Annotated in this window: 48 protein-coding genes (2 of these 48 cut by a window edge); 36 read left to right on the top strand and 12 right to left on the bottom strand. The window is 41.8% G+C overall.

The window, feature by feature from the left end; all coding sequences use genetic code 11:
- The 10 genes from WJP93_RS04960 to WJP93_RS04915 form a co-directional block, all read left to right on the top strand.
- A protein-coding gene (locus WJP93_RS04960; RefSeq protein ID WP_337547185.1) for a hypothetical protein crosses the window boundary here: on the top strand, positions 1-155 show its end. It extends 1315 nt beyond the left edge of the window; 155 of the gene's 1470 nt are visible here — the last part of the coding sequence; its start codon lies beyond the left edge, outside the window; the stop codon is at positions 153-155.
- Positions 156-437: 282 nt separating this feature from the next.
- Positions 438-2432, top strand: coding sequence for an NlpC/P60 family protein (locus WJP93_RS04955; RefSeq protein ID WP_337547184.1), 1995 nt, complete (start codon positions 438-440; stop codon positions 2430-2432).
- A 119-nt stretch (positions 2433-2551) separates the two neighbouring features.
- Positions 2552-3037: a cytidine/deoxycytidylate deaminase family protein gene (locus WJP93_RS04950; protein WP_118612561.1), complete on the top strand. Its 486-nt coding sequence runs from the start codon at positions 2552-2554 to the stop codon at positions 3035-3037.
- A 213-nt stretch (positions 3038-3250) separates the two neighbouring features.
- Positions 3251-4687 carry an amidophosphoribosyltransferase gene (gene purF / locus WJP93_RS04945; RefSeq protein WP_227101742.1) on the top strand — a complete coding sequence of 479 codons (1437 nt, stop codon included), beginning with the start codon at positions 3251-3253 and terminating at the stop codon, positions 4685-4687.
- Between the two features lie 28 nt (positions 4688-4715).
- Complete coding sequence (gene purB / locus WJP93_RS04940) at positions 4716-6149, top strand: adenylosuccinate lyase (RefSeq protein ID WP_227101741.1); 1434 nt, start codon at positions 4716-4718, stop codon at positions 6147-6149.
- Between the two features lie 19 nt (positions 6150-6168).
- Positions 6169-7461, top strand: a complete 1293-nt coding sequence (locus tag WJP93_RS04935) for an adenylosuccinate synthase (protein WP_227101740.1) — start codon at positions 6169-6171, stop codon at positions 7459-7461.
- 225 nt (positions 7462-7686) lie between these two features.
- The gene (locus tag WJP93_RS04930) at positions 7687-8370 is read left to right on the top strand and encodes a PilZ domain-containing protein (RefSeq protein WP_337547183.1); all 684 of its coding nucleotides are present in this window, start codon (positions 7687-7689) and stop codon (positions 8368-8370) included.
- Positions 8371-8375: 5 nt separating this feature from the next.
- Complete coding sequence (locus WJP93_RS04925) at positions 8376-9329, top strand: hypothetical protein (RefSeq protein ID WP_337547182.1); 954 nt, start codon at positions 8376-8378, stop codon at positions 9327-9329.
- A gap of 245 nt (positions 9330-9574) precedes the next feature.
- Positions 9575-10471, top strand: coding sequence for a hypothetical protein (locus tag WJP93_RS04920; protein ID WP_337547181.1), 897 nt, complete (start codon positions 9575-9577; stop codon positions 10469-10471).
- A gap of 99 nt (positions 10472-10570) precedes the next feature.
- Positions 10571-11563, top strand: a complete 993-nt coding sequence (locus WJP93_RS04915; protein ID WP_337547180.1) for a hypothetical protein — start codon at positions 10571-10573, stop codon at positions 11561-11563.
- A 654-nt stretch (positions 11564-12217) separates the two neighbouring features.
- Here WJP93_RS04915 and WJP93_RS04910 read toward each other — a convergent pair.
- The 4 genes from WJP93_RS04910 to WJP93_RS04895 form a co-directional block, all read right to left on the bottom strand.
- Entirely contained in the window at positions 12218-12487 is a 270-nt protein-coding gene (locus WJP93_RS04910; RefSeq protein WP_337547179.1) for a Txe/YoeB family addiction module toxin, read from the bottom strand.
- The gene (locus WJP93_RS04905) at positions 12480-12749 is read right to left on the bottom strand and encodes a type II toxin-antitoxin system RelB/DinJ family antitoxin (protein WP_337547178.1); all 270 of its coding nucleotides are present in this window, start codon (positions 12747-12749) and stop codon (positions 12480-12482) included. The genes WJP93_RS04910 and WJP93_RS04905 overlap by 8 nt, the downstream gene beginning before the upstream one ends.
- Before the next feature lie 169 nt (positions 12750-12918).
- Entirely contained in the window at positions 12919-13944 is a 1026-nt protein-coding gene (locus WJP93_RS04900; protein WP_262536280.1) for an alpha-L-fucosidase, read from the bottom strand.
- Between the two features lie 48 nt (positions 13945-13992).
- Positions 13993-15171 carry an oligogalacturonate lyase family protein gene (locus tag WJP93_RS04895; RefSeq protein ID WP_262536282.1) on the bottom strand — a complete coding sequence of 393 codons (1179 nt, stop codon included), beginning with the start codon at positions 15169-15171 and terminating at the stop codon, positions 13993-13995.
- Positions 15172-15355: 184 nt separating this feature from the next.
- Here WJP93_RS04895 and WJP93_RS04890 point away from each other — a divergent pair, with 184 nt between their 5' ends.
- A complete protein-coding gene (locus WJP93_RS04890; protein WP_227101738.1) occupies positions 15356-15871 on the top strand; it encodes a shikimate kinase in 516 nt (171 codons plus the stop codon).
- On the opposite strand, the gene WJP93_RS04885 is transcribed toward WJP93_RS04890, so the two are convergent.
- The 4 genes from WJP93_RS04885 to WJP93_RS04870 all read right to left on the bottom strand — a co-directional run bounded on the left by WJP93_RS04885 (position 15872) and on the right by WJP93_RS04870 (position 18214).
- On the bottom strand, positions 15872-16702 hold the full coding sequence (locus WJP93_RS04885) for a DegV family protein (protein ID WP_337547177.1): 831 nt from the start codon (positions 16700-16702) through the stop codon (positions 15872-15874).
- A gap of 150 nt (positions 16703-16852) precedes the next feature.
- Complete coding sequence (locus WJP93_RS04880; RefSeq protein WP_066557662.1) at positions 16853-17047, bottom strand: (2Fe-2S)-binding protein; 195 nt, start codon at positions 17045-17047, stop codon at positions 16853-16855.
- Positions 17048-17082: 35 nt separating this feature from the next.
- Positions 17083-17628: an NADH peroxidase gene (locus tag WJP93_RS04875; RefSeq protein ID WP_066557660.1), complete on the bottom strand. Its 546-nt coding sequence runs from the start codon at positions 17626-17628 to the stop codon at positions 17083-17085.
- A gap of 199 nt (positions 17629-17827) precedes the next feature.
- Positions 17828-18214 (bottom strand): transcriptional repressor, encoded by a 387-nt coding sequence (locus WJP93_RS04870; RefSeq protein WP_066557656.1) that lies wholly within the window; start codon positions 18212-18214, stop codon positions 17828-17830.
- 284 nt (positions 18215-18498) lie between these two features.
- Here WJP93_RS04870 and WJP93_RS04865 point away from each other — a divergent pair, with 284 nt between their 5' ends.
- From WJP93_RS04865 to WJP93_RS04795, 15 genes are all read left to right on the top strand, one after another.
- A complete protein-coding gene (locus WJP93_RS04865) occupies positions 18499-20385 on the top strand; it encodes an ATP-binding protein (RefSeq protein ID WP_066557655.1) in 1887 nt (628 codons plus the stop codon).
- A gap of 142 nt (positions 20386-20527) precedes the next feature.
- On the top strand, positions 20528-21241 hold the full coding sequence (locus WJP93_RS04860) for a GTP pyrophosphokinase family protein (protein WP_337547176.1): 714 nt from the start codon (positions 20528-20530) through the stop codon (positions 21239-21241).
- 81 nt (positions 21242-21322) lie between these two features.
- Positions 21323-22309 (top strand): 2-hydroxyacid dehydrogenase, encoded by a 987-nt coding sequence (locus WJP93_RS04855; protein WP_227101735.1) that lies wholly within the window; start codon positions 21323-21325, stop codon positions 22307-22309.
- A gap of 113 nt (positions 22310-22422) precedes the next feature.
- On the top strand, positions 22423-23004 hold the full coding sequence (locus WJP93_RS04850; protein WP_227101734.1) for a xanthine phosphoribosyltransferase: 582 nt from the start codon (positions 22423-22425) through the stop codon (positions 23002-23004).
- 113 nt (positions 23005-23117) lie between these two features.
- Positions 23118-23564, top strand: a complete 447-nt coding sequence (gene dtd, locus WJP93_RS04845) for a D-aminoacyl-tRNA deacylase (protein ID WP_262536289.1) — start codon at positions 23118-23120, stop codon at positions 23562-23564.
- A gap of 123 nt (positions 23565-23687) precedes the next feature.
- Positions 23688-24947, top strand: coding sequence for an FKBP-type peptidyl-prolyl cis-trans isomerase (locus tag WJP93_RS04840; RefSeq protein ID WP_337547175.1), 1260 nt, complete (start codon positions 23688-23690; stop codon positions 24945-24947).
- Between the two features lie 305 nt (positions 24948-25252).
- Positions 25253-26647, top strand: coding sequence for an MATE family efflux transporter (locus WJP93_RS04835; RefSeq protein WP_262536291.1), 1395 nt, complete (start codon positions 25253-25255; stop codon positions 26645-26647).
- Between the two features lie 65 nt (positions 26648-26712).
- Complete coding sequence (locus WJP93_RS04830) at positions 26713-27774, top strand: LacI family DNA-binding transcriptional regulator (protein ID WP_337547174.1); 1062 nt, start codon at positions 26713-26715, stop codon at positions 27772-27774.
- Positions 27775-28087: 313 nt separating this feature from the next.
- Positions 28088-29011 (top strand): ABC transporter permease subunit, encoded by a 924-nt coding sequence (locus tag WJP93_RS04825; protein WP_337547173.1) that lies wholly within the window; start codon positions 28088-28090, stop codon positions 29009-29011.
- Positions 29012-29033: 22 nt separating this feature from the next.
- Positions 29034-29966, top strand: a complete 933-nt coding sequence (locus WJP93_RS04820; protein ID WP_066563798.1) for a carbohydrate ABC transporter permease — start codon at positions 29034-29036, stop codon at positions 29964-29966.
- Positions 29967-30045: 79 nt separating this feature from the next.
- On the top strand, positions 30046-31749 hold the full coding sequence (locus WJP93_RS04815; RefSeq protein WP_066563800.1) for an extracellular solute-binding protein: 1704 nt from the start codon (positions 30046-30048) through the stop codon (positions 31747-31749).
- A 157-nt stretch (positions 31750-31906) separates the two neighbouring features.
- A complete protein-coding gene (locus tag WJP93_RS04810) occupies positions 31907-33409 on the top strand; it encodes an alpha-L-arabinofuranosidase C-terminal domain-containing protein (RefSeq protein WP_337547172.1) in 1503 nt (500 codons plus the stop codon).
- 1 nt (position 33410) lies between these two features.
- The gene (locus WJP93_RS04805; RefSeq protein WP_337547171.1) at positions 33411-35792 is read left to right on the top strand and encodes a TIM-barrel domain-containing protein; all 2382 of its coding nucleotides are present in this window, start codon (positions 33411-33413) and stop codon (positions 35790-35792) included.
- Positions 35793-35864: 72 nt separating this feature from the next.
- On the top strand, positions 35865-37262 hold the full coding sequence (locus WJP93_RS04800; protein WP_337547170.1) for a family 43 glycosylhydrolase: 1398 nt from the start codon (positions 35865-35867) through the stop codon (positions 37260-37262).
- Between the two features lie 56 nt (positions 37263-37318).
- Positions 37319-38824, top strand: a complete 1506-nt coding sequence (locus tag WJP93_RS04795) for a carboxylesterase family protein (RefSeq protein ID WP_337547169.1) — start codon at positions 37319-37321, stop codon at positions 38822-38824.
- 59 nt (positions 38825-38883) lie between these two features.
- Here the strand turns inward: WJP93_RS04795 and WJP93_RS04790 are convergent, their stop codons facing one another.
- Positions 38884-42387 (bottom strand): glycoside hydrolase family 2 TIM barrel-domain containing protein, encoded by a 3504-nt coding sequence (locus WJP93_RS04790; RefSeq protein ID WP_337547168.1) that lies wholly within the window; start codon positions 42385-42387, stop codon positions 38884-38886.
- Positions 42388-42556: 169 nt separating this feature from the next.
- Here WJP93_RS04790 and WJP93_RS04785 point away from each other — a divergent pair, with 169 nt between their 5' ends.
- From WJP93_RS04785 to WJP93_RS04770, 4 genes are all read left to right on the top strand, one after another.
- Positions 42557-43510 carry a mechanosensitive ion channel family protein gene (locus WJP93_RS04785; protein WP_337547167.1) on the top strand — a complete coding sequence of 318 codons (954 nt, stop codon included), beginning with the start codon at positions 42557-42559 and terminating at the stop codon, positions 43508-43510.
- Between the two features lie 98 nt (positions 43511-43608).
- Positions 43609-43944 (top strand): PadR family transcriptional regulator, encoded by a 336-nt coding sequence (locus WJP93_RS04780; protein WP_337547166.1) that lies wholly within the window; start codon positions 43609-43611, stop codon positions 43942-43944.
- Between the two features lie 74 nt (positions 43945-44018).
- Entirely contained in the window at positions 44019-45116 is a 1098-nt protein-coding gene (locus tag WJP93_RS04775; RefSeq protein ID WP_337547165.1) for a permease prefix domain 1-containing protein, read from the top strand.
- A gap of 39 nt (positions 45117-45155) precedes the next feature.
- Positions 45156-45722, top strand: a complete 567-nt coding sequence (locus WJP93_RS04770; protein ID WP_337547164.1) for a hypothetical protein — start codon at positions 45156-45158, stop codon at positions 45720-45722.
- 9 nt (positions 45723-45731) lie between these two features.
- On the opposite strand, the gene pdxT is transcribed toward WJP93_RS04770, so the two are convergent.
- Together pdxT and pdxS are read right to left on the bottom strand one after the other, a co-directional pair.
- Entirely contained in the window at positions 45732-46343 is a 612-nt protein-coding gene (gene pdxT / locus WJP93_RS04765; RefSeq protein ID WP_337547163.1) for a pyridoxal 5'-phosphate synthase glutaminase subunit PdxT, read from the bottom strand.
- The gene (gene pdxS, locus WJP93_RS04760; RefSeq protein WP_337547162.1) at positions 46343-47242 is read right to left on the bottom strand and encodes a pyridoxal 5'-phosphate synthase lyase subunit PdxS; all 900 of its coding nucleotides are present in this window, start codon (positions 47240-47242) and stop codon (positions 46343-46345) included. The genes pdxT and pdxS overlap by 1 nt, the downstream gene beginning before the upstream one ends.
- Before the next feature lie 124 nt (positions 47243-47366).
- On the opposite strand from pdxS, the gene WJP93_RS04755 reads away from it, so the two are divergent.
- On the top strand, positions 47367-48806 hold the full coding sequence (locus tag WJP93_RS04755) for a PLP-dependent aminotransferase family protein (RefSeq protein WP_337547189.1): 1440 nt from the start codon (positions 47367-47369) through the stop codon (positions 48804-48806).
- 128 nt (positions 48807-48934) lie between these two features.
- Here WJP93_RS04755 and WJP93_RS04750 read toward each other — a convergent pair whose 3' ends face one another.
- Positions 48935-51382, bottom strand: a complete 2448-nt coding sequence (locus tag WJP93_RS04750; RefSeq protein ID WP_227101719.1) for an alpha-L-arabinofuranosidase C-terminal domain-containing protein — start codon at positions 51380-51382, stop codon at positions 48935-48937.
- 180 nt (positions 51383-51562) lie between these two features.
- Between WJP93_RS04750 and WJP93_RS04745 the strand changes: the two genes are divergently transcribed.
- From WJP93_RS04745 to WJP93_RS04725, 5 genes are all read left to right on the top strand, one after another.
- The gene (locus tag WJP93_RS04745; protein WP_308731823.1) at positions 51563-53521 is read left to right on the top strand and encodes a right-handed parallel beta-helix repeat-containing protein; all 1959 of its coding nucleotides are present in this window, start codon (positions 51563-51565) and stop codon (positions 53519-53521) included.
- A 112-nt stretch (positions 53522-53633) separates the two neighbouring features.
- Positions 53634-56006, top strand: a complete 2373-nt coding sequence (feoB, locus tag WJP93_RS04740; RefSeq protein ID WP_337547161.1) for a ferrous iron transport protein B — start codon at positions 53634-53636, stop codon at positions 56004-56006.
- A gap of 127 nt (positions 56007-56133) precedes the next feature.
- The gene (locus tag WJP93_RS04735) at positions 56134-56538 is read left to right on the top strand and encodes a hypothetical protein (RefSeq protein WP_066563832.1); all 405 of its coding nucleotides are present in this window, start codon (positions 56134-56136) and stop codon (positions 56536-56538) included.
- On the top strand, positions 56501-56674 hold the full coding sequence (locus WJP93_RS04730; protein WP_156501023.1) for a diguanylate cyclase: 174 nt from the start codon (positions 56501-56503) through the stop codon (positions 56672-56674). Before WJP93_RS04735 ends, WJP93_RS04730 begins: the two co-directional genes overlap by 38 nt.
- 156 nt (positions 56675-56830) lie before the next feature.
- Positions 56831-57671, top strand: the 5' portion of a protein-coding gene (locus tag WJP93_RS04725; protein ID WP_066563834.1) for a TIM-barrel domain-containing protein. Its footprint extends 1295 nt past the window's final position; 841 of the gene's 2136 nt are visible here — the first part of the coding sequence; its start codon is at positions 56831-56833; the stop codon falls past the right edge of the window.

Raw genomic sequence — 57671 nt, 5'->3', positions numbered from 1 at the left:
ACGGAGAAGAAACCTCAGAAAGTGAAACTAGTGGTGAGGAAACCTCAGAAAGTGAAACTGGCGAGGAAGAATCAACAAAAGAAGAAAAATCAAGTGAGTCTGATGAGTCAGAGGAAGCGGTAAGTGAAGCTTCTTCAGAGGAAGAGAGTAAATAATTAAGAGCCACCTAATATCGGGAAAGGCACAGTAAAGTGTCATTTTCCCGATTGCAAGTGGCTTTTTTGGCGAAAAACGCGCTCTCTTTCTTAATCGTTATCCCGATTTCACTTGACATCTCGTAATAATTTTGTTATAATGCCCCTCGAAGTGTAATAATTTTGTAATATTTAGTAATAGTTCACTCGTGAATTGTTACTGCGAAACTAGCGAGGGAGTGCAAGCTTACTCGCTCGCAGATAAGAATGTAAAGAGGTTTTATAAAGAAAGGCTTGGTATATATGAAGATCAAAGGAAACAGATTTGTTACGTCAATATTAGCAGCGTCTATGCTGTCTGGTACATTTTTTGTTCCGGCATCCGCAGGTGAGCTTGAGGGTGAGAGCGCAATCGCAGGCATGGCTGTTACATTGAATAACTACTACGCAGGAGAGGAAACTCCGGATGAGGCAATCTTAGATTATCTTGTTCCTAAGGCTCAGGCAACATCTGAGGCTGAGAGTGAGACAGAAACCGAAGAGCCAAAAACCGAAGAGCCAAAAACCGTTATGGCCGCTACTGTTGCTGTCACTTCAGATGCTTCTAATGTAGGACTGGTAAGCGCAGCAGGTTACTTAAACGTGCGTGAACAGCCATCCACAGGCAGTGTAACAGTCGGAAGACTTTTCAGTAACTGCCAGGTTAACATCAAAAGTTCCGTAAACAACAGCGAAGGCAGCTGGTATCGTATCACTTGCGGCGATGTAGAAGGTTATGTAAGCGCAGCCTACGTATTAGTTGGCACAGCAGCCAAGACTGCTGAGGACAATATCCAGAACCGCTATGCAGTTGTTACAGCAGATCAGTTAAATGTTCGCGACAGTGCATCTGACAGCGCAAATGTTGTTGGAACTGTATACAAGGATGAAGAGTACGCAATCATTGAGGATCAGGGTGATTTTGTAAAGATACATATTGCAAATGATGAGGTTGGATATGTTTCAAAGTCCGGCATCACCATTAAGACTCAGTTCGCTCAGGCTCAGAAGGTAGACAATGAATTTGTATCTCAGGAACTGGAGAACTTCATGATCGATATCAACTACTCCAGAAACGTATACGAGCAGGCAATGGCAGAGGGAACAGGCGAAGGCTACTATCGTGCATATGCAGCTATCGTTTATGCAGCAGAGCTTCTTGGTTACTACAGCGAATTTGCAGCAGATTCTGGATTAGAAGATCTGGCAGCAACCTCAAAGCAGGAGCAGGAAAGCGCACTTGCACTTGCAGATGCAGCATATAAGTTAGCATCAGATTCCGGCTACTTTACTCAGGTTGCAGAATCAGTAGCATCAAGCGAGGCAGCAGCAGAATCCTCCGCAGCAGCAGAGTCTGTACAGGAAACTCAGACACAGCCATCAACAGATGCATCTTCTGAGGGAAATACAACAAGTAATACAGCTGAGACAACAGCACCAAGCAGCTCAGCATCTGATGAAACCATAAGTGTAGAAGTTCCGACTGCAGCATCTGTAACAGGCATTGAGGCTTGCTATCAGGGCGGTACAAAGTATGTGGGTGATGTTGTCTACACCGCAGAATTGTTTGTAAGAGTAAGCTACAGCGATGGAACTGTAAAGGATATTTACGACGGATGGTATTCACCACAGGTAGGTATGACCTTAAAGCAGGAGGGCTACAATGTTGTAACCATGTATTATGGTGATTTTAGCTCCAACCTTGAAGTATATGCAAACCCGGCACCGACTCAGGCAACCCAGCCGGCAGCCCCAGAGACACAGCCAGCGGCCCCAGAGACTCAGCCGGCAGCTCCAGCGCCAGCACCAGAGACACAGCCAGCAGCTCCAGCACCAGCCCCGGAGACTCAGCCAGCGGCACCGGAGACTCAGCCGGCAGCACCGGCACCAGCACCAGCTCCAAGCGGTAATGGACAGTCTATCGTAGACTATGCAATGCAGTGGGTAGGACAGTGTAATTATGTATGGGGCGGTACAAACCTGACACCAGGAGGCGGTGTTGACTGTTCTGGATTTACCATGAACGTATACGCAGCATTCGGTATCAGCCTTCCGCACTACTCCGGCGAACAGATCAACTATGGACAGGCTGTATCATACGAGCAGCTGCAGCCAGGTGATCTTATCTGCTTCTCAGGCCATGTAGCAATCTATATCGGCGGCGGCATGATGGTTCATGCAGCAAGTGCAGAGAGAGGTATCGTAGTAGATAATGTATTCTATAACAAGCAGCCGATCGGATATCGTCGTCTTGTATAAATAGTTAAAATTCAAGGCCGTCTGTCAGAGTTGACAGGCGGTCTTATTTTCGTGTATTATAACCGTAAGAAACGAAGACATTAACAGTTAACGTTAACTGGGAAAGAAGGTAATATTGCATGAGACGTGATAAAGTCAATTACTATCTGGATCTGGCAGAGATCGTATCCCAACGAGGAACCTGCCTTAGACGCCGCTACGGTGCTGTTATCGTAAAAAATGATGAGGTGGTATCTACTGGCTATGTTGGTTCCCCGCGAGGACGCAAAAACTGTACTGATTTAGGTTTTTGTATCCGACAGAAACTTCAGATTCCAAGGGGTGAGCGCTATGAATTGTGCAGAAGCGTTCACGCTGAGGCAAATGCCATAATCAGTGCATCAAGAGATCAGATGATCGGAAGCTCTTTATATTTGACAGGAGTAGAAGCAGATACAGGTGAATATGTAAAAAATTCCAACAGCTGCTCCATGTGTAAGCGAATGATCATAAATGCAGGAATCGAGACTGTATATGTGCGTGATGATAAAGATAATTACCGAGTCGTAAAGGTAGCAGACTGGATTGAAAAGGATGAATCACTAGAGGGCACATTCGGGTACTAAGCAAAACATGAAATTTGGCTAATTTCATCTTGATTTTCGACAGGCGGTCATATATAATTAGGGGTGGTGTCCATGCGGCAGATTTGTTCGTGTGCGTTTGGCAGAAAAGAATGCAAGAAGCGTAAAGGCACCATGAAACCTAGGCTGGCGAAGCAAATGGTAAAAGGGCTTCGTCTGTGTGAGAATGTCACAACAACAGGAAGGAAAAGACAAATGATACATCAGCAATACGAAGTAGATGACCATCTTCATGAAGAATGCGGCGTGTTCGGCATTTACGACATGGATGGCAATGACGTAGCGTCGACTATTTATTATGGTCTTTTTGCTCTGCAGCACAGAGGTCAGGAGAGTTGCGGTATCGCGGTAAGCGACACTAGCGGTCCCAAAGGACTAGTACTGAGTCATAAAGGAATGGGTCTGTGCAACGAGGTGTTTACCCCGGAAGACTTAGAGTCAATGAAAGGAAACATCGGTGTAGGCCACACCAGATACTCGACGGCAGGTAGTTCTACGAGAGAGAATGCACAGCCGCTTGTATTAAACTACATCAAAGGAACACTAGGCCTGGCACATAATGGCAACCTGATCAATACGCCGCAGCTGCGCCAGGAGCTTGCAAGAACAGGTGCAATCTTTCAGACGACAATCGATTCTGAGATTATCGCGTACATGATTGCAAGAGCCAGAGTTGAACAGCCGACCGTACAGGCAGCTGTCGCAGAGGCGATGAAAAAAATCAAGGGAGCGTATTCACTTGTTGTCATGAGTCCGAGAAAGCTCATTGGAGCAAGAGATCCATATGGCTTTAGACCGCTGTGTATCGGAAAGCGTGGCAATGCCTATATACTGGCATCAGAAAGCTGTGCACTTGACACTATCGGTGCTGAATTTGTCCGTGACGTAGAGCCGGGCGAGATCGTCACCATCACACAAAAAGGAATTGAATCAAACCGAAGCATGTGTATCCCAAAGGAGCAGCATGCAAGATGTATTTTTGAATATATTTATTTTGCCAGACCAGATGCCTATATTGATGGCGTAAGTGTATATGAGAGCCGTCTGATTGCAGGACGTTCTCTTGCAAAGCATCACCCAGTTAATGCTGATCTTGTTGTCGGTGTTCCGGAGTCTGGTAATGTCGCAGCTATGGGTTATGCGATGGAGAGCGGCATTCCGTATGGCATGGCATTTGTAAAGAACAGCTATGTCGGCAGAACCTTTATCAAGCCAAAGCAAAGCAGCCGCGAGTCAAGTGTTCGCATTAAGCTGAACGTACTTACAGAGGCTGTAAAGGGAAAGCGTGTCATCATGATTGATGACTCAATCGTGCGTGGAACCACAAGTGACCGTATTGTAGGTATGCTTCGTGAGGCAGGTGCAAAGGAAGTTCATGTAAGAATCTCCTCACCGCCGTTCTTGCATCCGTGTTACTTTGGAACTGATATTCCATCTGAGGATCAGCTGATTGCACACAACAGAAGTGTAGATGAAATCTGTAAGATTATCGGAGCTGATTCCCTCGCATACTTAGACGAGGAATGTCTGTATGAAATGTCAAAGGGACTTGGCATTTGTACTGGATGCTTCAATGGCAAATATCCGCTGGATCCGCCGACAGAGGACATCCGCGGCGACTATCAAAAGTAAAAAGATATAGAAGAAAGGTTGGTTTACTATGGCAACAGATCGTTATACAAGCCCACTTTCCGAGCGCTATGCCAGCAAGGAAATGCAATATATTTTTTCACAGGATAAGAAGTTTACCACATGGAGAAAGCTGTGGATCGCACTTGCAGAGAGCGAGAAGGAGTTGGGATTAAATATTACAGACGAGCAGATCGCTGAGCTTAAAGAGCATCAGAATGATATCAATTATGATGTTGCAAAGGCGAGAGAGAAGGAAGTTCGTCACGATGTTATGTCTCACGTTTATGCATATGGTGTACAATGTCCAAAGGCAAAGGGTATCATCCATCTGGGTGCAACCAGTTGCTATGTAGGTGACAACACTGATATGATCATCATGCGTGAGGGACTGCAGCTTGTAAAGAAGAAGTTAGTCAATGTCATTGCTGAGCTGGCAAAGTTTGCAGACCGCTACAAGGCGCTGCCGACACTGGCATTTACTCATTTCCAGCCGGCACAGCCAACCACAGTCGGAAAGCGTGCAACGCTTTGGATGATGGAGCTTGTGCAGGATTATGAGGATATCTGCTATGTAATCGATTCCTTAAAGCTTCTTGGCTCTAAGGGAACAACAGGTACACAGGCATCCTTCATGGAGCTGTTTGACGGTGATCATGCAAAAATCAGAAAACTGGATCAGATGATCGCAGATAAGATGGGCTTTGCTGGTGTATATCCTGTTTCTGGACAGACCTACTCCCGTAAGGTAGACAGCCGTGTATTAAATGTACTGGCTGGTATTGCAATGAGTGCACATAAGTTTACAAACGATGTGCGTCTTCTGCAGCACTTAAAGGAGGTTGAGGAACCATTTGAGAAGCATCAGATCGGTTCTTCTGCAATGGCATATAAGAGAAATCCAATGAGAAGTGAGCGTATTGCTTCTTTGGCAGACTATGTGATCTCAGATGCTATGAATCCGATGCTTGTCGCTTCAACTCAGTGGTTTGAGCGTACACTTGACGATTCTGCAAACAAGAGAATCAGTATTCCAGAGGGCTTTTTGGCAGTTGACGGTATTCTTGATCTTTATCTGAATATCGTAGACGGAATGGTTGTTTATGAGAAGGTAATTCACAAGCATCTGATGGCAGAGCTTCCATTTATGGCAACAGAGAATATCATGATGGATGCAGTAAAGGAAGGTGGAGACCGTCAGGAGCTGCATGAGAAGATCCGCCAGCTGTCCATGGAGGCTGGACGTAATGTCAAGGTAAACGGTCTTGACAACAACCTGCTTGATTTGATTGCAGCAGATGATACATTCCACCTGACAAAAGAGCAGCTGCAGCAGTGCATGAATCCAGAGCGTTACACAGGACGTTCTAAGGAGCAGGTAGAGGATTTCCTCGCAGAAGTAATAAATCCAATCCTTGCTAAGAACAAGGAAGACCTTGGTATGACAGCAGAGATTAACGTATAAGAAAGGTAAGGTAACTGATATGGCAAGAGCAATTGTAGGCGCCAATTGGGGCGACGAGGGTAAAGGTAAAATTACGGATATGTTAGCACAGGAGTCTGACATTGTAATCCGTTTCCAGGGCGGAAGCAACGCTGGACATACAATTATCAACAATTATGGAAGATTTGCAATGCACCTTCTTCCATCCGGCGTGTTCTCACAGCACACTGTAAATATCATTGGAAATGGTGTTGCACTGAACATTCCGTATTTTATAAAGGAGTTAAACAGCTTAACTGAGCAGGGCGTTCCGAAGCCAAACATTATGGTTTCTGATCGTGCACAGATCCTGATGCCATATCATGTAGCACTGGATACCTACGAGGAAGAGCGTCTGGCAGGAAAATCCTTTGGTTCAACACGTTCCGGTATCGCTCCGTTCTACTCTGATAAGTATGCAAAGATTGGCTTCCAGGTAAGCGAGCTGTTCGGAGATATGGACGAGTTAAAGGAAAAGTGCGAGCGCATCTGCACCTTAAAGAATGTTATGCTTGTTCATCTGTACCACAAGGATCCATTAAATGCAGATGAGATTTTCAATACACTTATGGAATACAAGGAGATGATCGCTCCTTACGTAGCAGATACAGGACTTTACCTGCATCAGGCAATCAAGGAAGGAAAGAAGATTCTGTTAGAGGGACAGCTTGGTACCTTAAAGGATCCAGATCATGGTATCTACCCGATGGTAACTTCTTCCTCTCCATTAGCAGCATACGGTGCAATCGGCGCAGGTATCCCGCCATATGAGATCAATGAGATCACAACAGTTGCAAAGGCATATTCTAGTGCAGTAGGCGCAGGTGCATTTGTCAGCGAGATCTTCGGTGAGGAGGCTGATGAGCTTCGTAAGCGCGGTGGTGATAAGGGTGAGTTTGGTGCTACCACAGGCCGTCCGAGACGTGTGGGATGGTTTGATGCAGTTGCAACAAGATATGGCTGCCGTGTGCAGGGAGCAACAAGCGTTGCACTTACAGTACTTGACCCGTTAGGCTACTTAAAGGAGATTCCGATGTGCGTAGGCTATGAGATCGACGGCGTTGTAACAAAGGATTTCCCAACCACTCAGAAGCTTGAGAAGGCAAAGCCGGTATACAAGGTACTGCCAGGCTGGAACTGCGATATCCGCGGAATCCGCAATTACGAGGATCTGCCAGAGGCTTGCCGCAACTATATCGACACCATCGAGCAGGAGATTCAGGTTCCGATCACACTCGTATCAAACGGACCGGGAAGAGAAGAGATCATCCACAGAGAGTCAAAGTTAAAGTAATATTTACAAATAAAAAGAGCAGGCAGGGCATCCCCTGTCTGTTTTTTTGAAGCGAAAAATATAGTAGACTTTCTAATGTTTATGTGTTAAAATGAAGCCGTGAAAAGTGCCAAAAACCGCCTAAAATGGCGGAAAATGACACTTTTAGAAAATTAAGTTCTGGGTAAAACAGCTTTGGAAAGTCAGACAGGAAATTCTCAGATCAGACAAGGAGCTAAAGAATAAATGGCAGGAACATTACAAATCAAACACGGGGCAAAGATGCGTGTGGCATATGACGCACCAGTCGGTCAGGAACCAAAATTTAATATGGTATGCACATTTAATAAGGCGATTGACGAGTCAGCGTTTCTTGTATCAGTTCCAATGGTTGGAGGAAAGGCGCTGATTCCAGAAGATACTCAGAAGATGCTGTTCCAGTATGGAGAAGGCGATGATGCACAGATCATTGCAGGCTATGTAGATGATACGGTAAAAGAGGGTATACGCCGTTATTGGAAGGTTCGCCGTGTCACGGAGCAGCGACAGTTAATCAAACGTATTGATGTCCGTATGAAGATTGAACTTCCAGTTCAATTCATGCAGGATACATGGGCACTCAACTCAGATGGTGAAATAGATAAGGAACAGGGACAGACAATGGATATCTCCAACAATGGTCTTGCTGTTTACATGAACCATTGGTTTGATGTTGGAGAAAGCTGTATCTTCACGCTGCCCCGAATAGGAACAGTATCATCCGGACAGAAATCACATGATGTGGTAGGAGTTGTCTGCTGGATGCGTGAACTGCCAAAAGGCGGTGCTTTTCGTTTTGTAGCAGGTATTCAGCTGCGCTTTGCAGATCTTGAAGAGCGCAAACAGATGCAGGAATATGTGGCTTATGTAAAGAAAAGGTATAAGCTGTAAATGTCATGAAACTAGGAAAAAATAAAAAACAAAAGACGGATCAAATTATACGTATCGAAGAGCTTGAAGCTTTGATGCAAAAATATGGTGACGATTTAAAGCCAGAAGATATGGAAGATATCGTTAGCATGTATATGCCTCATAGAAAGCGCCGAAAACTTGGAGCTGCCCTGCTTCGTCTTGACAAGCTGCAGTTACTTCTATTAACGTTAATGCTAGTTGTCTGCATCCTCTTTATTACTGCATTCATGCAGGAGAAAATGGGCAACTTCACTATTAACCTGAACCGACTGGAGCTGTACAGAAAGGGTGTCAGTATAGCAGATACTGGAGACTTCAAGGGTGCGACAGCACGACTTACTGCAAGCACAGTAAAAGATGCGACAAACATCTCAATTGACGATATTCCTGAAGATGTGGATGACATAGAAGGCGGTCATAATGGAAAAAACTATATGGCGTACACCTATTATCTTAGAAATGCAGGAAAGGAAGATTTAGGCTATGTTGCATCCATTACACTTGACTCATGCTCAAAAGGTGCAGAAGAAGCAGTCAGAGTAGCAGTCTGGAGAAATGGAGAACGCACTGTTTATGCAGAACCGTCTGCAAATGGAGAGCCAGAAGAAGGATGCGTAAATTTTGAGTCCGACACGATTGTGTGCAGCTATGAAGAAACAAATTTCCTTGTCGGAAACGTAGATAAATACACAATTGTAATATGGATGGAAGGCGATGATCCAGAATGCGTAGACCGCATTATCGGAGGAAGCGTCGAGCTTAACATGAATATAGACTCAGACTACGACGATCAGTCAAGTCTGTTATGGAAATTTGTTACCGATATTAAAGATACACTGTTTGACGACAAGCCAATTGATGCCGCCGGAAACGAAGCACCAAACGACAGTTATTACAGTGACAGGGTAATCACCTGGGAAAATAGAAGAAATCAGTAAGATATAAGCGGTGCCACAACCACCGATTATATATAAGGGGGAGATTCCATAAGGGAATTTTCCAGCGGCTGAATAATAAAAAAGACCGAATAAAAGATAGATTTGTATTGAGATCATATCCTCACCGAAAACTGCAGAGGAGATAACTCAATTAACCGGGCCCGGTGAGAGCTTGATCTGAGTACAAAAGCCTTGTCCGATAAAAAAATATACATTTCAGCCGTAAAGGATTGGAGGAAATTATAATGAAGAAAGAAAATTTAGGAAGCGTAAAAGCTCTTAAAAAACAGCTTGGCGCAGCGGTTGCCATGGTATGCGTTGCCGCTGTAGCGCTCGGATCAAGTACATATGCGTGGTTTGTAAGTAATAATACGGTTGATGCAACTGTAAGCAGTATTTCTGCACAGTCAAATGCAGCGTATCTAACTATTGATAATGTTAACACGATGGCAAATGCAGGAACACAGACAGCTGTAACATTAACAGAGAATCCTACAAAACTGTATCCATCTCGTCCACATCAGGCAGAGGCAGGAACAAAGACTGACTGGGCGGCTGGTACTGCACCTTCAGCTTTAGCTTGGCAGACTGCTTATGCGGCAGATGCTGCTAAATCCGATGTTCAGACTGATACAGCAGGCAAAGGCATTTACTATGACCTTACCCATACCGATTCTTTGGTAACCGGTACAACTGGTTATGTAGTAACTTCTCAAGTATATGTATCTTCTAGCCAGGGTGCATTTAACAGTCTGAAAATTGATAGCATGAGCGTTACAGGTACTGCTACAGGTGAAAATGCAAAGAACGACATCGTAAATGCCGTTGGTGCATTGGTATCTTGCGGAAACGAGTGGGAGCTGTGGGAGTATGATGCAGCCTTAAATGAAAATGCAGTTGGTTGGAAACAGACAGCTAAGTCAACTAATTCTTTATCTGGTGCAACAGATACTACTTTTGGTGAAGCCATTACTGACAATAAAGTTCTGACAGTTAATATTTCCCTGTTCTATGATGGTGATTATGAAACAATTAAGACAGCAAATTTTGACAATCTTGGTCAGGCAAAGGTTGCTCTTGGTTTCTCTGCAACACCTGTACAGCAGGGTGTAAACGGAAATTATACTCAGGGAACTAAATAATAATATCGCTCTCCACGGTTGTGGCGTGGAGGGCATACTAAAAAGCAGAAGATGTTTCTTCTACTTTTTGGTATGTCAAAAGAAAAGGATATGATGGAGATGAAAACGAAAAGTCAAAAATTAAAAATACAGCTTATGGGAGCTATACTGAGTGCATTTGTCAGTGCATTCGCCTTAACATCTGCCACTTATGCCTGGTATGTGGCAAATAATAAGGTCACATCTGAAACGAGTTCCATTATGGCAGAAGCCAATGGATTTATGCTTCAGATTGTAAAATTAGGCGATACACTTGATCATGGAAGCGATACTGCACTTGTTTCGGCAGTAGAGGGTCATAAAATCAGCCCAGCTTCTACAGAAGATGCAAAATCATGGTGGGTTCCGGAAAACTGGAATGCCGATATGAATGTGGCAACTTACCTGCATCCTACATGGGATATTGATGAAAAAGGAAATACATTGTATGGTCAATATACTGTTAGTGATGAAACATACTATGCATATGCTGTTGGTGAATATACTCTATATACATTAACCAATACTGGAATCTGTGATGTATATCTGGATGGTTCGAATCCAGAAGGAGCTGTTCAGGTAACTATAAAAGATGCTGATGGGAAAGAAACAGCTGTGAATGATAAAGTAGCAGCTTCTCTTCGAGTCGGAATTACAATTGATGCTGGAAAAGGATCTGGCGAAGAATTGGTACTGGTTTATGCACCCAAAGCAGAAGATATCAATGCTCATGGGAATGATGTGAACTCAACTAACGGCTGGAGTGTGGTAAAAGATAGCAATTCAACAAAAAAGCCATCTTATCCATATGTGTATGAAAAAAACTATACATGGACGGATTCAGCAGATGGAAAAATGTACAATTATGCAGCCACAAAAGATGGATTCAGCTATATACTGCCTACCGGAAATGCACGGAAAATTGCATCTGGTGTAGATTATGATGGAAATACAACCATGCGAGTTTACATCTGGATGGAAGGAACTGATGCGGACTGCATTAGCCGTATTGTAGATGGCGATGAAAGACAATTTAATGTGACAGTACATTTGGCAGGTGTTTCTGCTGAATAAGGATGCAAATATGAATTGAAAGGTCATGGCACAAGCCGTGGCTTTTCTTTTGCTCCGATATCCCTATATTGTCTACTATCCCCAATCTCATCCACGTATTTTCAGCACATCTGATGAATTGCTATTTCCCCGACTTCTGGTATAGTCATGCAACTGAAAAGAGAACACTCAGAAGGGAGAAATGCAATATGCGAAAGAAGCAGGACATCATGTGGGAGCAAAGTACATTATGGGAATCGGTGGAGAAATGGGTGACTAAGTATTTGAAAAAGAATCACTCAGAACAACCACGGTGACAGGAACGGTGGCCATTAATTCATAATGCAGATTTGGAATTGAAACATCCGGATGTAGAAAAATGTAAGTATGAATTTAAAAAATTCGCAGATAAACATGATCAGTTAATTCTGAGTATGAAGAAAAACGGACTGTCCATGCGGAAGTGCTTTGGATTTTAAATTAAAAAAGTAAAAAAGGCTCCGACATAAGTCTTTTGCTGAGAAAGTAGTATATGTCGTATGAAATCCCATCAGCATAAATCCTAAACACAGTGGCTATAATTCAGTCTATAAGACTGAATGATGCTGCCGGAACTAGTTAAGGAATCCCACGGTTTTAACCGTGGGATTATGTCAAATGGATAACCACAATTTTTTATTTGTCGCCGTAATGTCCACGGCAAGTAGCAATATAAATTCGACCATTTTCAATGTGATATACAAGACGATTTTTTTCATCAATTCTACGACTGAACTCGCCTTGCAAATCTCCCTTTAATGCTTCAGGATTTCCGATCCCTTCTAATTCGCCATTTCGCTCAATATCCTTAATGAGCTGATTGATACGCTTCAGTGTTTTTTTATCTTGAAGCTGCCAGTAAAGATAATCTTCCCAGGCTTCATCCGACCAGATTTTTTCACTCATCTTCAACCTCAATCAGTTCATGTGCCGTACCTTTTCCTGTGCGAAGTTCCTGAACTGCTTTCCTAACATGAGTCATATTGATTTCAGAGTAGAAAGGATCGGGATTCTGTGCAATTTCAAACGGAATCCGATTTTCACGAATAACCGCTTTCACAAACATATTGATTGCAGTCGAAGCGTTAAGCCCGACATTAGAACAAAACGCATCAAATTCCATCTTATCTTTAGCATCTACTCGTGCGGTAAGAGTTGCCTGTGCCATAAAAACATCTCCCTTCTGTGTTCTAACTACTTATATTATATCTCTATTGTATGCAAATAGCAAGCTATCAGAATACATTTAACAAATATTTCATATTTCTAATGTTGCTACAAAATAAGAGCCTTGCCGAAGCAACAACCACGGTGACAGGAACGGTGGCTTTTCCTAATTATTTTTCATAAAGCTTTGCAGCTTCACGTAAAACCTTCTGGCTGGCAAGCGGGATGCGGCCGAGTCCGTCTGGTCCAACGTTAAGCAGATAGTTGATACCCATACCGTTTAATTTCTTGCGGTTTGCAGCAATGATTTCTGGGCTCTTCCAGTTCTGATCGTGAGCAGAGAAGCCCCATGTGCGGTTGATGGTAGCAGCAGTCTCATACAGTCCGTATGGAGATGGCTTGAAGCCGTCAATGCCGTTCATCAAAGCTGGGTCAAACTCAGTGTTTTCAGGCATAGAATCTGGAATCTCGTTGTCGCCAAGTGATACATAATCGTAAGCACCGTTTCCAAGACGGGAGTTGATCAGGCAGTCAGGCTGATACTTCTTGATAGCATCGAACAGTGCGCGGCTTTGATGTTCTTTTAAGGTCATTGGCATATCAAACCAGATCAGGCAAAGTTCACCGTAGTTACGAAGAATCTCTTCAACCTGCGGATAAATCTTTTCATTAAAGCAGCGGTCAAAGTTTTTGTTTGCAGCATCCGGGAAGTCCCAGCTATTGTCCCATGTAACACCCTGGCTTGGAATGTGGTTTGACAGATAGCCGCCGCCGTCCGGATGATGCCAGTCAAGATCCTGAGAATAGTAAAGACCCATCTTTAAGCCATGCTTGTAGCAAGCTTCTGCAATCTCGCCGATAACATCACGTCCAAATGGAGTTGCGTCAACAACATTGTATTTGTCAACCTTTGAGTGGAACATAGCAAAACCATCATGGTGCTTGCTGGTGACAACAAAATATTTCATGCCGCAGTCCTTTGCAAGCTTAACCCATTCCTCAGCATCGAAAAATACTGGATTAAATGCTTTTGCCAGTTTTCCATACTCTGCATTCGGGATTGCCAGATTTGCCTGAATCCATTCAGCGTAAACACCACTGTAGCGATCCTTATACTCGCCTGCAAGAAGTGAGTACAGACCCCAGTGAACCATCATTCCATACTGTGCTTCCTTGAACCATTTTCTCATGTCCATAATTATTCCCTCCAAAAAATAAAGTGTAAAAATAAATAAACGCCAGCACTAATTATTAAGCATTACCTGATAAATGCAGGGCAGTCCTTCACGGTCAGATACAAAAATAATACTCTTGTTGTCCTCAGAAAAGCACGGATGCGGATGTGAATCCTGCGGATTTCCATGCTTAGCCAGCCAAGATGTGCCATGATAACAAAGCTTCTTTTCTGTGCGTTTTTTGACATCAATCAGATAGATAAAATCATTGCTTATGGTATTGGCTTTTTCTTTCAGCATTTCCTCTGTCAAAAGGTGAATTGGAACATCGCTTCCTTGAGAGTCACCGACCATGTACTCATTTTTCTTATCACAGATAAAATGTGCAAACGGAGAACATGGCATTAGAATTTCTTCTTTTAATGTTTCAGGATCCATAAGGCGGATGTTTTCAATCTTGTCGCCAGTTGTTTCACGGTAAACGTAAGCAAATTTAGAACCATCAGGAAGCCAAAATTCATGTGTCAAAATCAGATCAGATGGTTGCTTGCGGCAGCAGCGATAACGGCTGCCATCGCTTTTAATCAGCCATAGTCTGGCGTCAATCAGATCATAAGGTCCTTCATGACAAAATAAAATCGTATCCGGATCATTTGGACGAATCTGTGTATGACCAAACCAACAATGATCTTCAAGTACTACGTGGCTCTTTCCTGTTTCTACATCAATGTAGACAATGCGGCATAATGGCTTAGCCTGGCAAGTAAGCGCAAAAAAGTTCCATCCGGCGCTTCCATCACGCGGAGGCAGTGTGTCTTGCCTTGTCTCAACAATCGACATAAAACGATTGTCACTGCTCATGCCAGGTGCAGAACCGCTCCAGCCTTCTGGTGTTTCGTAAAAGCAGTGCGTTTCAAGCGTCTGCGCATCCATCGCGTAAAAGCGGTTGTTTTGCTGATAAAAGATGGTTTTGTCGTCATGTGAAAACATGGCGCTGTCCTGACCGACACCGTCTCCCTCTGTGATCTGGCGAATCTCACCGTTATGGAGATTGAGTGTATAAAGCTGACGTCCCTCGTCACGCTTCTGGCAGATTAAAAGATATTGTCCGTCAGATGTAGTCATGCGGTTATAAAAATACATGTGGTGACTAAGTATAGACGGATCCGTCAGGCGTTTTACAACAGTGCCAGTGTGTGGATCTGTGTATTCTGAAAATGTGCTGTGAAAAATTTGTCCCTTACTCATAAGAATACGTAAAAACCTCCTGCATTTGTGCTGCTAATTATAATTTTACCAGAAATATATACAAAAGCAAGCATATAAGATAAAAAATATGGAAGTATGTGTTTGCTTTTGCTATAATAAAAAGCGGATAACTATTCAGAAATATCAAAACAGTAACACCATTAAAACACGAGAGGGCAAAAATATGGAGACGATGCAGGGAAAGAAAAACATTGTACTGATTGGAATGCCGGGAGCAGGAAAGAGCACGGTTGGGGTTGTGCTGGCAAAGAGACTTGGCTATCGCTTTATGGATTCAGATCTTGTTATTCAGGAGCAGACAAAAAAGCTGCTTCATGAACTGATTACCGAGCATGGAGTAGATGGCTTTCTGAAAATTGAGGAAGATATCAATGCAGGGTTAGACTGTGAACAGGCAGTGATTGCAACTGGAGGAAGTGTAATCTATGGTGAAAAGGCAATGGAGCATCTGCGCAAGATCGGCTGTGTTGTCTACTTAAAGCTTTCTTATAAAGAAATTGAGGATCGTCTTGGCGATCTGACGGCGCGTGGTGTTGCATTGAAAAATGGACAGACACTCAAAGATCTGTACAATGAGCGCTGTCCATTATATGAAAAGTATGCACATATCGTGCAGGAATGTGATCACAAGCGGGTTAGAGAAATCGTTCAGGAGCTTGCGTCACAAGCAAATGCGTAATTAACACTCGCATCCAATCAAAATACCGCCTTTTTCAGCATAGTAGCTGCAAAGTCCGCGGCAGTGTCTAAACTGGACATCTGCCTGCGGATATTTTTTATAGATTTCTGCCTGAATGCTTTCGGCAAGCGCTGCATTTTCGATATGGCTGATGCGCACCTTGCCGCCGTGATAGCCTGCAGTGTCGAGCTGTTCCATAATAGAAGCAACAAGCTTTTTAGAGCTGCGGCATTTGCCAATCGGATGAATGCGTCCCTCTTCGCTTGCTGTGTTAAGAATCGAAATGCCTAAGATGCCGATGGCAGAAGCAACTGCTTTGTTAATGCGGCCGTTGGCTGCTAGATTATGAAGAGACTTTAAGGCAAAGAACAGACGCGTTGTGTGAATATATTCATCAGCAATACGAATTACTTCATCATATGATGTATCGGAAGCGACAAGTTCCTCAAGCTTTTCAATAAAGAGCCATAGTTCAGGTCCGGTAGTCAGTGTGTCAAAGATATGGATTTTTACTTCAGGATGCTGCTGCTCATAAATAGACTTTGCGGATAATGCAGAGTTGAGTGTTCCGGAAAGTGCGCTAGTCATTACTGCAACGTAAATCACATCGGCACCTTCAAAGCAGCTTAACCAGCTTTCAATGCTTGGGCATGCCGTGTAAGAGCGTCCCTTGTGAGCAGAAAGATAATCAAGCATCTCGCGTGTATTTAGATTGCCGTCATCTAAAAAAGAGCGCTCATCTGTAGAGATAGTCAAAGGTGCTGTACGAAACTGACCATCTGCACTGTCAAAAAGTTCGCAAGAAGAGTCGGAAATAATTCTGGTAATCATATATCATAACCTCCATTGTTTTTGAAAAAAATATTATCTGGTTTTGAAAACTACATAATCTAGTAATAGTATAACAGATAATTATAAAAAAACAACTGGTAAATGACAAGAAAAAAGAAGATCACCCGTTTTTGGATGATCTTCTTTTTTTTATTTATCCATGATCTCGGAAATAGCGTCTAAGATCTTTCCGTGACATCCACCGCATCCAGTAGAGCAGTGGGTGATTTTTTGTACTTCCTCAAACGTCTTTTCTACATCGCTGAAAGTAGGACTGTTGTGCAGCGCTTCTGCGACATCAAAGTACGTTACATTTTTACAATTGCAAATGGTATAATTTTCCATGTCATTACCTCTTTTTGAAGTGACAATGATTAACGTTACTCACCAAAATATCTCTTTAACAGACCTGCAAATGCCTTGCCGTGACGAGCCTCATCGCGAGCCATCTCATGAACAGTGTCATGGATTGCATCAAGGTTAGCAGCCTTAGCACGCTTTGCAAGATCCATCTTACCAGCAGTAGCACCGTTTTCAGCCTCTACACGCATCTGAAGATTCTTCTTTGTGGAATCAGTAACAACCTCGCCTAAAAGCTCAGCAAACTTAGCTGCATGCTCAGCCTCTTCGTAAGCTGCCTTCTCCCAGTATAAGCCGATTTCCGGATAGCCTTCTCTGTGAGCAACACGAGCCATAGCCAGATACATACCAACCTCAGAGCACTCACCCTGGAAGTTAGCTCTTAAATCAGCCAGAATATCTTCGCTGACACCCTTAGCAACACCTACAACGTGCTCTGCAGCCCAAGTTAAGGTCTCTTCCTGCTTTGAGAACTTGGAAGCCGGTGCCTTACATACTGGACAGAACTCTGGAGCAGAATCTCCTTCATAAACATAACCACATACCTGACAGACAAATTTAGCCATAATAGTAATCTCCTTTTCTGATAAAAATATTTATTGTTAATGTCAGCGGAAAAACCGCTTATTATTGTTTGTTACCATATCAATCAGGAACCGTGATAGGGGTCGGTGTCCTGATTGATAATAGTAATTGTTACTGATATGATAGTAGCATAAACCCACAAAGCTGTCAAGAGTTTTTTCAAAAATATAATAAAAAAAACTATTTTGTATCCTCTGAACATCTTTTGCATACCCCTTTAAATAGCAGGGCATGACTTTCTACGATGCCATCAATATGTGCCTGAGCGAGCTGATTTAAAGAATCAAGTGCTGTCATTGGGACATCCTGCAGGCAGCCGCATTTGCGGCATAAAAAGTGATAATGAGGAACGACATTTGGGTCAAAACGGTCAGATCCGTTATCCATCGGAATCCGCATCAGCTGACCATTTTCCTCAAGAACGCCTAGATTGCGATAGACAGTTCCAAGACTGATATTAGGGTGTGTCTGGCGGAGCGCCTGATAAACAGATTCAGCGCTTGGATGATCTGTGCGCCCTGTGAGATACTGAACAATTGCTTCACGCTGGCGGCTGTATTTTATCATAATTAAAAATCCCTTCTATGTAATAATAATTACTACTTTTGTTTTTATTATACAAAACTAAACGTAAGATGTCAACCACTTTCGGGGACTCTAGAATCTAATGAGTACAGTTCACGGATCATCCAATGTTTATGGCAAAGCCCGAAGGCGAATGGCTTTCACGAGGCGGACATTTGTGTGGAAAAACATATATGAATATGCTATGATATTTGATACCAGATTGCTGCGTGCTTTGCACTCCCGCAATCTTCAAAAACATGAGTAAGAAAAGCAGAGGTGCGCGAATGAGACTGACAGGAATACATATTAAAAGCTTTCGTGCAATCCGGGATGTCACAATTGATTCAGTGGAAAATGCCCTGATTCTTGTTGGACAAAATAATACCGGAAAATCCACGATAATAGATGCACTGCGTGTGGCACTTGGAGATATTGCGATAACAAAAAAGGATTTCAACTGGGATGGCGGCAATATTGAGATTGCGCTTACACTTGAATTGACAAAGGATGATTTGAAGCGTCTTTGCCGAAGAGGAATAATCAGCCGTTACAGAAAATTTGATTCTTGGTTTGAGGATTTTCAAAAGAAACTACCATCGTTTGTACCAATCTTTGAAACTGACGGTGAATCAATAAATGAGCGTGGTGAGCTGTCTTTTTGCTTTATTGCAAATAAGGATGGCAGAAAGCGCTATTTTGACGGCTTTAAAAAGAACAATCCTTATATTGAAAAGCTGCTTCCACGTATCTATAGTGTCAGTCCTGAGCGTGATATTGAGCGGCTGCAAAGTGATCTTTTGCTTCTTCGTGAGGACGCGCTGATTTCTAAAATGCGAAGTGGTTGTTGTCTGTTTGAGGAGGCAAAGACATGTGACCATTGCTTTTCATGCATTGGCTATATCAATCAGAAAAAACCAATTGAGCTTGATGCATTCGAGGCATCTAAGCTTTTAGACTACAAGCTGTACCAGATAAACCTTGAAGAGTTTTCAAAGAGTGTAAATGAAAACTTTAAGAAAAACGGCGGCCAGGATGAGATTGTCTACTCCATGAATAGAAATGTTGAACAGATGCTTCAGGTTACAACAGAAATCGGCAGTAAGACACAAAGACAGACACATACGCTTAGTGAGATGGGAGAGGGAATGCGAAGCATTTATCTTTTGTCTCTTCTTGAAACATATACAGAGATGCAGGAACAGCTTTCAAGTATATTGATGATTGAGGAACCAGAGCTTTTTCTTCACCCAACACTGCAGCGTGTGGCTGGTGAGATTTTGTATCGTTTGTCACGAAAAAATCAGGTTGTGTTTACAACTCATTCACCTAATCTTCTTGCAAACTTTAATAGCCGCGAAATTCGACAGGTAGTACTTGATAAGCAAGGACGTTCCATTGTGCGCGACAATACGGATATCAGTGTAATATTAGATGATTTGGGATATACGGCAACCGATCTGATGAATGTAAACTTTGTATTTATTGTGGAAGGAAAACAGGATAAAAACCGATTGCCTATTTTGCTTAAAAGATATTATTCTGAAATCTATGATAAAGACGGCAATCTGTCGCGCATCGCAATTATTACAACAAACAGCTGTACAAACATCAAAACGTATGCAAATCTAAAATATATGAACCAGGTCTATTTGAAAGATCAGTTTCTGATGATACGAGACGGTGACGGAAAAGACAGGCGAAAGCTGATAAGCCAGCTGTGTAATTATTACGAGGAGGCAGGAAAGCGCGATGTAGACCATCTGCCTAAGGTGCGTCCTCAAAATGTGCTTGTTCTGAAATATTATTCATTTGAAAATTATTTCTTTAATCCCAAAATCATGGCGCAGCTAGGTGTTGTCGAGTCAGAAAATGCATTTTATCAGACATTCTATGAAAAATGGCAGGAATATTTATCGAGACTTTCAAGCGGACAAAAGCTTATAAGTGTAATAGGTCACGATCTGACAGGACCAGAGGATGTAAAAGCACATATGGAAGAAATACGCATTTATATGCGCGGCCACAACATGTTTGACTGCTTCTATGGTCGTTTTAAAAAAGAAGAAAATGAACTTTTAAGCCGTTATGTAGCGCTGGCACCGCGAGAGGAATTTGCCGATATCCTCGATGCAATAGACCGTTTTGTATATTTTGAGAGTCGAAAGGTATGAAAGCCTACGGGTAATATGTTACAAAACGCGAAAAGAAATACTTTAAAAAGCAATCAAAATATGGTAAACTGATAGAGAAGCAGCAAAAGTTTTGGCTGCATGACAAAAAGTAAGTTAGTGTAAGTTAGGAGAAAGTTAGTAAATGGAAGAAATCAGCGAACACCGCATAGATAAGTGGGAAACACTTATGTTTACATACGAATCTGCGCTGAAGGAAATAGCAACAAAGATTGATATACTGAACAATGAATTTATCAAAATACATAATTACAATCCGATTGAGCATGTAACATCACGAATCAAGTCTTCGGAGAGTATTGTAAAGAAATTAAAACGCCATGGCCTGGAAGTTAATATGGACAACATGCAGAACTGCCTGAGTGATATAGCAGGCATCCGTATTGTCTGTTCCTTTACTTCTGATATTTACCGAATTGCGGACCGCATTAGCAGTCAGTCAGATATTCAAGTGCTGACCGTTAAAAATTATATCGCAAATCCGAAGCCAAATGGCTACAAGAGTTACCATATGGTTGTATCGGTTCCCGTATATTTGTCAACAGGACCGGTTAACGTGAAGGTGGAAATTCAGATTCGCACAATTGCGATGGATTTTTGGGCATCACTTGAGCATAAAATCCGCTATAAATTCGAGGGAAAAGCACCGCAGCATATCAATGAAGAGTTAAAAGCTTGTTCAGACATTGTAAATATGCTGGATGCAAAGATGCTTTCACTAAATGAAGAGGTGCAGGCATTGCCAAAGGTCGGCGTTGAGGAACATCACGAGGAAAACGTCAGGATGCAGAAGATGTGGGAGGAGAATAAAATAGTAGACAAACTTCAGAAAAAATAATACATCAAAGCGCCTGTGTATGTTTTCTAAAAAATTGAGAACCCTTTCAAGGGAATCATCTATTAGAAAAGGAGATTGCATATGAACATTTTGTTTTATGGTACAAAAAAGTACGATGAAGAGTTTTTTGATGCGATTTTGCCAGAGTATCCAGAGCTTTCGATTCATTATCTGGAGGCAAATTTGTCACCGGAGACAGCGGCATTAGCAGCAGGCTACGAGGCGATCTGTGCATTTGTTAATGCTAATATTGGGGCTAAGACAGTTGAACAGCTGCATCGTCAGGGCGTTAAATTAATTTTAATGCGCTGTGCAGGCTACAACAATGTAGATTTGAAAAAGACAGCAGAGTATGGCATAAAGGTTGCACGTGTGCCTGGCTATTCACCAGAGGCTGTTGCAGAGCATGCGATGGCATTGGCGCTCACAGCAAATCGTCATACGCACAAGGCTTATATCAAGTGCAGAGAAAATGATTTCAGCTTAAACGGACTGATGGGTGTAGATCTTTATAAGAAGACAGCCGGAATTATCGGTACTGGAAAAATTGGTATGGCGATGGCACGAATCTGCAGAGGTTTTGGCATGAGAGTGCTTGGCTATGATATGTATCCAAACCCTAATAATGATATCGAGTATGTAACGCTTGATGAACTGTTAGCGCAGAGTGATTTGATTTCACTTCACTGCCCGTTAACTGAGCAGACACATCACTTAATCAATCGTGAGTCCATTGCGAAGATGAAGGATGGCGTAATTTTAGTCAACACGTCAAGAGGCGGTCTTGTTAATACAGAGGAGCTGATTGAAGGTATCAGAAAGGGTAAGTTTTTTGCAGTTGGACTTGATGTTTATGAGGAAGAAAATGACAAGGTTTACGAGGATCTTTCAGGCACAATTCTGCAAAGCTCCACAATGGCAAGACTTTTATCATTCCCAAATGTCATGGTAACTTCTCATCAGGGCTTCTTTACGAGAGAGGCGCTTGAGGCAATCAGCCGCATCACACTTGAAAATGCAGCTGCATTTGAAAAGGGCGAAACACTTGTAAATGAGGTAACAAAGTAAACCCTAAAAGCACAACATGGTATAATAGGCTGCCGGAATCCGGTAGCCTTTGATACAAATATACATAGACAAAACATGAATAAACACTAATCAGAAGGGCGGTAAGGAACATTATGAAACTGTTAGAAGAAAGAATTCGCAAAGATGGTATTGTAAAGCCAGGAAATGTATTAAAGGTTGACAGCTTTTTAAATCATCAGATGGATATCGAACTGTTTTCAGAGATGGGAAAAGAATTTAAGAGACTGTATGAGGGTTGCCCAATCAATAAGATTCTCACAATTGAGGCAAGTGGCATCGGCATAGCCTGTATTGCAGCACAGTATTTTCATGTGCCGGTTGTATTTGCAAAGAAGACTCAGAGCATTAATCTTGACGGTGATGTGTATTCCACAAAGATTCAGTCTTTTACACACCGCAGAATTTATGATGTGATTGTTTCCAAGAAGTTCCTTTCCCCAGAAGATCATGTGCTGATCATTGATGATTTTTTGGCAAACGGATGTGCATTAGAGGGACTGATTGATATTGTAAAAAGCTCTGGTGCTACAATAGAGGGTGTTGGCATTGCAATTGAGAAGGGCTTCCAGAAGGGCGGCGATTTAATCCGCGGCAAAGGTATTCGCGTGGAGTCTCTGGCAATCGTTGATGGAATGAATGCAGAGACTGGAGAAGTTTTCTTCAGAGAGCAGTAATAAGAGAATAACAAATGAAACCCAGGGGATTCCTCTGGGTTTTACATTTGAAGCCACAACGCAAAGTGGTTTAAGAAAAATATATAAGAACAGCAGACAGAGGAAAAAAGATTATGAAACTTGTAATTCAAAGAGTAAATCATGCAAGTGTGACAGTAGAGGGTAAAGTAACAGGAGAAATTAAAAAAGGTTATCTTGTTCTTCTTGGCGTTGGACAAGGCGACGATGAGTCAATGGTGGAACGCTATGTAAAAAAGCTTCATAAGCTGCGCATTTTTTCGGATGAAGAAGGAAAAATAAATCGTTCAATCGAGGATGTAGGCGGTGAGGTGCTTGTAGTATCACAGTTTACGCTGTATGCCGACTGCAAAAAAGGTAATCGCCCAAGCTTTACGCAGGCAGGTTCCCCAGCAGAGGCAGAGCGCTTATACGAATATTTTTTAGAGGAATGCCGAAAAGAATTTGGCAAAGTCGAGCATGGTATTTTTGGAGCAGAGATGAAAGTATCACTCGAAAATGATGGACCGTTCACGGTAATCTGGGATAGCAGAGAATGGTAAATCTGTGAAAATTGAATGAAATTTTACTCAATTGGTTTTCAAACGCATAAATTTGTGATAGAATGGATTTATGTCATTCAAAGAAAGGGAGTCCTGGACACTGAATCAGGACAGGTGAAGGTAATGAGAAGAAGATTTTTAGCAGCAGCACTCGGTATTAGCATGGCAGTAGCTATGACTCCTGCAGCAGCATTTGCAGAGGAGACAAGCACAGAAGAGGCAACTGAGGTTGTATCAGAGGTTGCATCAGAAGATGAGACTGGTGCTGAGGAAGAATCAAGCGAAGCCGAGACAGAGGCATTTGATTATAGCGAAGGCTATGATGAAAAGGGATTTTTTGAAGGTGTGAAGGCACTTGATTATGTAACGCTGCTTGATTATTCCCATATGGAGCTGTCAGATGAAATCATTCCATCTGATGAGGCTGTGCAGAGCCAGATTGATAAGACATTAAGCTCTTATACAAAGACAAACCAGATCACTGATGAAAATCGTCTGATCGAGGATGGTGATACTGTAAATATTGATTATGTAGGTTCTGTTGATGGTGTTGAGTTTGAGGGCGGAAGCACTGACGGAAAAGGTGCAACTGTTACCATTGGCGTAACAAGCTTTATCGATGGATTTTTAGATCAGCTGATCGGTCATGCACCGGGCGAGAACTTTGATATCAATGTTACATTCCCAGATCCATACACTAATAACACAGATTTAAGCGGCAAGGATGCTGTTTTCAATATCACAATCAACTATATCGAAGAGAAGATAACACCAGAGTTTGATGATGATTTTATCGCTGAGAATCTGCCGGATTATGAGAGCGCAGAGGCATATCGTCAGAGCGTCTATGACAATCTGTACAAGCAGAACATGTATAACGCACTGTTCCAGTATGTAGTAGAAAATTCCGAGATCAAAGATGTACCGGAAGAGGTTGTTGATACAGTTTACAATGAGCGCTATCAGTATTATACCTCTATCGCATCTATGTACGGTGTAGGAATAGATGCTTTCTTATCTGCAAATGGACTTGATGAGGATTCCTTCAGGGATATGTGCAAGACATATGCAGGAAACTATCTTGTACTGCAGGCCGTTATGGAAACTGAAGGTTGGGAGATGACAGCAGATATTGCAAAGGAATCTTTAAACTTTACTGATGAGGATTACGAGAAGGCAGTTGGTGTTTATGGTGAGCCATATGTAATGTTTGCAGCAAGCACTGATTATGTGTTAGGAAAGCTTTCAGAGAACGTAACCTTAGTCGAGATGGAAGAGGAGTCTTCAGAAGAAGTTTTTGAGGAAGCATCTTCTGAGGTGTCTTCCGAGGAGGTATCTTCCGAGGAAGTTTCCACAGAGGAAGCATCTTCTGAGGCAGAGTAAAACATTCTTGTATATAGGATAATAACAAAGATCATTGTCTGATTGATTACAAACAGGCAAAAAGCCTCGTTGGAGCGGTAAATGCTTCTTCGGGGCTTAAAAAATGTTAACTATTCAGAGCCATGCAAAATTGCTTTCTGTGAATGCTTGCATTCAGACAGAATAGCAATTTTATATGGCGAGGTAACCACATGAGCAAAATAGAAGCATCGAAGATGCGATTTTGCGAATGGGGTTCTGAATAGTTACAAAAAATGTTAAAAAGAAAAAGCGACAGTTTGGGGAAGAAAAAAAGGAGAAAAATTATGGAAGAGAAAACAAAACCACAGGCAAGAACGCGGGATTTGGGAAAGGGAAGCATACCAAAACTTCTTGCACAGCTTGCGATTCCGGTTGTTGTCGCACAGATTGTCAATTTGCTTTACAACATTGTAGACAGAATTTATATCGGACATATTCCGGGAATAGGTGCGGCAGCGCTTACTGGTGTTGGCTTGTTTGCACCAATTTTAATGTTGATAAACGCGTTTGCTATGCTGTCTGGTTCAGGCGGAGCACCAAGAGCAGCAATATTCATGGGAAAGAAGGACAATGAAACGGCAGAGAAGATCATGGCAAACTGCTTTTCATTGATTTTAATTTTTGCAATTGGACTTACCATTTTATTTTCTATTTTTGCACCAAAGCTTCTTATTTTATTTGGAGCTAGTGATGCGACGCTGCCGTATGCAGTTGAGTACGCGCGAATTTATATTTTTGGAAGTATTTTTGTGTTGATTGTTCTTGGAATGAATCTTTTTATCACAACACAGGGCTTTTCTAAAATCAGCATGATGACTACTTTGATTGGTGCAGTCATTAACGTTATACTTGACCCGATTTTTATTTTTGTGTTTGATATGGGTGTGCGTGGTGCAGCAATAGCAACTGTTTTAAGCCAGGCAGTTGGTGCCATCTGGGTGCTTCGTTTTTTGACAGGAGAGAAGACAATCCTGAAATTAAAGCTGTCTAACATGAAACTAAACCCGAAGGTGTTTGGACCGTGTCTTGCACTTGGTATTTCAAGCTTTGTAATGATTTCCACAGAGAGCCTTTTGTCGATCAGTTTTACATCAAGTCTTGCCCGTTATGGCGGTGATGTGGCAGTTGGTGCGATGACCATTATCACAAGTGTGAATCAGCTTATCACTATGCCTCTTCAGGGTATCTGTCAGGGTGGTCAGCCAATCATAAGCTATAACTTCGGAGCCGGAAATAAGGATCGCGTAAAGAAGGCCTTCTTTACTCAGTTTTTTGTGTGCGCTGCATTTACCATTGCCGGATGGCTAGTCATGATGATTGTACCACAGCTGTTTGCAGGTTTATTTACATCAGATACGAACCTAGTAGATTACACTTCATGGGCACTTCACATTTATATGGCGGGTATATTCTCGATTGGTTTTCAAGTGAGTTGTCAGCAAAGCTTTATGGCACTTGGCCAGGCGAAGGTAAGTCTGCTTTTGGCATGCTTAAGAAAAATTGTGCTGTTGATTCCGCTTATATTTATTTTGCCGTGCTTCTTGGCAGACAAGGTATTTGCTGTCTTTTTAGCAGAGCCAATCAGCGATATTTTGGCAGCAACTGTAACGACAATTACATTCTTAACACGTTTTGATAAGATTCTTGAAGTAGGTGTGCAGGTAAAAAAAGGTGATTGATAAAATTTCGCTCCTGTGTTAACATAAAGAAACAACAGGGAAAACAAAAGCGGGAGGAAATCGTAATGGTTACTTTAAAGGAAATTGCGCAGCACTGCGGTGTTTCAGTTACAACGGTGTCAAATATTGTAAATAATAGTCCCAAAAAGGTCAGGGATGAGACACGTAAAAAAGTAATGGAAGCGATCGAGGAACTTGGGTATCATCCAAATTACTTCGCGCAGGGGCTGCGTAGACAGCGCACTAAGACAATTGGTGTTATCACTGAGGATCTTGCGCAGTTTACGACGCCGGAGATTGTCGAAGGCATTATGAAATATTGTGAGGAAAAAAAGTATCGTGTCCTTCTGCAGAATCTTAGGCTGTATTCAAGATGGCAAGATAAATGGTACAATGATGAAACGTTAATCCATAGTGTATTAGATCCAGCTATGAAGGAGCTTGTAAGCATTAAGGCAGATGGACTGATATATATAGCAGGTCATGAGCGAGAGATACATCTGTTTGAAGAAAAAACAGACATGCCGCTTGTATTAGCTTATTGCTGCTCAGATGAAAGTATGACTTCTGTTGAGATCGACGATGAGGAAGGCGGCTATCAGATGGTGAGCTACATTTTAGCACAAGGATACAGAAAGCTTGGAGTGATAAGCGGACGTGCTGACAATATTCATGCAAAACGCCGTTTGCTTGGCTGTCAGCGAGCACTGTTTGAAGCAGGTATTCCGTATAATCCGTCATGGGTTCTTGATGCAAATTGGGAGCCTGAAAAGGCATATACGATGACAGCTAAGTTAGTGAATGCTGGGGTAGATGCGATTTTTTGTATGTCAGACTGGATGGCAGGCGGTGTGTATAACTGTATTCATGATATGGGACTTGAAGTGGGAAAGGATATTGCTGTTACTGGATTTGATAATAAGAAGGTTGCAAATTGGTACATTCCCAAGATGACAAGCAGCCGCCTTCCTCTTCTTGAGGTTGGAACAGAATCGGCAAGACTGTTGTTTGAAAAGATAGAAAAGCAGGACAGTGATGATAATGGAGCTGATAGTGATACGGTAAAGCACATTAAAATTCCATGTGAGATAAAAATACGCGAGTCAGTTCCAAAGCGAAATGAGTAAGAATAAAAACGGTAAACAAATTAGAGGAGCAGTCGGTAAGGCTGCTTCTTTTTTTTGCATGATTTTGTAAATTGGGATCGGAATAGTTAGTATTTTGCAAAATGTAAAAGAGTAACGCTAAACAAACAGTAGAATGGTAAAGCAACACAAAAAAACAGGCTGAATACATAAAGAATATAAAAATAAGTATGCAAAATAGACAAATATAAAAATAAAATCAAATTAGGTATTGACAAAATGCCTGCAAAGTGACATAATGAGATTAACAAAAGAAAAACGTTACACCAAATAAAAAAGAAAGGTAGTGGAGCAGTTGGAAAAAAAAAAGATGACGAAAAAAAAGTGGAAGTCCATACGGTTGTTTTTGTATGTAGCACCTTTCATTGCATTGGTAATTATATTTAGTTACTATCCGTTATACGGATGGATTTACGCATTTTATGATTATCGTCCGCCAAAGCCATTTTCTGAGGCGCAGTTTGTTGGCTTAAAATGGTTTAAGTCACTGGTTGAGAACGATGTTAAGATCAAGCAGATTGTTCAGGTATTAAAAAATACATTTGCGATGAGTGCGTTAACACTTGGTACATCATGGCTTCCAATGCTGTTTGCTGTATTTTTAAATGAGATTCGATGCGTGAAGTTTCGTAAGTTTGTCCAGACTGTTACAACGCTTCCAAACTTCGTCAGCTGGGTTCTTGTATATTCAGTTGCATTCAGCTTGTTTAACAGTACAGGTATGGCAAATACACTGTTAATGAAGCTTGGATTTACAACAGAGCCAATTTTGTTTTTACAGTCCACAAAGCATGTTTGGTTTACTCAGTGGCTGTGGCTGACTTGGAAGAATCTTGGTTGGGCGGCAATTATGTACATAGCAGCAATTTCTGGTATTGATGATGAGCTGTTTCAGGCAGCAAAGGTTGACGGTGCAAACCGTATGCAGCTGATTCATCATATTACAATTCCAAGTTTGATTCCGACTTATTTTGTTTTGCTGATGATTAACATTGCAAACTTCTTAAACAACGGAATGGAGCAGTATTACGTATTTCAGAACGCATTTAACAAACAGTACATTCAGGTACTTGATCTTTACGTATATAATACCGCAATGGGAAGCGGAAGCTATTCCGTATCTGTTGCAATTAGTATGTTAAAGAGTGTAGTCAGTGTAATTCTTCTTGTAGGTGCAAATACCTTCTCGAAGAAGGTACGCGGCGAGAGCTTTATCTAACTTGGATCGGAGGGCAGCTTAGATGAAAAAGGAACAAGTTCATCAACATAAGACAAAGATGAAGGAAAGCTTCGGCGACCGTATGGTCGGTGTTATCTGTTACATCATATTCAGCCTGTGCGCGCTAGTCTGTGTATATCCGTTTTACTACATCTTTATCAATACAATCAGTGCAAATGATTTAAGCGCCAGAGGCGTGATTCTTTTCTGGCCGAGAGGAATTCATTTTCAGAATTATGTGAGCGCACTAAAGATTGACGGTTTATTTCAGGCAGCAAAAATTTCTCTTGGAAGAACAGTAATCGGAACATTTTGTACTGTAGGTGCATCAGCATTCTTAGGTTATATGTTTACTCAGGAAGATATGTGGCACAAAAAGTTCTGGTACAGACTTTTAGTTGCAACAATGTACTTTAATGCAGGAATTATCCCATGGTTTTTGACAATGAAAAATATGCATCTTACAAATAACTTCCTTGGTTATATTTTGCCGGCAATTGTTTCTCCATTTAACATTATCCTGACAAAGACGTTTGTGGAGTCTGTTCCAAAGGAACTTCAGGAGGCAGCAGAGATTGATGGTGCAGGAACTATAAAAGTATTTTTGAAGATTATGATTCCTGTTATTAAGCCGATTATGGCAACAGTTGCTATTTTCTCAGCAGTTAATCAGTGGAATGCATTTCAGGATACACTTCTTTTAATGACAGATACGAAGCTGTATCCGCTGCAGTTTATTTTGTATCAGTATTTGAATCAGGCAAGTTCCTTAAAGGCACTGGCAAACAGTTCTGCAAGCTCAGGCGCTATGGCAGCTGCTTCCGCAACAGCACAGACAGCGACGAGTGTGCGTATGACTGTTACGATTTTGGTTGTTGCACCAATCATGTTTGTATACCCGATTTTCCAGCGATATTTTGTAAAGGGTATTATGGTAGGAGCAGTTAAGGGCTAAAGGGTCAAAAGGAAAAATTAAAGTAAATTAAAGTAAAAATCAAAGAAAATCAAAGAAAATCAAAAAGGAGGATTTTACTATGAAAAAGAAAAATGTAGCAAGCATGGCAATGGCAGCGATGATGGCAGCAGGCGCACTTCCAATGAATGCGTGGGCAGCACCAGAAGTGAATCATGATGAACCCCTGACAATCGAAGTTTACGATGTGGCAGCAAACTATCAGGGTATGCAGACTGGATGGTACGCAAAGGAAATCAAGGATCGTTTCAACATCGAGTTAAACATCGTTGCGCCGCAGGTATCTGGTGATGCAGCATCTCTTTACCAGACACGATGTGCATCTGGTGATCTGGGTGATATTATTATTCTGGATAATGCAGATATGCAGGATTGTGTTGATGTAGGTCTGATCGCAGATATCAGCGAGGATCTTCCAAATTATGAGAATCTCATGAAATATGATGAGCAGATTAGTCTGTTTAATGATTCGATAAATGAAGTAATCGGAACGGAAGGCGTTTATGCAATTCCGGCAGAGATGAACTCCAATGGACCGACTGAGTACAAGGAAGATACTGTAGCTGTAATGCCAAGACTTGAGTGGGATCATTATGTAGAAGTTGGCGCACCAGAGATGAAAAATCTTGACGATCTGTTAGATACCTTAAAGAAGATTCAGGATGCTTATCCGACAAATGAGGCTGGAGATAAGACATATGCACTGAGCTTATGGCCAGATTGGGATGGCACAAGTATTGAGAATGTAAATCAGCTTACAAAGTGGTATGGTCAGGAAGTAAATGGTTCTATTTTACTGGGAACAGATAATTCCATCACACCATTAACTGATAAAGACGGCGCTTACTATAAGATGTTAAAGTTCTTATATAAGGCAAATCAGATGGGACTGGTTGACCCAGATTCCGCTACACAGGACTGGAATGCAGCATGTGACAAGATGCGTCAGGGAAGAGTTCATCTGTTCTGGTACAACTGGCAGTATGGTTTCTGGAATTCACCAGCTAAGGGTGAGGCTCGTCAGAATTATCGTGGTATTCCGCTAGAAGATCTGAATATTTATCAGGCATCAGATACCTACTATGGCGATGGCCGTGCATGGGCAGTTGGTTCTAACGTGTCAGATGAAGATAAGGCGCGTATCCTTGAATTTATGGATTGGCTTTGCTCACCAGAAGGTCTGACTATGCAGCATATTGGTCAGGAAGGCTTTATTTATACTGTAAATGATGATGGTACATATACACTGACAGATGCTGGTATGACAAGATTTGCAGATGATCCTCAGGTACCAGAAGAACTTGGCGGCGGTTCCTGGACTGATGGAAATAACCAGATAAATCAGTGGCTTGTTGCAAGTATTGAGATGAATCCAGAAACAGGAGAGACATTTGGAAGTGATTACTGGGCATCCTTCCTTGAAAAAAATAACACAGCAACAAACAAAGAGTGGAGTGAGAAGTTTGGTTCTGAAACTGAAGTTTCATATCTGGAGGAAAATGGAATGCTTAATATTGTTCCGAATGTAAACCTTGTACTTCCAATTGATACAACCGATATCGCGCTGATCAGAAGTCAGTGTGGCGATCAGGTCAAGGCAACATCCTGGCAGGCAATCTTTGCATCAGATGATGCTGAATTTGATCAGATGTGGGATGAAATGTGTGTTACACTTGAAGGTCTTGGATGGGACCAGCTTGTTGAGTTTGATACAGATAAGTATCAGGCAGTAGTAGATGCAAGAGAGGCAGCAGTAGCAGAGTAAATGAAAATGAGTTGTTCTGGGCTGCATATATAAAGTGATCTGAGGTCAAAGGGGAAAAAGAAAAAAGGAAAAGACAGACACAGCATGGATGATCTGGCGGGGAAAGGCAAAACTGCTATTCTCCGCCTTTTCTATAAGAAAAGGAGAAAAAAATATTATGAAGCTTTATATTAACGAAAAAAATAGAAAAGGTCATATTGAGCCGGAGATTTACGGGCATTTCAGTGAGCATTTAGGCCGCTGTATTTATGAGGGAATTTATGTGGGAGAGGATTCGCCAATCCCAAATAAAAATGGTATGAGAACAGATGTGGTTGAGGCTTTAAAGAAAATTAAGGTTCCTGTACTTCGCTGGCCGGGCGGCTGTTTTGCTGATGAGTATCATTGGATGGATGGTGTTGGTCCTAAGGAAAGCAGAAAGCAAATGATCAATACCAACTGGGGCGGTGTGACTGAGGATAATAGCTTTGGAACACATGAATATTTTGAACTGTGCGATCAGCTTGGCTGCAAAACATATGTCAACGGAAATGTTGGAAGCGGCAGTGTGCGTGAGATGAGCGAGTGGGTTGAATATATGACATTAGATGGTGTGTCACCGATGGCAGATCTCAGAAAGAAAAATGGCAGAGAAAAGCCGTGGAGAGTGGACTATTTTGGTGTTGGAAATGAAAACTGGGGATGCGGCGGAAATATGACACCTGCTTACTATGCTGATCTTTATCGCCGTTATCAGACATATGTGAGAACATATGACAGCAATGCACCGATCTTTCGTATCTGTGGCGGTGCGAATGCTGATGATTATAAGTGGACAGAGGTGGTGCTTCGCGAATGTTTTGCAGAGCCGGCACCAAAAGAAGTACATGGCATGATGGATGGTCTGTCTGTTCATTATTATTGCGGCGCAGAAAAGGGACCACATAAGGGAAGTGCGACAGACTTTTCAGAAGATGATTACTGGTACACAATGAATCGTGCGCTCGGCATGGATGAGTTGATTTACAGACATGGTGCAATTATGGATCAGTATGACCCAGATAAAAAAATCGGTATGATGGTGGATGAATGGGGCTGCTGGCATGATGTAGAGCCGGGAACAAATCCGGGATTTTTGTTCCAACAAAGCACAATGAGAGATGCACTTGTAGCAGGAGCTACATTTAATATTTTCAATCGCCATTGTGATCGTGTGAAGATGGGATGTATCGCACAGATTGTAAACGTGCTTCAGTCAGTTATTTTAACAGATGGACCAGAAATGATTCTTACACCGACCTACCATGTGTTCCATATGTATCGTTTCCATCAGGGAGCCGAGCTTCTTGAGAGTTGCCTGTCTGAGACAAAGAAGGTAGGAAATGATAAGTATCAGATGGATAACATTCAGCAGTCAGTATCACAGGATAAAGATGGCGTAATTACTATAACACTTGTCAATACATCACTTGATGGTGAGGAGAATATCGAAGCTGTTTTGATGGAGGAGACACCTAAAAAGGCAGAGGGCTTTATTCTTCACGGCGGATTAAATGATTATAACGAGTTTGGGAAAGAACCGGTTTTATATGAGAAGCCGCTTGATGTGCAGCTGACACAGCGCGGTGTGAAGTTTGTGGTACCGGCATGCTCAGTAGTGACGGTGCGTGTGAGGGAATGAAATGCTGATTGCAAAACCAAGAGTAAGTGAACAGATTATACAAGGAATCAGACAGAAAAATACATTGCTCTTGCTGTCACAGGCAGGTACAATTCGATTTATACCGATGTCCGATTGTGCAGTGCGAATTATCTGTACGAAAGCGGATTGTAAGGATACAAAAGAACCGATTTTGCCGAAGGAAGCCTTTGCACAATGGTCATTTGCAGAAGATGACCAATACATTTCTATTAGGCTTGCAAAGCTTACGATAAAGATAAATAAGAAAACCGCTTCCATTTCTTATTATAGACCAGATGGCACACGTTTGCTGAAGGAGCGAGATAGGGATAGTAGAACTATGGAGGCGTTCCAGTCTTACCGTATGGAGCAGGCAGGAAAGATTACGCATATTCAGACAGCAGACGGCGTGAAACAGTTTGTAAAGGATGCAGTTCGTGTGCCCGATAAGCAATTATATCATACTAGGATGCATTTTGAGTGGCAACAGGGGGAGGCGCTGTACGGACTTGGCCAGCATGAGGAGGGCGTGCTTAATCTTCGCGGTCATCAGGTGTATCTTCATCAGGCAAATCGAAAGATTGCGATTCCGCTTTTGGTGTCAAGTCTTGGATATGGCATTTTAATGAATACATCGAGTACAATGATTTTTAGCGATACAGAGTACGGTTCGTATTTGTATACTGAAGCAGTACCCCAGCTTGATTTCTATTTTATCAATGGTGAAGGAATGGATGGTGTTGTACGTGAGTACAGAAGGCTTACGGGAAAGGCATCAATGCTTCCGCGGTGGGCATTTGGCTATCTGCAGTCACAGGAGCGCTATGAGTCTCAGAAGGAAATTTGCCAGGTGGCCAAAGAATACCGAAAACGTGGTATTAGTTTGGATGGTATTGTGTTGGACTGGTGTTCTTGGGAGGACGGAATGTGGGGACAAAAAAGCTTTGATCACAGCCGTTTTCCAGATCCATCAAACATGATTCAGACACTTCATGATGAGGATGTTCACTTTATGATTTCAATTTGGCCGAATATGGATCCAAAGTGTGAAAATCACAAAGAAATGAAAGAAAAGAATTTGTTGCTTCCATTTTCAGATATTTATGATGCAAGGAATGAGCAGGCAAGAAAATGCTATTGGGAACAGGCAAAACAAGGATTATATCAGTATGGTGTAGATGCGTGGTGGTGTGATTCAAGTGAGCCATTTACACCTGAATGGAGCCATACAGAACGCGTGGAGCCAGCTTTACAGTATGAAGAATATAAGAGGACGGCAGGAGATTATCTTGGAGAGGAGCATACGAATGACTTTGCACTGTATCATGCAAGAGCTATCTATGAGGGACAAAGAAGTGAGATAAAAGGCAGCGATAAGCGTGTCTTTAATCTTACGAGAAGTGCATGGACAGGTCAACAAAAATATGGTGCTGTTATGTGGTCAGGAGATACCGCAGCCAGTTGGGAGACTCTTCGCCGCCAGATTCCAGCGGGACTGAATTTTTGTGCTAGTGGATTTCCATACTGGACAGCAGATATCGGTGCGTTCTTTGTAAAAAGAGGAGATTACTGGTATTGGGATGGTGAGTATGATGATACCGTGGAGGATCCAGCATATCTTGAACTATATACGCGATGGTATCAATGGTGCTGTTTTCTTCCTATATTTAGAGGACATGGTACGGATTGTCGACGTGAACTGTGGAATTTTAAGGGAGCGGATGGTGTATTTTATCAGTCTATGCTTCGAGCAAATAAGCTTCGGTATGAACTTCTTCCTTATATATATTCGACAGCAGGAAAGGTATGGCTGTATGATGCATCTATGATTCGTATGTTGGCCTTTGATTTTCCAAAAGATGCTAAGGCACTTGAGATTACAGATCAATATTTATTTGGAGAGAGCCTGATGGTATGTCCTGTGACAGAAACCATGTATTATAAGAAGAGTGCGACAGGAGCAGAAAAGCAGGAAAATCCGAGTAAAGTTCGTGATGTATATTTGCCAGAAGGCTGCGGATGGTATGATTTTTGGACAAATACGTATTATGAGGGTGGTCAGTGGATCGAGGCAGAGGCACCGATTGAGCGTATACCATTGTTTGTAAAAGAAGGAAGCATTTTGCCAATGCAGCAGCCGGTGAATAGTACGGCAGAGATAGTAATGCCAGATAATCTCACATTTACTGTGTATGCAAAAAAAGACTGCATCTATGAGCTATATACAGATGACGGTGATGGATATGCGTATGAGAATGGTGCGTATACGCTAGAGACCTATATGTGGAATCAGAGCGAACAGATTCTTAGAGATAGCAAGGGCAGGGAAGTGGATCGCTTTCGTGTAAAAGTTGTTTCTGCTTATGGCAAAGTCTCAAAGTGACCGTGTAAAAAAGCTATGGCCAAGTAACATTTTGTGAAAGGAATAAAATTAAGAAAGGTTGGTATTACATTTATGAAAAAACAGGCATTTAATCCATATCTTCCGTCATGGGAATATATTCCAGATGGAGAACCATATGTATTTAATGGACGTGTGTATGTTTACGGATCGCACGATTTTTATAATGGATATGTATTTTGTATGGGTGATTACGTGTGCTGGTCTGCTCCAGTAGATGATCTGGGAAACTGGCGATATGAGGGTGTGATTTATAAAAAGACACAGGATCCGGAAAATTCGGATGGAACGATGTGTCTGTACGCTCCTGATGTCACAGTTGGACCAGATGGAAGATATTATTTATTCTACGTGCTTGATAAGCTTCCGGTTGTATCAGTTGCAGTTTGTGATACACCAGCAGGAAAATATGAATTTTTAGGATATGTTCATTATCCAGATGGCACGCGTCTTGGCGAAAAAGAAACAGATGAGCCACAGTTTGATCCAGGTGTAATCACAGAGAAAGATCAGACTTATCTGTACACAGGTTTTTGCGGAATTGGGGATAAGTCGAGAAGCGGCGCGATGGTGACAATCCTTGATAAAGATATGCTGACTGTGAAGACAGCACCGAAAATTATTGTGCCGGGAAGTGAGTACAGCAAGGATACGCCATATGAGGGTCACGCATTTTTTGAGGCTCCGTCTATTAGAAAGAGAGGCGACACATATTACTTTATTTATTCGTCTGAGGTTATGCATGAGCTTTGCTATGCGACGAGCAAGGAGCCTACGGGCGGCTTTAAATATGGCGGTGTAATTGTAAGTAACTGTGATCTTCATATTGATACATATAAGCCGGCAGATATGCCAACTGCATATGGTGCTAACAATCATGGAAGTATGGTTCAGATTGGAGATGACTGGTATATTTTCTATCACAGACATACAAACGGTACGTGGTACAGCAGACAGGGATGTGCAGAGCGCCTGACATTTGGTGAAGACGGCAGTATTTTCCAGGCAGAGATTACTTCATGTGGATTAAATGGCGGACCACTAGTTGGAGAGGGCTATTATCCGGCATATTTGGCATGCAATTTATTTACAAATGAGCCTTCTATTTATGTAGACGAACGTTTTCCTAAAATCATGCAGGATGGAAGAGATGGTGATGAGGATCCTGCATATCTTGGTGCAATTGTGGATAGTACAACAGTTGGCTTTAAATATTTTGATATGAAGAACATTCATCAAATTTCGATTGATGTTCGTGGTTATATAAAGGGAAGCTTTGAAGTAAAAACTGCATGGGATGGCAAAGTGTTGGCACAGATTCCTGTAGAGTACACGAATGTATGGAAACATTATAGTACACCAGTTGACATGCCAGATGGTGAGCAGGCACTTTATTTTACATTTAAGGGAGAAGGAAAGGGTTCACTGAAGGGCTTTTATCTGGAGCACTAGTAATTTCTGTGAAAGAGCGTTATAATCAAAACAGCGTTTTAGAGAGGAGAAGATCAATGATTCGACAAACAAAAACAGAAAATGGTCTGGTGCGCGGTATTGAGGCAGCCGATCCGCGTATCACAGCTTTTCGCGGTGTTCCGTTTGCTGCACCGCCTACAGGGAAGAATCGCTGGCGCGCACCTTTGCCGTGTGAGAATTGGGAAGGAATAAAGGATTGTGCACGCTTTGCACCGATTTCTGTGCAGGATACGCCAGGCATAGGTGATTCTCTATACAATAGAGAGTGGCATGTTGACCAGGATGTGCCTATGGATGAGGATTGTCTGTATCTAAATATCTGGACAGGAGCAAAAAGCGTGGATGATAGACGTCCAGTTCTTGTTTGGTATTTTGGAGGCGGCTATCAATGGGGCTATACAAGGGAGATGGAGTTTGACGGAGAGCGCCTTGCAAGACAGGGAGTTGTTGTTGTTACCGTCAATTATCGTGTGAATGTATTTGGCTTTTTGTCACATCCTCAGTTGACAAAAGAGCAGCCAGAAGCACCGTCCAATTTCGGAAGCCTTGATCAGAAGGCAGGTCTTGAGTGGGTTGTCAGAAATATTGCTAATTTCGGAGGTGATCCAAATAAGATTACAATTGCCGGACAGTCGGCAGGCGGTGCAAGTGTAATGTCGCAGCTCGCATGTGAAGAAAATGAAGGAAAAATTTCCGGTGCGCTTGTGATGAGCGGTATGATTGGAAGTCCTTATGAAAAGACACGTTTTGGCACACCGACACCTTTAGCTACGGCAGAGCAGATCGGAAAAGACTTTTTTGAATTTCTTGGCGTAAAAACCTTAGAGGAAGCAAGAGCACTTGATGCATTTGAGATTCGTGATAAGTATTCTGATTTTGCTAAGGATCATCCGCGTATGTATACTGTGATTGACGGTGTATTCTGCAAGGAAGACCCGTACAAAAAAATGCTTGAAGGAAGAGGCCTTTTAGTGCCTCTTATGGCAGGAAACACATCAGATGAGTTCTTAAATCATATTGAAGCTAAGGACGGCGAACAGCTTTTAAAAAAGGCAGAGGAACTTTTTAAAGATAAGGCAGATCAGTTTTTGTCATTTGAAGAAAATAAAAAGCAGACACCAGAGGGCTTTTCGCCTGTCAGTGGAATTGAGTACAGCGTAAAGCGAGCATTTTTATCAAGAAAAGCTACAGGCTGTAATCAAAACAGCTATTATTATCGTTTTGATGCTGATATTCCAGGATGGGACAATGCAGGCACATTCCACTCGTGTGATTTATGGTTTTTCTTTGAGACACTTGCCAAATGTTGGCGTCCATTTGACGGCCATCACTATGATCTGGCGCGTCAGATCAGCAGTTATTTTGTCAACTTTATTAAAACTGGCAATCCAAACGGAAATGATTATAATGAAAATAAGCTTCCAGAGTGGAAGCCATACTGCGATGCAGACCGCTATGAAATGAATTTTACAAAAGATGGCGCAGCAGGTGGAAGTACAGAGACTGAAAGAATGCGCTTTTTACTGGATAATGCAGAATAATTAAAAAAACAGGCAGAGAAGATCTTAATAGATTTTCCTCTGCCTGTTGGCGTTATCAGTTAATTATTTTTCTTTACAAAATGAATGCTTTTTAAATCAAAGTTGCTTCCAGGCAGGAATAAAAGAGTAACTGTCTGAGAGCCGGAGAGTACATTAACTGGGAAGCATTTTGTCGTATAGTCTTCGCTGTATGTAAATTCAGCAATGTTTAATGATTCCTCTTTGCCGTTTGAGGTGCGCACATGAATGGTATTTTTTGCAATCGGGGAACGTCCAGTGATCTCGATTACGGCAGAGGTCTCGTTTCCAAAATCCATATCTGTGTATTCAATTGTCACATTGTTTCCAATTCCGGTGATAGCATTGTCTGTGCGGCAGAAGGCATCGCCGTAAATACGGTCAATATCAGATGCGGCAAATGTGGTCCATGCCTTTTCCAATCTATGGAAAGTTAATCCGCCTATATGAAGCTTACGGTCTGTCACTTGTATTGTAAAGGTAGTTACACCTTTTAAGCGCTTTGGAAGTCTAAATGTTTCTTCCTGATACTGATCCCAGATCATCTTTTTATCATAGCGTCCAGTACAAAGAATTGTACCAGGTTTAGATTTTGTTTTTCCTTCAATAAAGGTCAGATCAACAGGCTGACTTTCAGTCTCAAAAATTGGAATTGTGACAGTATCAGTTCCAAACGTGCCAAAATCAAAAGGACCGTAAGTGATACTGGTAGTTCCTTCAGAACCAGTTGCGGTGCCGTGAGCATTTCCATTTGCCACTTCACCTTCAGCATATGTATATAAAGAACCGACAGTAAAGCTATATGGATCAAGATTCATAGTTCCGATTTGCTCTGCTTTAAATTCAAGCATTGAATAAAGAACAGTGCAGCCGCGGCCATTTGTTACGCTGCATCGAACAAAGAAGTTGCCATCAGCAAAGGCTAGAATGCGAATGTGAGTGTCATCAATTTGTTCAAGTGTGGCGTATGGCACGACAACACCCTCAGCGTTTGTGACCTTCCAGTCAAGCGGCTGTGCTGCTGCATTTGCAGGATGAGTAACAGCGCTAATTACAGCAGATGGTTTGCTTGCTGTCAAAATACAAGGGTCCTCGCAGGAAAGAGTAATGCTTCTAACAGGAATATCAGTGGCATGACTGACTGCATCAGCAAGTGGATCGCGAGTAATCGTCATAATGTGAAGATCATCAGAGCAGCGATTTTTGCAGGCAACTGTATTTAATGTTAAAACAGCATCCTTCAATCCATCAGATGATGCAGTTACGGTGATTGTTCCGGCATTTAATGTCGGCGCAATAATGGCTAAAAGCTTTCCGGAGAACAGGCGTCGGCAGTCACCCTTGTAAGGCTCATAGTCTGTACTGTCGCCATTATCAAGTCCGGCAAGCAGTCCTTCGCCTTCCACTGTAACGTGAACTCTATTAGTTGCATTATCAACAGGATAGCCGTCTGCGTCAAGTGCATCAATCGTAACAAAGATCAGTTCTTCACCATTTGCAGGGACTTCTAATCGGTCTGCACTAAGGCGAAGAGATGAAGAATCACCAAAGGAATGTTTAGTATCACGGGCAATTTCATTTCCAGCTTCATCGTAAGCGATTGCAGTAAGCACACCTTTTTTATAAGGAAGTGACCAGTCAGCGATTATGTTATCTTCTTGTGTGTGTGCAAGCTTTTTCTCACCAATAAGAGTATCATTAAAAAATAGAGCAGCCTTTGGTGCATTTGTGTAAACGCGAACATCAATCATCTGACCAGGATTAAAGTCCCAGTAAGGCAGGATGTGGATCATAGGATTTGTTTTTGCGTCTGTCCACACACTTTGATAAAAATAGTAGGCATCCTTTGGAAAACCGGCTGTGTCGATCTGTCCAAAGAAGGAATTTCGAGACTGATACGGTGTAGGTTCACCAATATAGTCAAAGCCAGACCACAGAAACTGTCCTAAGGAAAATGGCATATGAAGATCAGAAACAGCGCAGAACTGCTGGTTTTTTGCACCCCAGTTTACAGTACTGTTTCCAAGGCTTGAGCATTGACCATCATCGTCAGTCAGTAATGGTTTTGCAAGCGGAAAATGATATATGCCGCGGCTTTGTACTGTGGAGCTGGTCTCACTTCCATAGATGACCCAGTCTGGATGATCGGCGTGCTGTTTATTATAGAGTCGCTCAGCATAGTTGTAGCCTGCAATCTTTAATATGTCAGCACATTTTCTTGCATTTTCGCCCTGCATGAAGTTTGAGCCGATTGTAGGGAGTGCATGACCATATGGGTCGTGGAGCAGCACCTGTTCTTTCAAGTAGCGTGTAATTTCCTGGCCGTGTTCATTGGCGTGCGTGTCATAAATTTCATTTCCGATGGACCAAAGAATTACACAAGGGTGATTTCGGTCACGACAGATCCAGCTTTTGACATCACGAGCACTCCATTCTTTAAAGAAGCGTGCGTAATCGTAAGTGGTCTTACTCATTTCCCACATGTCAAATGCTTCATCGACGATGAGAATACCCATTTCATCAGCTAACTCTAAAAGCTCGACAGCAGGCATGTTGTGGGTGGTGCGCACCGCATTAACACCCATACTCTTTAAGATCGTAAGCTGACGTTTAATTGCAGAGCGGTTTACAGCAGAGCCAAGTGCACCAAGGTCGTGATGCTGGCAGACACCTTTTAATTTTATGTGGACATCATTTAAGAAAAAGCCCTCATTTGTGTCAAAACGCGTTGTGCGAAAACCAGTTGTGATAGTCTCAGTCTGAATTGCTGTGCTATTTTCAGACAGCGTACAGACGATTTTGTAAAGATTTGGTTCATTTATGTCCCAAGGCTGTATATTTGTTAGTGTGACTGGGGTGTCCTTAGGGATTTCAGAAAGAATCACAGTGCCGTCTAATGTCTGTACACAGAAAGAAAGAGACAGAGAAGCATTTGGATTGTCATTTTCAGATGCGAAGAAATCCTTAGCAGACTGTTGAATGCCTTCTTTTTCCAATGTAGTGTGCATGCAAAGCGACCAATTGCCATTTTCTAGGCGGTGTGTTTCGGCAGCGATACCGTCAGATGCTATGTGGACAGCTGGAACCTTTTTAAGCCAGACACTTCGATATATACCGGCACCAGAGTACCAGCGGCTATTAGGTGACTGGTAACGTACATGAACAAGAATTGTATTTTCTCCTGTTTTCAAAAATGGTGTCAAACGAACCTCAAATGAGGAGTAACCATATTTCCATTCACCGGCCTGCATTCCATTTACAAATATTGTACAGTCCATGTAGACACCCTCGAAGTAGAGAAGCCAGTCATCATCAGATGACGCGTCAAAGGGGAGAATATCACTGGAAATTGTTTTTTGATACCAGCCTTCGCTGTTTTCATAATGATCAGCACTGTTTGCAATTAGCCAGTCATGTGGAAGATTGACAGGATGAAATCGCGAATCATTTTGTGCTGGAAGAGTAGGTGAAAGTGTTGTAGCAGTTTCAGATAAGGGCTGCTTAAAAAAGAGCCATTCTGAGTTGATGCGTCTGCAAGTATTCATAAAAAACCATGCCTTTCTGTGACCTGTCGGGATCTCGGCAGGCACTATTTAATTAAGGCTACTTTAGCATATAAGCTTTTAAGGTGCAACATATAAGTTTAATTAAGGATATTGGCATTTTGGGGGAGTCTATGTTATAGTTTTGTTAACAGCAGGAAAGGAGAAGACAATGAAAAGTTTTAATTGGTTCAATGATTTAAGTTCAATTTTAACTTTAGATTTAGCAACTGCAGCAGTTGAGGAAACGGAGCCTGAAAGTATGGAATTTCTGGCAAATGAGCTTGGCGATAAGGTGGAAAAGCTAAGCCAGATTTCATGGAAAGAAATGTTTGAGAGGTATGTGCCGGTTGTATGTGACTATTTGCTTCGCGTTGCATTAGTATTAGTGATCTTTTTTGTCGGCAGAAAGCTGATTAAAAAGATAGTAAGCTTATGTGATCAGGCATTAAAACGTCATGGCATGGAGGTGACTGTGCGCCGCTTCTTTTGCAACGTGATCAATGCACTTGGCTATATTTGTATGTTGGGCATATTGTTGCAGACGGTAGGACTGACGGCAACATCGCTGACTGCACTTGTAGCATCTGCTGGTGTTGCAGTTGGTCTTGCGCTTCAGGGAAGTCTTTCTAACTTTGCAGGAGGCGTGCTGATTTTACTGATGAAGCCGTTTGTCATTGGTGACTACATTGTGCAGGGAAATACAGAAGGCACAGTAAAGGAAATCGGTCTGGTGTATACAGAATTAATTACAGCAGATAATCGTCTTATTGTAATTCCAAATGGTACGCTGATTGACAGCAGTATTGTCAATGTAACAGCAACGGGAAAGAGGCGTCTTGAGTTATCTGTGGGAATCGGATATAAGTCTGATTTAAAAAAGGCAAAGGAAGTGTTGATCCGTCTGGGAGAAAATGATCCCGCAAGAGATCCGGAAAATCCTGTCAATGTATTTGTGGCAGAGCTTGCCGAAAGCTCCGTAAATTTAGGACTTCATGTGTGGGTTTCATCATCAGAATATTGGAATGCAAAGTGGCGCCTCACAGAAAATATTAAGATGGCATTTGATGAGGAAGGAATTGAAATACCGTTTAAGCAGGTTGAGATTTCAGTAACAAAAATGTAAAATGAAAAAAACTTGACAGCAGTCATATACCATGATAATCTATACATAGATATACGAGGTATTGGCTGCGAAGTTTATTCAAGAAGGAAAGGAGTATTATGAGCGTTAATAAAGAATTGGTAAAGGGAAGCACATCTATGTTAGTACTTGGTGTGCTTGAGGAGAAGGAAATGTATGGCTATCAGATCATTAAAGAATTGGAGCAGCGTTCTGAAACTGTTTTTTCCCTGAAGGAAGGAACACTTTATCCGATTCTTCATGTGCTGGAGCAGGATGGCTTTCTGGAAGCATATTGGGAGGATACGAGCTCAGCGAGAAAGCGCCGCTTCTATAGGATTACAAAAAAAGGGAGAAAAGAGCTGGACAGACAGAAAGAGGAATGGAAGGAATATGCAGGAGCAGTAGGAAGGGTGCTGCAGCTGCAAAATGCGTAATATGCGAAAAAGTGACATAGCGCTTTGCTGAATATTTCTGATCTAAAGTATATGAGGAAAGGGAAGGTGATTTTATGAGTGATATGGGGACGAATGGTGCTAATCAGACAGATAATGGACATATAGAAAAGATGAATGCCTTTCTTGACAGGGTAACAGAGGAAATTGTTGGCTTGAGAGAAAAAAAGATGGTTCGTGAGGAGATGGAAGATCACATTGAGGACGAGGCATTTGAGCTCATGGACGAGGGAATGAATGAGAGCGCAGCTTATGTAGAGGCGGTGAGTCGCATGGGTGATGCAAATGAGCTTGCGCATGAACTTATGCTTGCGCATCCATACGATTCCAACAATGGTTTTAATAAGATGCTTACCGTTCTTTGGATTGGAATTTTCTTAATCTGGCTGCCAGATGTCAATAATATGCGACCAGATGCGATCAGTTGGATAGGAACATATATTATGATATTTTCCTTATATCGCATGAGAACAATCAGCAAGTCATTTCGCAAGGCGTTTTATGCATCATATGGATTGGGCTTACTGATGCCGATTACTGTCTTGGCACAGACACAGCCGTATGCAATTTTGCAGACAATCTTGCGAGTGGGAAACATGATTGCTTCCGGAATTGTTCTTATGATGATGGCAAATTATTTAGATGCAGCAGTAGAAACAGAATTAAATAAAGACGATGGCAGTATTGCCTGGGTGCTTAAGGTCTATATTTGCGCAGAGACCCTTCTGATATTGATTCTTAACGCGATTCATGGATTTCCAAAGGAAAGTGTCAATATAAATGTAAATGGTACGTGGGGCTTTCTTATTATAATTGGAGTGATTGCACTTAAAATTTGTGATATTTTGTTTATTATCAAAACATGGAAGATCAAGCGTATTTTGCAGGAGGAATCTTACGCTGGAATTGAGCCATTTTCATGGAAAAAAATTTGGGGTTATTTAATTCCACTCGTGGGCATGACACTTTTACCAGCGCTTGTCAGTATAGCAATTTCCATCTGGCCAGTACATGGCAAATATATGATGAATCTGCCAGAAAAAGAATTTTCACAGCTTTCAAATGAGGAGGCGAAGGAGCAACTTTTATCCATACTTTCAGAAGATGAGAAGACAGAGCTAGAATCATACGACATTTTTTATTTTGACAGATGAGGAGAAGGAAACTGGGAAATAAGCGAAGGAAATCCAAAGATGTGGCTGCTTCGCGGCAAACGTGTGGTGCCGGATATTGCAAGGGGACAGCAGGAACGCGTAGCTACATTTACCGTTTGGGAAAATCCAAAGGTTGGCTTTAAGGCGGCCAGTGGATTTTGGATTGCCGGACGATATGATATGGGCGATGATATAAAAAAGACTTGCCATCAATCATTTTTCGCCTATGAAAAAGATGGAATGTTGTATGAATTTGAGCCAAGCCGCGTGTGGGAGATGCCGCGAAAGACAATTGCCGAATATGCATTAAACCATGGTGCAGACCGTGTATACTGTTATCAGGCACTCACTGTTTGGCGTTTGGCTGATTATAATGTTCAGGTTGGCTACGAGGCAGCAATTCAGCATTCGCCGCTTCGCATCCTATATGATGATTTTGTTGTAAAAGAGGATAGCAGAAACGGCGGATATGCGATCACTGAAATTGTCACATTGAATAACCAGATGAGCCTGTTAGACTATGGAACTGTGAGAACCCAATCGAATTCTGTGTGGGAAAAGATTGGTGGAATCGCTCATTTTGTTGGTGAGGAAGGAGAAGAGTGAATTTTCACTTTATGCTACTTTGATAGAATCTTTCACGCAGTCAAGAAACGCCTGATGAATGCGTGTGTCTGGATCCAATTCTGGATGAAATGCAAATGCAAACTGATTCTTGTAGCGTACTCCTACGATACGGTTATTCACAACGGCAAGGATTTGACCATTACCAGAAGCAAGAGCATCCTTATCCATTTCTACAACGTATGGTGCGCGGATAAAGGTCATTGGGACAGCACCTATGCCTGCGACATCTGCTTTTGCATGAAAACTTGCTAATTGTCTTCCGTAAGCATTTCTTCTGACGCGGACAGGCAGTGTGTCAAAATATGAATCTGGTTGCCCATCAATTTGTCCATCAATAGCAGAGGCTAAAAGAATCATTCCTGCGCAGGTTGCAAGGACTGGAAGACCGTCCTCGATCTGCTTTTTTATTGTGTCAAACATGTCAAGCTCACGAAGGAGCTTTCCCTGAACGGTACTCTCGCCGCCCGGAAGAATCAATCCGTCATAATGTTTTTTTAAATCCTTAGCCTGACGCAGTTCTATGCAGTCTGCGCCGAGAGAGCGAATCATCTTTTCATGCTCTGCAAAGGCACCCTGCAGAGCGAGAACTGCAATTGTCATTATTTACCTCTTTCTGCCATTAAAAGTGCGATTTCCTGTTCATTGATTCCGACCATAGCCTCACCTAAATCAGCGGAAAGCTCAGCAATCATCTTTGCATCCGTATAATTGGTGACAGCCTTTACGATTGCGGCGGCACGCTTTGCCGGATTGCCAGACTTAAAGATACCGGAGCCAACAAATACACCCTCAGCGCCAAGTTGCATCATAAGTGCTGCATCAGCAGGAGTAGCCACACCGCCTGCAGCAAAGTTTACAACAGGGAGACGGCCATTATTGTGAACATATAAAACAAGATCATACGGAACCTGCAGCACCTTTGCAGCTTCAAACAGCTCATCCTCACGCATAGATGTCAGCTTTTGGATTTCGCTGTTCATCTTTCTCATATGACGAACAGCCTGTACGATATCGCCAGTTCCAGGTTCACCCTTGGTACGAATCATAGAAGCGCCCTCGTTGATGCGGCGAAGTGCCTCGCCCAAATCCTTAGCACCGCAGACAAACGGAACACGGAAATTTCTCTTATTTATATGGTATACATCATCAGCCGGTGAAAGAACCTCACTCTCATCAATGTAGTCGATGTCGATTGCCTCAAGTACCTGCGCCTCAACAAAATGACCGATACGGCATTTAGCCATAACAGGGATGGAAACAGCTTCCTGAATGCCGCGAATCATCTTCGGGTCGCTCATACGGGAAACACCGCCAGCTGCGCGGATATCAGCCGGAATACGCTCAAGTGCCATAACAGCACATGCACCAGCAGCCTCCGCAATGTGTGCCTGTTCCGGTGTCGTAACATCCATAATAACGCCGCCCTTTAGCATCTGGGCTAGCTCCTTATTTAATTTATAACGTTCAGTTGCAGTAACGGAAGTATTTGTTGTATCCATAGTGAGATTCTCCTTTTCCAAAGCTTTACTTTTGCTTTGCCTTGCATTATACTGACAAAGTGGACATAAGAAAATCCCCAAAATAAATATATTCAGTAAGGTCAGATTGGAGAAAAAAGATCAGATGTTGACATATAATTTAACCGCGACAGGGTCAGATTCACTTTATGAATCACTATATAAATGCATCAAAAACGACATTTTACAAGGGAAATTGTGCGCTGGTGAGAAACTGCCATCAAAACGCAGTTTCGCGAAAAATCTGGGTATAAGTGTGATTACCGTGGAGAATGCCTACGGTCAGCTTTCAGATGAAGGTTATATTTATTCGATGCCAAAACGTGGCTTTTATGTGTCAGATATTGATATGGTGGCAAATCCAAATACAAGCGCGAAAACAAGTGCAGATGCAAATTTGTTTGATGACTCTGCTAGTATTGCCTGCTCCCCTTACTTTGCCGATTTTTCCAGCAATCAGACCGACAGTGAAATTTTTCCATTTACTATCTGGACGAAGACTGTGCGAAGTGTGTTAAACGATAACCGTATTCAATTGATGATCAACCCGCCTTGCGGCGGCATCCTGCCTCTTCGTAATGCAATCGCCCGCTATTTAGGGGATTTTCGAGGTATGAAAGTCGCACCGCATCAGATAATCATTGGTGCCGGGACAGAATACCTCTACGGCCTTTTGATTCAGCTTCTTGGAAAGGATCTTATCTACGGTGTAGAAAATCCTGGCTATCATAAGATTGGAAAAATTTGTAAGAGCATGGATGTATCTTATCGCCATGTTGATCTTGATGAAAATGGTGTTTCTATCCATGAGTTAGAAGAAAAAAAGATTGATATTATTCATACATCACCGTCACATCATTTTCCAACAGGAATAGTAATGCCAGTCAGCCGCCGCTATGAGCTACTCGGCTGGGCTGCGAAAAAAAAGCAGCATTATATAATAGAAGATGATTATGACAGTGAGCTTCGATTAAGCGGAAAGCCATTTCCGACATTGCAAAGCATTGATGTTTCAGGAAAGGTTATCTATATGAACACCTTTACAAAAACACTTGCATCCACGGTGCGCATCAGCTATATGGTGCTGCCTGAGGATTTGGCAAAGCGTTTTTATAGTGAACTATCCTTTTATTCATGTACCGTATCCAATTTCGAGCAGTACACACTGGCACAATTTATGGAAAATGGAAGTTTTGAAAAGCATATAAATAGACTGAGAAATTATTATCAGAACAAGCGAGATGCGATCCTAAAAGAGCTAAAAAGCGGTTCAATCGGAAAATATATCACGATACAAGAGGAAGAAGCAGGAGTGCATTTTCTTATGCATATCCAGTCGGACTGCACAGAGGCAGAGATTGTCGAAAAGGCAAAGGCAGGCGGAGTAAAGCTAGATCCGCTGTCGCGCTACTACATAAAGAACACAGAAAAGCATGAACAAAACGGACAGGAGAATCCGTATGAGAATACTTATGTAATGAATTATTCTTCCGTCAATATGGAAAACATAAAGAAAGTCGTGCAGGTGCTGAGTCAACTAGGGTGACAGGTGTGGTGGCTCATTTACTTTCCCGGTGGCTTGGAAGTAAAAAACACTTAGATTTGCAGACTATTCGATTTATTATACTCATAAGAAAGTAACTTATGAGTATAATAATCGGAGATAAGCATTGCTTATTTTTTCTTTAATTTTAATACATTGACGGAAAGACCTGGGGCAGTAAAGGTAAAACATCTGCCAGCACCAGTTAACATTGTTGTTGTATCATGAACTTGGTCTGGATTGTCAAGGGAGTTTTCAAAATCAGCTTTTCCAGTGAGCTGCGAAACCTCATACTCTGATTTTACATCACAATCTATTGAAATGCAGACTGGATCATCTGTCTCGGAGAAGTTGACAATTTTTATTATTACACTATCGTCAGTATCAGTCGTGACAGAACACATAGATTGATAATGCGGCAGTTCAACAGTATCGATAAGTTTACCATTTAGATATAGACTGACTGCAGTTTTTGTAAGCTCATAGTGAAACTCATTATATTCCCCATAACGAAGTGAAATTTGTTTTGGCTCTGAATATTGAGTAAGGGAAATGCCGCCGCGATAGAGAGCAGCAGTATTGCCTTCAACAATCCAGCGCAGAGGCTCTAGATTAAAAAGCATCCATGGATCCTTTGGATTCGGATCAGTTCGGTCATAATAGCTGAATGGCTTTGGTGAACACAACATACCAACACCGATTCGTTTTCCTTTTTCAGCCAAAATTTGAACAGTAAAGCTGCCTTCGCGGCTTTCTACATCATTACCTAGAGCAATGCCAGGTAAAATTTGACTTCGAATTGACTGATTAGTAAATTCATCGGCATCATTTTCCTGTAAAACATATGAATCATTGTCCTGTATGGCTTTTCCATGCAGGCTTTTTGTTGGAAAAACAGGTATACTATTGAAAACAGCATTTTTCCAGGTTAATCCACAATCACCGTTGATGACAGGAAGACCATGCATAGATAGATAAATTTTTTCGCAGGATTCTTTGGAGGAAACTACCATGTCACCGCGATTCGCACCAAATAGTTTGAAACAATAGTAGCTTGGAATAACATAGCTTCTGCTATTATCAAACATTATGAGATTTGGATACCAAGATTGATAATGAACGTGGGAAAATAGCGGAGCATAAGAACAAAGCTTTACAACATCCTGATTTCGTTCAAAGCCAACCATAAACATAGCTTCTGAGATTGCAGCGCGCAGCTGTCCCTCATAAGTTTGGTTTACTGCAAATTCACCGACAAAAATGTTGGGATTCTTGCGGCTATAGTTATCATAAATATCAATATTTTCTGCAAAAAATTCAGGCATATTGTAATAATGATCATCTACAATATCTGTTTTTATTGTTTCGCTTCTTGTGTTGGAGACAATAATGATCTGAGGATAGCGTTCAAGCACAGCTTCTCGAATGCGATTAAAGCAAGCCTCATATTCAGGACCACTATTTTCATTGCCAATCTCTAGATATTTAAGGGAAAACGGTTCTGGATGACCCATTTTTGCACGCAGACTGCCCCAATGTGTTTGGCTTGAACCAAGTGCATATTCTAAGGCATTTAAGGTATCGTTGATAGCAAACTGCATTTGAGCTTCGTTGAAATAATAAGGACCGCGTCCCTGACAAGTCATACCACAGTTGCACACATAAAGAGCAGAAAGCTTTAAATCCTCACATAACTGCAGATACTCATGGAATCCCAGACCATTTGTAGTTCGATAGTGCCAAAGAAGCCAGTGGCTTGGACGTTCCCAAACGGGACCGACAGTATTACAGAAAAACATAGCTGTTTCAAGTGTAAAGCCTTCTACGATGCAGCCGCCTGGAAAACGCAAGAATGAAGGATGCATTTGTTCAAGCTTTTCTGCAAGATCCTTGCGAAGTCCGTGACCGTGAAATGTTTCTGCAGGCATAAGAGAACAAAAGCCAAGGTAAAGGGTTCCTTTTTCCTGACATTGAATGGAGAAAGTAGCATTTCTTGCTGTTTCAGTGGCCAGAAATTGTGCATCATAGCGTTTCCAATTAGCATCGTTTATGATGATATCGCTGCTGCAGGATGTTTGATTATTTATTTGAATGGATACCGTCAGATGCAGTGTTTGTTCTGATTTTGCAAACAGATAGAAATTATATGTATCTCCTTTTTCTTGATTAATGCCATTATATCCGATGTTATAGATTTTGCCATTTTCCTCAAAATCAACTTGAAGAGAAACGCGCCGATTATCATTGAGTGTATTATCTTTATTAAGCTGCATGTCTGCATTTTCGGAATACCAGGCAGGAATTGTGGTTGGTGCAATTTTTTGTGATGCGATCCAGTCATTCATTCCTTCGCCATTGTTGAACTCATCAATCCATCCTGTTGGAGAAGTAAATGTTTTGCCATTATCGTTTGTGATACAGCCATCGGGAAGCAGAGAATCCTCAAAGGAACGATTACGAAGCATCTCTGGATACAAGCCGCCGTCACCAGCATGGCTGATATCTTCAAAAAATAAGCCGTATAGATCTGGAGCAACAGGAAAACGTTTTTCCTGCGTTGAAATAGTAAGTTGACTCATGATAAAACCTCCTTATATATTTGTGTTACAGTCTATATAAACAGTAACATAGTTACATAGTAATACAACAAAAGTATAAAATAATACATTCTAAAATGATAAAAACAGTAGTACTATATGCTATAGTTTAACGTTTTTCTTACAATAAATCAAGTACAAAATATCAAAAAGGAGGAAAAAATGAAAAAAGATATTATGTCAGTACTTCCAGATGGAAGTGAATTTGTCAGCTGGGAAATGCCGTGTAGTTATGATACGGTGATTCATGTAAATCCAGCGCATAAGATGAGTGCAGACAATAATGATGGAAGCAGTGAGGCACCACTAAAAACAATTTCAGAGGCTGCAAGGCGTGCTGTGGCAGGTACAAAGGTTGTTATTCATCAGGGTACTTATCGCGAATGTGTTCGTCCTCAGGCTGGAGGAGAGGGACCAGAAAAAATGGTTTTATATGAAGCTGCAGGGGATGGAGATGTTGTTATAAAAGCTTCGGAAGAAGTGACCGAGTTTGAAAAAAGTACGGGCTGGATAATGGGAGAAATAGAAGGTGAGGAAAAAACTCCGATAATTTGGTGTCATCATTTAAACCCAGAGCAATTTAAAGGATATAATCCGTTTTGCGCAGTTAATATTTTGCATGACAGGTTATTTATTGAGTATGATAAAACAGATATGACACCATATTTAAATCGAAGAGGCATGGTATTTTGTGATGGAAAACCACTTGTACAGGTAGCACTTTATCGTCAGATGACAGAACAGCCAGGAAGCTATTGGGTAGAAGCAAATGGTCAGACGATACATTTTCGACTGGAAAATGATGAAGACCCGAGAATGCATACGATTGAACTTACATGCCGAGAGCAATGTTTTGCACCTGAGATTCCATTTCTTTCATATATTCATGTTAAAGGAATCACGTGTGCACATGCAGCGATGGGAGCACCAGTTCCGCAACGTGGAGCTCTTTCATGCATGCGCGGTCATCATTGGATTATTGAGAACTGCACAATTGACTGGTCAAATGCAGTTGGAATTGATATTGGAAATGAATGCTGGCATCATGATATTTTACCGGATCAACAAATCGGATATACAATTATTAGAGGATGTCATATCAAGGATGTTGGTGTTTGCGGAATTGCAGGATTATTTGCAGAGCATGTGCTTATAGAGGACAATTTAATCGAAGGAACAGGATGGCAGAAAATGGAATTGTCCTGGGAAGCTGCGGGTATAAAACTGCATAACAGTGTGGGAAGTCTGTTTCGTCGTAATATTTTTAAACGAACATATCGTGCCGATCATTTGTGGCTTGATTGCGGAAATGAAAATAACCGCATTACACAAAATTTGTTTTTAGATGGTATTGAGCAAAGAGAGGCAGTTTTTATTGAGTGCAGCAGAGATGAGACAAACTTGATCGATAACAATATTTTCTGGAACATAGAGGGCAGGTTTGACCAGGAAAAAATCCCGAAGGAGCCTGGTTCAAGTGGCTGGTATAAGCTGCGTGAACACGATGTGGTAAATGGATATGGTGTGTATGGTGAAGGAACTGATCATCTGTATCTTTCTAATAATTTCTTTGGAAAGTGCAGAGGTTCTGGATATTTTGCAAAGCCAGTTTCATTTCGCATGGAGCAGGATATGATGCGAGGCGGAACGGGACGTGATACTAGAATTTTTAACAATTTTTTCTATGAATGTGGTCAGTCTGCGATTACATTTCCTACACAGCATAATGAGGCAGAAAATAACTGTTATGCAAATCAGCCTTCTGGATATTTGCGTGTAATGTATCCAGAACCAGAGGTATGCTTGGATTTAAAAACATGGAAGGAATTTTATGGTTTTGATCAAAATGGACAGACTGCCTGGGTTTGTGTTAAGGTAGATACTGAGGCATATACCATTACATTTGATGAGGCAGCTAAAAAGCCGGTCTTTTTCCATGGACAGGAAAAGAGAATAAATCTGATAGACAACGCAGAGAAGTTAAAGCCAGTATCAACAAATACACTCACGGCAGGAGATTTCTTTGGGGAAGCTAGAGGAGAACAAAGTTTTCCAGGACCATTTACATCAATAGAAAACAAAAAGGTTTATTCTATTGACCCAAGAAAAAAGATTTATTAAACTATAAATGAAAAATATTTTCAATAACTATTTTCAAATCCATCGTGAATTGCTATAATGGCTTCTGAAAAAGACATCAAAGTCGATATATTCACAAAGGAAGTGACATAATATGACACTTAAGGATCTTGAAATAGGAAAGACAGCGGTTGTCACCGTTGTTGGAGGAGAAGGTGCGCTGAGGCAGCATTTTCTTGATATGGGTGTGATTCCCGGAGTTTCGGTGACGGTGGTAAAGCTGGCGCCGATGGGCGATCCGATGGAGCTTAGAATCCACGGATATGAGCTGACTCTTCGTCTGGCAGATGCAGAGAAGATTTTAATTGATGAATCTTCTGTGACAAAGGCAGATGGCAAAAGGGAAAAGAACACAAAAAATATTTCCAAAGAGAATGCTGTGACAGAGCATCCTGGTCTTGGTGAAGGCGGACGTTTCCACCAAAAGGCAGATGAGCATCCAGTTCCTAAGGGAACAGTATTGACATTTGCTCTTGCAGGAAATCAAAACTGCGGAAAGACAACACTTTTTAATCAGTTGACTGGTTCAAACCAGCACGTTGGAAATTTTCCAGGCGTGACAGTTGACAGCAAAAATGGTCAGATTCGAAATCATCCTGATACGCTTGTGACGGATCTGCCTGGAATTTACTCAATGTCTCCCTACAGCAGTGAGGAGATTGTGACAAGAGAGTTTATTATTAAGCAAAAGCCTACCGGCATTATAAATATCGTGGATGCCACAAATATTGAGCGAAATCTGTATCTGACAATGCAGCTTTTGGAGCTTGATGTGCCTATGGTGCTTGCACTCAATATGATGGATGAGATGCGCGGAAATGGCGGATCTGTACGCATCAATAAATTGGAGTCTATGCTTGGTATTCCAGTTGTCCCAATCTCAGCAGCAAAAAATGAGGGTATTACAGAGCTTATAAACCATGCAATTCATGTGGCACAATATCAGGAAAAGCCAAGCCGACAGGATTTTTGCGATGAAAACAGTCATAACGGAGCAGTTCATCGATGCCTTCATGCAATAATGCATCTGATCGAAGATCATGCTGTTAGGGCAGGTATTCCGGTGCGTTTTGCGGCAAGTAAGCTTGTTGAAGGCGATCAGCTTGTTGAGCAGGCATTAAACTTAGAGCAAAACGAGAAGGAAATGATTGAGCATATCATTGTGCAGATGGAAGAAGAGCGTGGACTTGACCGCGCGGCATCCATCGCAGACATACGTTTTTCATTTATTCAAAAGCTGTGTGATCAGACAGTGATTAAGCCAGGTGAAAGCAAAGAGCATGAAAGAAGCCGGAAAATCGATGCAGTATTGACTGGACGTTATACGGCACTTCCAATGTTTGCTGCAATCATGGCACTTGTATTCTGGCTGACATTTGGTGTGATCGGCGCAGGACTTCAAAATGTGATGGAGATTGGAATTGACTGGCTGACGCAAAAGACAGATGCTGTGATGACGCTATGGCAGGTCAATGATGTGCTTCATTCTCTTGTAATTGATGGTATATTTAATGGTGTCGGAAGTGTACTTAGCTTTCTTCCTATTATTGTTACACTGTTTTTATTCTTATCATTGCTTGAGGATAGTGGTTATATGGCACGAGTTGCCTTTGTCATGGACAAGCCGCTTCGTAAGATTGGCCTTTCCGGACGAAGCATTGTGCCAATGTTGGTTGGATTTGGATGTACAGTGCCTGGTGTAATGGCGACAAGAACACTGCCGTCAGCGCGCGACCGTAAGATGACGATTATGCTTACACCATTTATGAGCTGTACGGCTAAGCTTCCCATCTATGGATTTTTTACATCGGTATTCTTTCCAAAGCAAAGCGGTCTTATCATGATTGGTCTTTACTTTTTAGGTATAGCAATGGGTATTTTAACAGCTGTTATTTCCAGAAAGACTATGTTTCATGGAGAGGCTGTTCCATTTGTAATGGAGCTGCCAAATTATCGTCTTCCAGGAGCAAAAAATGTACTCCAGCTGATGTGGGATAAAGCAAAAGATTTCCTTCAAAGAGCATTTACTGTAATCTTTATGGCATCTCTTGTAATCTGGTTCTTGCAGACATTTGGATTACATTTAAGCATGGTAGCAGATTCAAAAGACAGCATTTTAGCTGCAGTGGCAGGTGCAATCGCACCAATCTTTGCACCGCTTGGTTTTGGTGACTGGCGTATTTGCACATCTTTAATTGCAGGATTTATGGCAAAGGAAAGCGTTGTTTCTACACTTTCAGTATTGTTTGGAAGTACAAAGACATTGTTGGAAGTACTCTCGCCGCTGTCAGCAGCATCTCTTCTTGTATTTTGTCTTCTGTACACACCATGTATTGCAGCAATCTCTTCCATTAAAAGAGAGCTAGGAACAAAATGGGCAGTAGGCATTGTGCTATTCCAGTGTGCTGTAGCATGGGTGGTAGCATTTGTAGTTCATTTGATCGGAATGGCTATTTTAGCGTTATAACAAAGGGCAGTCGAAAGACTGCCTTTTCTGCATTGAAAATCCCTGTACGCTGTGATTAAAACAGAGGGCAGGAAATTGTTCAGTATGAGTATGATGTTCCAAAATCGCAGAATGAAAAAAATGGATAATGATGTTAAAAACACATTGGGTTGATTTTGAAATCTTTGCCGATGATGTAAGTCTTTATCGCACAGAAGGAAAGCGAACAGGTTTTGTCCATTTATTCGAGGTTCCAACAGGAAAGAAGCTGACGGTTCAATTTTTTCATGTCTCAGAAAAAGCAGCAGATGCAATTGAGCAGTCAGATTTTCAAATAGGAAATCGAAGCGGTATATATCGTATGATTTTGGTCAAAAATATTCATGCTGGTATATTTGCTGTGTTTGCAGCAGTGTCGGGATTTACAGCCATATTTGCAGGCTTTTATATGCGTAAGGCATGGACAAGGCAGATATGCGAAAGTTTGATATGTCTTGGTGCTTTTAAAAGAATGTATGCAGCGCGTGAAAGAAGCACTTGCAGCGGCAGATAAAAAGACTGATATTCCGATTTCAGCAGCGATGGGATATGCATGGAGTGATGATCCTGACAAGGATACAGAAAAACTGCTGCAAAGTGCAGATGCTAAGATGTATGAAAATAAGCAGATGATGAAGAGGCTCTTTTGAAAGAATTGTCATTTTGCAAAAATGTTTTTGAGTATGATATTGTAAAAATTAAGCAAGTGTAAATAATCAAAGTATTTTTCAAGTCCGCTTGATGTTAGAATGATGGTATCAGGCGGACTTTTGCTTACGCTATTAATACGGAAGGAATGGAAAAATATGGAGACAAGTAGAAAGCAAGAAACAGGATTAAAAGAAGAACAGAAATGGGAACGGATCGCATTAGGCGTCTGGAAGGTGCGTTTTGGAACACCATCTGCGTACACTCCAACTGCGCACAGAAGTAATGAAATCAAGACGGAAGCGCTGTCAGTGCTTTCGGCAGAGCAGGGCGCAGAGCCACAACTTCCGTTTGGCACAGATGATGTTAATATCAAGCAGACAACACGTGGAATCGTGGTGACACTTCCGATGAATACAAGTGAGGATATCTTTGGATTTGGCTTGCAGCTTCAGAGCGTCAATGCAGCGGGAAGAAAACGCTATATAAAGGTAAATTCAGATCCGAAGATGGATACTGGAGAAAGTCATGCACCTGTGCCGTTCTATGTGTCAACTGCCGGATATGGTCTATTTGTGGATACATATCGCTATGCTACATTTTATATGGGAACTAGTGCCGAAAAGGGTGCCTCTGCAATGAAAAAAGAAGTGAATCAGCCGCACAAAGAATTTAGTGAGTCAGCATTGTATGCATTTAAGCGAGCAGAGGAAGAGCGAAAGGTAATCATTGAAATTCCGTCAGAAAGCGGCATTGATCTGTATTTTTTTGCAGGTGATATTAAGACGGCAGTTCAGCGTTATAACCTGTTTTCAGGTGGTGGTTGTAAGGTTCCCATGTGGGGGCTTGGCATGTGGTACCGCGTGTATGGCGGTAGCGATCAGGAGCATGTGAAAAAATTGGCATCACAGTTTCGAGATGAGAAGATGCCGATTGATGTGATTGGATTAGAGCCTGGCTGGCATTCTCATTCATATTCCTGTACCTATGAGTGGAGCA

Origin of the sequence: Anthropogastromicrobium sp. (assembly GCF_037349415.1) — a bacterium.
Taxonomy (GTDB): domain Bacteria; phylum Bacillota; class Clostridia; order Lachnospirales; family Lachnospiraceae; genus Anthropogastromicrobium; species Anthropogastromicrobium aceti.
The sequence above is the reverse complement of the archived record's forward strand: the minus strand, read 5'-3'. Positions and strand labels throughout refer to the sequence as shown.

Coding starts and splice junctions, on each gene's coding strand:
- WJP93_RS04955 (WP_337547184.1), top strand. CDS start 438: ATGAAGATCAAAGGAAACAGATTTGTTACGTCAATATTAGCAGCGTCT.
- WJP93_RS04950 (WP_118612561.1), top strand. CDS start 2,552: ATGAGACGTGATAAAGTCAATTACTATCTGGATCTGGCAGAGATCGTA.
- purF (WP_227101742.1), top strand. CDS start 3,251: ATGATACATCAGCAATACGAAGTAGATGACCATCTTCATGAAGAATGC.
- purB (WP_227101741.1), top strand. CDS start 4,716: ATGGCAACAGATCGTTATACAAGCCCACTTTCCGAGCGCTATGCCAGC.
- WJP93_RS04935 (WP_227101740.1), top strand. CDS start 6,169: ATGGCAAGAGCAATTGTAGGCGCCAATTGGGGCGACGAGGGTAAAGGT.
- WJP93_RS04930 (WP_337547183.1), top strand. CDS start 7,687: ATGGCAGGAACATTACAAATCAAACACGGGGCAAAGATGCGTGTGGCA.
- WJP93_RS04925 (WP_337547182.1), top strand. CDS start 8,376: ATGAAACTAGGAAAAAATAAAAAACAAAAGACGGATCAAATTATACGT.
- WJP93_RS04920 (WP_337547181.1), top strand. CDS start 9,575: ATGAAGAAAGAAAATTTAGGAAGCGTAAAAGCTCTTAAAAAACAGCTT.
- WJP93_RS04915 (WP_337547180.1), top strand. CDS start 10,571: ATGAAAACGAAAAGTCAAAAATTAAAAATACAGCTTATGGGAGCTATA.
- WJP93_RS04910 (WP_337547179.1), bottom strand. CDS start 12,487: ATGAGTGAAAAAATCTGGTCGGATGAAGCCTGGGAAGATTATCTTTAC.
- WJP93_RS04905 (WP_337547178.1), bottom strand. CDS start 12,749: ATGGCACAGGCAACTCTTACCGCACGAGTAGATGCTAAAGATAAGATG.
- WJP93_RS04900 (WP_262536280.1), bottom strand. CDS start 13,944: ATGGACATGAGAAAATGGTTCAAGGAAGCACAGTATGGAATGATGGTT.
- WJP93_RS04895 (WP_262536282.1), bottom strand. CDS start 15,171: ATGAGTAAGGGACAAATTTTTCACAGCACATTTTCAGAATACACAGAT.
- WJP93_RS04890 (WP_227101738.1), top strand. CDS start 15,356: ATGGAGACGATGCAGGGAAAGAAAAACATTGTACTGATTGGAATGCCG.
- WJP93_RS04885 (WP_337547177.1), bottom strand. CDS start 16,702: ATGATTACCAGAATTATTTCCGACTCTTCTTGCGAACTTTTTGACAGT.
- WJP93_RS04880 (WP_066557662.1), bottom strand. CDS start 17,047: ATGGAAAATTATACCATTTGCAATTGTAAAAATGTAACGTACTTTGAT.
- WJP93_RS04875 (WP_066557660.1), bottom strand. CDS start 17,628: ATGGCTAAATTTGTCTGTCAGGTATGTGGTTATGTTTATGAAGGAGAT.
- WJP93_RS04870 (WP_066557656.1), bottom strand. CDS start 18,214: ATGATAAAATACAGCCGCCAGCGTGAAGCAATTGTTCAGTATCTCACA.
- WJP93_RS04865 (WP_066557655.1), top strand. CDS start 18,499: ATGAGACTGACAGGAATACATATTAAAAGCTTTCGTGCAATCCGGGAT.
- WJP93_RS04860 (WP_337547176.1), top strand. CDS start 20,528: ATGGAAGAAATCAGCGAACACCGCATAGATAAGTGGGAAACACTTATG.
- WJP93_RS04855 (WP_227101735.1), top strand. CDS start 21,323: ATGAACATTTTGTTTTATGGTACAAAAAAGTACGATGAAGAGTTTTTT.
- WJP93_RS04850 (WP_227101734.1), top strand. CDS start 22,423: ATGAAACTGTTAGAAGAAAGAATTCGCAAAGATGGTATTGTAAAGCCA.
- dtd (WP_262536289.1), top strand. CDS start 23,118: ATGAAACTTGTAATTCAAAGAGTAAATCATGCAAGTGTGACAGTAGAG.
- WJP93_RS04840 (WP_337547175.1), top strand. CDS start 23,688: ATGAGAAGAAGATTTTTAGCAGCAGCACTCGGTATTAGCATGGCAGTA.
- WJP93_RS04835 (WP_262536291.1), top strand. CDS start 25,253: ATGGAAGAGAAAACAAAACCACAGGCAAGAACGCGGGATTTGGGAAAG.
- WJP93_RS04830 (WP_337547174.1), top strand. CDS start 26,713: ATGGTTACTTTAAAGGAAATTGCGCAGCACTGCGGTGTTTCAGTTACA.
- WJP93_RS04820 (WP_066563798.1), top strand. CDS start 29,034: ATGAAAAAGGAACAAGTTCATCAACATAAGACAAAGATGAAGGAAAGC.
- WJP93_RS04815 (WP_066563800.1), top strand. CDS start 30,046: ATGAAAAAGAAAAATGTAGCAAGCATGGCAATGGCAGCGATGATGGCA.
- WJP93_RS04810 (WP_337547172.1), top strand. CDS start 31,907: ATGAAGCTTTATATTAACGAAAAAAATAGAAAAGGTCATATTGAGCCG.
- WJP93_RS04805 (WP_337547171.1), top strand. CDS start 33,411: ATGCTGATTGCAAAACCAAGAGTAAGTGAACAGATTATACAAGGAATC.
- WJP93_RS04800 (WP_337547170.1), top strand. CDS start 35,865: ATGAAAAAACAGGCATTTAATCCATATCTTCCGTCATGGGAATATATT.
- WJP93_RS04795 (WP_337547169.1), top strand. CDS start 37,319: ATGATTCGACAAACAAAAACAGAAAATGGTCTGGTGCGCGGTATTGAG.
- WJP93_RS04790 (WP_337547168.1), bottom strand. CDS start 42,387: ATGAATACTTGCAGACGCATCAACTCAGAATGGCTCTTTTTTAAGCAG.
- WJP93_RS04785 (WP_337547167.1), top strand. CDS start 42,557: ATGAAAAGTTTTAATTGGTTCAATGATTTAAGTTCAATTTTAACTTTA.
- WJP93_RS04780 (WP_337547166.1), top strand. CDS start 43,609: ATGAGCGTTAATAAAGAATTGGTAAAGGGAAGCACATCTATGTTAGTA.
- WJP93_RS04775 (WP_337547165.1), top strand. CDS start 44,019: ATGAGTGATATGGGGACGAATGGTGCTAATCAGACAGATAATGGACAT.
- WJP93_RS04770 (WP_337547164.1), top strand. CDS start 45,156: ATGTGGCTGCTTCGCGGCAAACGTGTGGTGCCGGATATTGCAAGGGGA.
- pdxT (WP_337547163.1), bottom strand. CDS start 46,343: ATGACAATTGCAGTTCTCGCTCTGCAGGGTGCCTTTGCAGAGCATGAA.
- pdxS (WP_337547162.1), bottom strand. CDS start 47,242: ATGGATACAACAAATACTTCCGTTACTGCAACTGAACGTTATAAATTA.
- WJP93_RS04755 (WP_337547189.1), top strand. CDS start 47,367: ATGTTGACATATAATTTAACCGCGACAGGGTCAGATTCACTTTATGAA.
- WJP93_RS04750 (WP_227101719.1), bottom strand. CDS start 51,382: ATGAGTCAACTTACTATTTCAACGCAGGAAAAACGTTTTCCTGTTGCT.
- WJP93_RS04745 (WP_308731823.1), top strand. CDS start 51,563: ATGAAAAAAGATATTATGTCAGTACTTCCAGATGGAAGTGAATTTGTC.
- feoB (WP_337547161.1), top strand. CDS start 53,634: ATGACACTTAAGGATCTTGAAATAGGAAAGACAGCGGTTGTCACCGTT.
- WJP93_RS04735 (WP_066563832.1), top strand. CDS start 56,134: ATGATGTTAAAAACACATTGGGTTGATTTTGAAATCTTTGCCGATGAT.
- WJP93_RS04730 (WP_156501023.1), top strand. CDS start 56,501: ATGCAGCGCGTGAAAGAAGCACTTGCAGCGGCAGATAAAAAGACTGAT.